Raw genomic sequence first — 55,405 nt, 5'->3', positions numbered from 1 at the left:
GTCTTCTTCCTTGACCTTCTCGATGTCGCCCCAGGCACGCTCGTACTGAGCACGCTTCTTGGAGAGGATCAGACGGCCTTCTTTGTCTTCCTTGGTGAGCACCAGGGCTTCGACCTGATCGCCGACGGAGACAACTTCTCCGGGATCAACGTCGTGCTTGATGGACAGCTCGCGGGAGGGGATGACACCTTCGGTCTTGTAACCGATGTCGAGCAGGACTTCATCGCGGTCGACCTTGACGACGGTACCTTCGACGAGGTCTCCGTCGTTGAAGTACTTGATGGTGGCGTCGACTGCTGCGAGGAAGTCCTCAGCGGTACCGATGTCGTTAATGGCGACTACGGGGGTACCGGGCTTCTCGGTGGAGGTGATGGTCATGTAGTAGGGGCTCCGTTGTGGATAGTTAGTCGGTCAGGCAAACCGGCGCGCCCGCGTTATGGAACGCAGGCGCGATTCGCGGTGAATCCGACGGATCCTCCGGGTCATCCTGATTTTGTGGATTTTACAGAACGTGCACGTGGTACACGCCCGTTTAGTCTAGTCGCCGCCGCCAACAAGGGCAAAAGCGGGCAGGTACCCCTCCCCCTCAGAAGTGGGTAAGGCAGTGGGTGGCCCGCTCCACCGCGAACATCTGGCGGGCCTGCAGCACCGCGCCTTCAGTGTTTTCACGGATCTTCCCTGCCGCCGCCAAAGTCACCGGGCAGACACCGCCGAGGTAGATGGAGGAAAGCGCGGAGACGTCCAGTGCCAGGTCCGCGGGGGTGCCTTCCGGGAGGCGTTCGACGGCGGCCCGGCCCCCCTCGACTGCCAGGGCCCAGGTTCCCGCGGTGAGCCCGAGCGGGTCATTGAGCTCCAGCACCAGCCTGCCGTCTGCCGGATACTGCCGGGCCTCGAGGGCCGCGGCGGCGTCCAGGATCCGGAGCCAGAGCATGTCCCTGCTGTCCGACGAGTCAATGCAGCGGGGGTCCATGAGGGCCCAGGGCAGGGGGTCGTCCAGTGGAGCTTCACCCCAGGTGATACGTTCCACCAGGTCGATCGCCGCCAGGAACTGCCAGAGTTCGAGGTAGGCGTCGTTCGTGGCCGCCAGCAGGTCCACCACTTCAACCGTGTAGGGCTTGGTGTCCCAACCAAGGAACTTGTACGAGACGTAGCCGTCCACGTCGCCGCCGGGGCCGTAGTGGAGCGCCACCTTGACGGCGGGGTCCTCTTTGCCGTCGAGTCCCAGTGACCCGGACGCCAGCTGCCGGTACCACTCCTGCCGTCCGATGGACCCCGGGGTCAGCCGGTGCACGCGGTCGAACACAACCGGGGCCAGTTCCAGCAGGGCCTTGGGGTCGGCTACCTCCACGGAGCCGGTGGGCTGGTGCTGCAGGGTGAACCGGGTGGTGGTGTCAACCTTCAGGGAGCGCTCGAAGCTCGCCACCCCGTAGCCGAACCTTCCGTAAATGGACCCCTCGGAGGCCGTGAGTGCCGCCATCGCCACGCCGTCCTCCTTCGCGAGCCTGAGGTCCTCGCTCATCATCCGCCGCAGCAGGCCCCTCCGGCGGTGGGAAGTACGCACCGTCACCGACGTGACCAGTTGCGTCTCCAGTGTCCTTCCGAAGCCGATGTTCAGGGTCTTCCGGAGCGTCGCGAACGTGGCCACGGGAACCTCAGCGGGTAGGGATCCAGGAGCCACGCCGCCGGTCTGGTAGGCGCCCGTCAGGACGCGGCCATCCACCTGGTAGGTGGCGAGGGCCTTTTCCACGTGCTCGGGCGTGCGGGTGGACTCGTGGAAACCGAATGACACCGCCCGGGACCACGTGGCGGCTTCCTCATAGCCGTCGTTGCCTTTTAAGACCGCGCCAAAGCGCCGGATTTCATAGTTGCCGCTCAGATCGCCCATTCGTCCGAGCCTAGCCAATCCATCCGGCGCCTGACCAGCGCAAACAGCCGGGCAGCACGTTCAGAGCGGGCGGACGGGCTGGCGCAGGATGGTCCGGAGTTTTTCCGGCGCCACTTTCCGGGGGTCGCTGAGGTAGATTTCGTGGCGCGGCCCCGCGAATCCGTACCTGTGGGCGGGCATGAATTCACTGTGCAGCCGGTGCAGGGCGGGCCCTTCGTCGTCGTAGCTGCCGATGTGCAGGATCTGTACCGACAGGCCTTCGTCCAGGGTCTCCAGCCGCAATGCGTCCAGCCCGGCAACCCCCTTGGCAGCCGCCTTGGCCACGCCGGAGTGCAGTTCGGCGTGGCCGATCCAGTCGGGCTGCGGAACCATCATGGTCCACTTCCAGCTGTCCTTGTCACGGGTGCGGGGCGCGTACAGCTCCTTGAACTGCCTCCGGACGTCGTATTTGTCCATCGCCCCGCCCCCGTTCGACTCGCGCTGGCGGTCAGTGTCCGGCGTCGTACCAGCTGGGACCGACGCCGATCTGGACTTCCAGGGGCACGCTGAGGTCCGCCGCGGCGCCCATCTGCTCCGTGACCAGCCTCTCCACCGCCTCGCGTTCTCCGGTGGCGACTTCGAGGACCAGTTCGTCATGGACCTGCAGCAGCATGCGGGATTTGAGCCCCTGGGACTGCAGTCCGGCGTGGACTCCCAGCATGGCACGCTTGATGATGTCCGCGGCCGAGCCCTGGATGGGGCTGTTGAGGGCGATGCGTTCCGCGTTTTCCCGCAGCTGCCGGTCGGTGCTGGTGAGGTCCGGCAGGTAGCGCCGGCGGCCTTCGATCGTGGCGGTGTACCCGTCCACGCGCGCCTGGTCCACCACGCCGCGGAGGTAGTCGCGGACCGCGCCGAACCGGTCGAAGTAGTCCTTCATCAGGGTGCGGGCCTCGTCCACGGAGATCTCCAGCTGCTTGGACAGGCCGAAGGAGGTGAGGCCGTACGCGAGCCCGTAGGACATGGCCTTGACCTTCGAGCGCATGGCGCTGGTGACCTCGCTGGTGGGCACATGGAAGATGTTGGAGCCAACGAAGCGGTGCAGGTCCTCGCCGTCGCGGTACGCCTGGATCAGGCCCTCGTCCCCGGACAGGTGCGCCATGATCCGCATTTCGATCTGCGAGTAGTCGGCGGACAGCAGGCATTCGTAGCCGTCGCTGACCACGAAGATCCCGCGGACCCGGCGGCCCTCCTCGCTGCGGATGGGGATGTTCTGCAGGTTGGGGTTGTTGGAAGAGATGCGGCCGGTGGCGGCCACATTCTGGGCGTAGGTGGTGTGGATGCGCCCGTCCTCCGCCACCGACTTCTTTAGCGACTCAATCATCTGCCGGAGCTTGGCCGCCTCCCGGTGCGCCATGAGCTGGACCAGGAACTCGTGCCCGGTCTTCTCCAGCAGGTTCTTCAGCGACGCGGCGTCGGTGGTGTAGCCGGACTTGATTTTCTTCGTCTTGGGCAGCTGCAGTTCGTCGAACAGGACCGTCTGCAGCTGTTTGGGGGAACCGAGGTTGACCTCGTGGCCGATGGCTGCGTACGCCTGCTCCTGGGCCTGGTCGATGACCCGGGCGAGGTCGGCGAGCTGTTCATCCATGCGGTCCATGTCGATCCTGATGCCGGCAAGCTCCATGTCCGCCAGGACCCGGCTGACGGGCAGCTCCAGGGTGGACAGCAGCTCCTCCGCCTTGCGCTCCTTGAGCTCGCTTTCGAAGTACCGGCTCAGGGAGAGTACGACGGCGGCTGCCTGGACGAGCGCGTCGGCGGCGGCGGTATCGTCCCCGTCAAACGACAGTTCCAGCTGGCCGGCTTTGGCGGTGGCCGCGGAAATTCCGACGTTCAGGTGGTGCTGGGCAAGTTCGTCCAGCTCGTAGGAGCGGCGGTCCGGCTGGATGAGGTACCCGGAAATCGAGGTGTCGTCCACCACGCCTTCCAGTTCCAGCCCGCGGGCCGTTAGCGCCTTCAGGGCGGCCTTGAAGCCGTGCATCACCTTGGGCGCTTCGGGGTCGCGCAGCCAGCGGGCCAGCACGTTCTCCGTTTCGGCATCCTGGCCGGACAGGTCGATGTAGGCGGCCGCGCCGTCGCGGACGATGGCCACGGCTGCAGCATCCTCGCCGATCCGTCCCGGGATGAGGTCCACGGCGAGGGCCGAGCGCTGCCCTGCACCGGCGGCCAGGAACGCCTCCAGCTCGGCGGCAGTTGCGGGGGTGGTGTACTCCGGGGCGTCGATGCTTTCGCGTTCCGCGGCGGGCGCGTCCTCTTCACTGTAGAGAGCGAAGAGGCGGCTGCGGATGGTCTTAAACTCCAGCTGGTCGAACAGGTCTTCCAGGGCTGCCTGGTCCGGGCGGGGCTGGTACAGGTCGTCAAGCGTGACGGGAAGCTCCAGGTCCGTGTGGAGCTGGTTGAGCATTCGGTTCCGCTTCACGTTTTCGACGTTCTCGCGCAGGGCGTCACCCACCTTCCCGCCGATGGAGTCCAGGTGTTCCAGGACACCTTCCAGTCCGCCGTAGAGGTTGATCCACTTGGCCGCGGTCTTCGGGCCGACACCGGGCACGCCGGGAAGGTTGTCCGCCGTCTCCCCCACCAGGGCGGCAAGGTCGGAGTACCGGGACGGGCTGACGAAGTACTTGGCCTCGATGGCAGCGGCGTCCATCCGGGGGATGTCGCTGACGCCCTTCTTGGGATACAGGACGAACACGTTGTCCGTGATGAGCTGGAACGCGTCCCGGTCGCCGGAGACCAGCAGAACCTCAAAGCCGGCCTTCTCCCCCATGGCGGCCAGGGTGGCGAGGATGTCGTCCGCCTCGTAGCCCGGCAGCTTGATGGTCTTGATGCCCCAGGCCTCCACCACCTGCGCGATCAGGTCGATCTGGCCGCTCATCTCGCGGGGGGTCTCGTTCCGGCCGCCCTTGTATTCGCTGTACTGGGCCTTGCGGTGGGTGGTCTCATCGGAGACGTCGAAGGCCACGGCGATGTGCGTGGGCTGCTGCTCCTTGATCAGGTTGATCAGCATGGAGGTAAAGCCGTGGATGGCGTTGGTGTGCTGCCCGTTCATGGTGGAGAACTTGTCCGCGGGCAGGGCGAAGAAGGCACGGAAAGCCATGGAGTGGCCGTCCAGGACCAGGAGCCGCGGCTGGCCTGTCATGGGGACCACGGGGGCTGCGGTGGCTGAAACCGACTCACCGGCGGGAGCAGGAATCTTGTCCTTCACGACGGTGCCGCCCTGGGCACTTCCGCCTTCCAGGGCAGGGTCCTGCGGAAGAACTTCGGACGGGAAAGGGGCCGGTTTGGTTGTTTCACTCACAGGTGCCAGCCTAGTTGGCATGATGGACAATTTCACGCCCGGCCCCTTCGCGGAGGAGCTGACGGCGGCTGGCGTTCCGGACCACCTGCATGGCTGGCTGGGCCGGTACGGGATCGGCGCACTGGTGGTGAAGATGGGTATCCGGTTCCTTGAGATGAGCCCCGAACGGACAGTGGCCACCATGCCGGTGGAGGGCAACACCCAGGTGGCCGGCATCCTGCACGGCGGTGCGCATGTTGTGCTGGCCGAGACGCTGGGCTCGTTTTCCGCGGCCATGCATGCCGGCGACGGCCGGCACGCGGTGGGGATCGAGGTCAGTGCCACGCATCACCGTTCCATCTCAACAGGCATGGTGACCGGGACATGCACCGCCATCCACCTGGGCGGGACCCTGGCAACGCACGAGATCGTCATGACGGACGGACAGGGCCGGCGGCTCTCGACCGCCCGGATCACGAACCTGATCAGGAAGAACGCGCCGGCAGGGCAGTAGCCGGGTGCCTGGCGAGCTCCGGCAGCCGGGAGCTGCTAGGAACTATCGCGGTTGAAGTGGTAGCGCAGCTCCACCACGCCCCTGCCCAGGGTGCGCGAGGCAGCCAACTCAAGGGGCGGCGTCGGGCCCGCCAGCGGAAGCAGCCGCTTGCCGTCGCCAAGGACCACCGGGATGACCGAGAGGATGATCTCGTCCAGCAGCCCGGCGTCGGCGAACTGGGCGGCCAGGTTTCCGCCGCCCACCACCCAGACGTTCCTGCCTGCAGCGTCACGCTGGAAGTCCTCGACGAACTCACCCACGTCGCCCCGCACAAAGGTGATGTCCGCCCCTGAGGGTGCGGAATACTCGTGCCTGGTGAACACATAGCTCGGCGTCCCGGAATACGGCCACTTGTCCGGTTCGTGCGCCATCAGCCAGGCGTAGGTTTCCCCACCCATGACGATGCAGCCCACGTCGGCCATGAAGGCGTCGTAGCTTTCGGATCCGCCCTCGAAGCCGTCAAACTGCAGGAGCCAGCCGAGGTCGTCGGTGGACGTGGCGATGAAGCCGTCCAGCGAGGCAGCGACAAAGTACTGGAAGCGTGGCATGCGCCCAGCCTAGCCAAAGCCGCCCGGCGTGGACAGTGTTCCGAGCCCCCGACCGGACTAGCCGGAGAAGTACGGGATGATCAAGTACAGCCCGAAGAGCACGGCCAGGCCGCACAGGCCGAAGCACACGTAGGCGAACGATTTCTTGATGCCGGGCGATGCCTGCTGGGAATCGGCAGCGATGGCGGTGAGCCGGACACCCAGCGAGTACAGGGTCACCACTGTAACGGCCGCGATCAGGGTGGCGCCGGCCACGGTCACGAGTTCCAGCCACTTCATCGCCGGGGCTCCTTCGGGTTGGTGGCGTCGGCGTCGGTCTCTGCCTGGGCCTCTTGCTGTGCTTTGTGTGCCTGCGCCCTCGCACGGACCATGGCCTTCTTCTTCCTGAAGCGGACAGCCTGGCCGGCTTCCTCCACTTCAATGGCGTTGTGGTGGCCCACGGCCGACTTGCGTGAGTAGAAGAACATGAAGAGTACGGCGGCGGTGCCGGCAACGGCCGCGATCAGCACGCCCACCACGCCGGTCTTGACCAGCAGGGCGGTGAGGGCACCCACGATGCCCGCGGCGGGCAAGGTGAAGAGCCAGCCGAGGGCGATCTTCCCCACCATGCTCCAGCGGACGCTGGTGCCCTTGCGACCCATCCCGGAGCCGATCACGGATCCGGAGGCCACCTGGGTGGTGGACAGGGCGAAGCCAAGGTGGGAGGACGCCAGGATGGCGGACGCGGTGCTGGTTTCGGCGGCGAACCCCTGGGCGGGCTTGACCTCGGTCAGCCCGGCGCCCATGGTCCGGATGATGCGCCAGCCGCCGGCGTAGGTGCCGATAGCGATGGCGAACGCGCAGGCAGCGATGACCCAGAAGAGGGGGCCGGAGCCAGGCTCCTGTGTACCGGCTGCGATCAGGACCAGCGTGATGATGCCCATGGTCTTCTGCGCGTCATTGGTGCCGTGGGCCAGCGCCACCAGGCTGGAGGTAAAAATCTGTCCGGTGCGGAAGCCGCCGCGTTTCTGGGTGAGCTTGCTGCCCGTTTCGGGATCGTGGCGTGACGTGAGGGCATAGGCGAGGCGGGTGCACACGTACGCCACGATGCCGGCGATGAGGGGCGCGAAAATCGCGGGGAGGATGACCTTCTGCATGAGGCCCTCAAGGTTGATGGAGTGGAACCCGATGCCGGCAATCGCCGCGCCGATCAGGCCGCCGAACAACGCGTGGGAGGAACTGGACGGCAGGCCCTTGAGCCACGTGATCATGTTCCAGAGGATGGCACCCATCAGGCCGGCGAAAATAATGTCCGGCGTGATCTGGATGCCGTCCGAGCCCTCACGGATGATGCCGCCGGAGACCGTCTTGGCCACCTCGGTGGACAGGAAGGCGCCCACCAGGTTCAGGATGGCAGCCAGGGTTACCGCGGTTTTCGGCTTGATGGCACCGGTTGCAATGGGGGTGGCCATGGCGTTTGCGGTGTCGTGGAAGCCGTTCGTGAAGTCGAAAAATAATGCCAGCGCAATGACCAGCGCCACCATGAAGGTGATATCCACCTGTTGCCCAATCTGCAGAGACGACGTTCGGCAGTTTCTATCCCCCGGCTGCTGCCTTGGACAGCATAATTCACCGACTGTTCGTGTGGAATGAGTTGCGGCGTTTACCAAACCGGCGGGAAACCTTATCGATCGTACGCGTCCCGGCCATCAGGTCAAAACATCGGTTGGGTCAGGAACGTGCGGACCGCCGCCAGTTCAGCCGGTGAAATCCCCCGGCGCGGATGAGGCGAAACAAGGCGGATCCGCCTGCCCAGCAGCCGTGCCCACGCTTGCGCCTCCGATTCGAAATCCAGTTGGTCATCGATCCAGGCCACCGCGTCCGGACCCGTCGCTTCCACATCGTCCTGGATGGCGCGCAGCTTCCACCATTCGTTTCCGCCCGACGGCCCGGTTGCCGAGAGATAGGGCCAGCTGCCGCCGTCGAGACCGATGGCCGGGCACAAGTACTGCGGAGCAAGTTCCTCCCAGCTGGTAAGCCAAACGCAGCGGACCCCGTCGGCCCGCGCCAGCGAATTCAGCCCGTCCACCAGTTCCCTGGCATAGGCAACGGGCAGGAGGCCGGCATCCGCAAGGCACCACGCTGAACCCCATCCGGTGGTTCCCGCCGGGCCGAAAGGGCAGATGACGCCGTCGACGTCGATATAAAGCGTGCGGCCCACGCTGCGCTGCCTCTCAGCTCCGGCGGAACTCCGAAGGCGCCCGTCCCGTGTCCAGCCCGGGGGCCATGCGCTCCTCCAGTGCGGCGACAGTCACGTCCGGCAGGACGATAAGGCCGTCCAATTCGCGCCGCGCCGCTTGTACGCTGCCTGGCGCTCGGCGGGGGTGGCAGCCTGGTTCTCCGCGATCATCAGCAGCTTCCGGGCGGTGGCCAGCCGCTCACGCTCAGGTCCACTGAACTTGCTGTCCCTGATGCGCCGGGCTTCCCGCTCGGCCACATCCAGTGCCACGGCAAAACTGTTGACGGCCTGCCGGTAGGCCTCCAGCCGGGCGGGTGAGGTGATGTCCGTTGCAGTGTTAGGCCGCTGGCCGTCGGCCTCCCGCTTCGCCCGCAGGAATGCCACGGTCAAAGGTTCCCGGACGTCGGTCATGAGCGGAAAATCGATGAGTTTGCCGACGTCCAGTTCATAGTCCAGCCAGCGCCGGTTGGTGGCGTCATGGGTTGCCATCAGGGCTTCCACTTCCGCCGTTGACGCCTGCTCCGCTGCCAGGTGCTGGTTGCGCAGCTTGTACAGTTCCACCTTGCGCTGGTGCCGGCGCTCACTGGCCTTGCGCCAACTGCTGGCCCAGTGTCCCGTAAAGGCAGCCAGCGGAAAGACCAGCCACCATTTGTCAGACAGGAACTCGAAAAGGGACTCCACCCGTCCATCGTCGCAGGCGCCGCAGCGCGCCTCAAGGAGGATTTCGGTCGGGACTGCTTCCCCGGGGAATGATCCCCGGGGAGACAGTCCGGCCAGGATCAGGCCGCGCCGGTGGTGCCCTGGGCGGCGTTGACGTTAACCAGCCAGCCGATGCCGTAGCGGTCCGTGCACATGCCGAACACATCACCCCACGGGGACTTCTCCATCGGGACGGTGACCGAGCCGCCGTCGCCGCTGAGCTTCTCGTAGTAGCCCCGCAGCTCTGCCTCGTCCTCGCCGCTGAGCGAGATGGAGATGGCGGACCCCTCACGGTATTCCATGCTGTTCGGGGTGTCGGCGCCCATGAGGACCAGACCCTGCGGTGTGGTCAGCATGCCATGCATGATCTTGTCCCCCTCCGCGGGATCCTCGCTGGCCTGGTAATCCCCGAACGTGCTGACGCGGAGGTCGCCGCCGAACACGGACTGGTAGAAGTTCAGCGCCTCGCGGGCGTTGTCACGGAAGTTGAGGTAAGGGTTGAGGATGGTCGGCATGGTTAATCTCCTTAGTGGGGACTGACACGGTGAAACCAGACAACATCCTGCCCCAAAGAAGGGCGCGCTGGTAGGGGGTTTGGCACCTTCGTGCGGGCAGGGCCGGGTGCCACTAGGCTCGGGGCATGGCCAGATACTTCGACGTTCATCCCCAGGATCCCCAGCCGCGGGCCATCACCCAGGCTGTGCGCATCATCCTCGACGGCGGGCTGATCGCTTACCCGACCGACTCCTGCTATGCGCTGGGCGCGCAGATGGGCAACAGGGACGCCCTCGACCGGATCCGCAGCATCCGGCAACTGGACGACAAACACCACTTCACCCTCGTCTGCCGTGACTTCGCCCAGTTGGGTCAGTTCGTGAACATCGGCAACGACGTGTTCCGGAGCATCAAGTCCGTCACCCCAGGGAGCTACACGTTCATCCTGCCCGCCACCCGGGAGGTTCCCAAGCGGCTGCTGCATCCCAAGAAGAAGACCGTTGGCGTCAGGATCCCGGACAACCGGGTGGTCCAGGCGCTGCTGGCCGAGCTGGGCGAGCCGCTGTTGTCCAGCACGCTCCTGCTGCCGGACGAGGAAGACCCGCTGACCCAGGGCTGGGACATCAAGGAACGGCTGGACCACCAGGTGGATGCGGTGATCGATGCCGGCGACTGCGGAGCCGAACCTACCACCGTGGTGGACTTCTCCAGCGGCCTGGCGGAAGTCGTCCGGCACGGCGCGGGAGACGCGTCCCGGTTCGAGTAGGCCCCGGTTCCGGTAGCGTACGACGGCGGCCCGGCGGCTGCGCGGGGCGGCACCTCTTCAGCGCCGACCGAGGTTTTCCACATAGCGCTCTTGCCTGGACCGGATTGTCAGGGTTCGCTGGAAGACTCTATTCATGGAGGCGGTTGGGGCGTTGGGAGCGGTAACGGCGGGGCGCGGTGGTGTCCCGACCATCGCGGATGTGCTTGCTCTGCTCGCCCGGGTGCCTGTCTCCTCTGATGGTGCGGGGATGATCGACCAGCTGCGGCAGCTCGAGGATTTGAAGTCCTTGTCCGCCGCCCGGCAGGCCGAGATCGCTGTCGCCTTTGATCTGTCCCAGCGGCGGGAGCAGGCCGCTGCGGGTGTTCCGGCCGAGGAGCAGGGCACGGGTGTTGCTGCCCAGATTGCTTTGGCGCGGCGGGAATCCCCCGCCCGGGGCGGCAGGCTTCTAGGGATGGCGAAAGCGCTGACGGGGATGCCGCGGACGCTGGCCGCGTTCCGGACCGGGCGGCTGAACGAGTGGCGGACCACCCTGATCATAAAAGAGACAGCTTGCCTGACCGTGGAGGACCGGGCAGCGGTCGATGAGGAACTCGCCGCCGACACCGGCACCTTCGACGGCGCCGGAGACCACGCCATCACCAGCGCCGTCCGCGCCACGGCGTATCGACGTGACCCGCGTTCTGTTGCGAAGCGGGCAGCCCATGCCGTGACGGAGCGGACCGTGTCATTGCGGCCGGCTTCGGACACGATGACGTACCTGACCGCGCTGCTGCCCGTCGCCCAGGGCGTGGCCGCACACGCCGCGCTGGCCCAGGAGGCCGATGCTGCCCGGTCGGCCGGGGATGAAGGGTCCCGCGGGCAGGTCATGGCCGACACCCTGGTCGAACGCGTCACCGGAACTCCGGGAGGGATCACCGGCATCGACCTCCAGGTCGTGATGACCGACCGGGCCCTGTTCCAGGGCGACAGCGAACCGGCCAGGATCCCCGGCTACGGCATCATCCCCGCCGAAACCGCCCGCACCCTCCTCGTCAGCCCCGAACATTCCGGCGCCGACGCCCATGGCATGCGCGGACTGCCAACCTGGGTCCGTCGGCTTTTCACCGCACCCAGAACGGGAGAACTGGTCGCGATGGACTCCCGGGCCAGGCTCTTCCCGGCAGGGCTCAAACGCTTCCTCCAGGTCCGGGACGACACCTGCCGCACACCCTACTGCGACGCGCCCATCCGCCACCACGACCACATCACCGCCTGGCACAACGGCGGAACCACCACCGCGAAGAACGGCCAAGGGCTCTGCGAAGCCTGCAACCACACCAAAGAAACCCCCGGCTGGGCAGCAAAACCGCTACTGACACCGGGCCTCCGGCACACAGTCCAGACCCGAACACCCACCGGGCATCTCTACCGATCAACAGCGCTGCCATTGCCTGGCGGCGGACCAGCAGCGGCCGCAGCTCCCGCAAGCGGCCGGTTGCGTGACACACTCACCGATTCAAAGGCATCTAGCCGGGAACACACTGCGGCGAAGAACTCTGTCCAGGTGTTAGGCAGGGCCGGACCTGGATAGATAGATCAATGCTGCCGCAAGTCCGGAGCAGGAGCTGTGGCGGTTAAGAATCAGTCCTGCTTCTTGGCCCGGCTTGGCTGTACCCGGGGCGGCTCGCCGGGCATCTTGGGGTAGTCCGGCGGGAAGGGCAGTTCACCGAGGCCGTCTTTGACGTCGCGTTCCCACCACTCCAGCAGGGTGTCGATGCTGCCGGGGTTTCGGTGGAAATCGGCCCAGGGGTCGCCGGTGGTCCGCAGGCGCTCCGGAACAGTGAGGATGGTGAAGTTCTTCGGATCGGCGTTCCCCAGCTCATCCCAGGTGATGGGGCAGGAGACCGGCGCATGCGGCAGAGCGCGCGGGCTGTAGGCGCCGGCAATGGTGCGGTCCCGGTTGGCCTGGTTGAAGTCGAGGAAAATCCGCTGGCCCCGTTCCTCCTTCCACCAGGCCGTGGTCACCTTGTCCGGCATCCGGCGCTCGACTTCCCGCGCTGCGGCAATCACGGCGTGCCTGACATCCAGGAACTCGCGGACGGGCGCGATGGGCGCGTAGACGTGGAGGCCCCGGTTTCCTGACGTTTTGATGAAGCAGTCCATGCCCGCTTCCGCCAGCACTTCCTTGAGGACCAGCGCAGCCGGAACAGCGTCGTCGAAATCTGTTCCCGGCTGCGGGTCGAGGTCGATCCGCAACTGGTCCGGGTTGTCAGTGTTTTCTGTGCGGGACGGCCAGGGATGGAACACCACTGTGTTCATCTGGACTGCCCACACTGCCGCCGCAGGCTCATCCAGCACCAGCTGCGGATGGGAGCGTGCGCTGGGATAAACCACCTTGACCGAGCGGACGAAGTCCGGGGTGCCTTTAGGCGGGTTCTTGGAAAAGAACATTTCCCCGTTGATGTTGTCTGAGTACCTCTGCAGGGACACGGGCCGGTCGCCGTTCGCGGCAATGAAGGCCTCCCCCACATCGCAGATGTAGCGGGCCAGGTCCAGCTTGGTCAGTCCCAAGTCAGGCCAGAGGACCCGGCTGGGGCTGGAAATGCGCATCGCGCGTTCACCGTGGGGACCCTGGACCGTGATGGTGGTCTGTTCGCTCGCCATGGGGACAACGTACACCCCGCCGTCCTGAAGGCGGCACATTTCAGCCGCCGCGGTCAGGCATGATGGAGTCATGCCCGATGCCGAAACACACCTTTCCCTTGACGTGGACGGGACCAAGGTTTCCGCGGCCTATGCCTGCCCCGAAGAGCACTGGGCTACGGTGGTGGTCGCCCACGGTGCCGGAGCCGGCATGGAACATCCTTTCCTCCGGGGCTTCACCGGGGCCCTTAATGCCCTGGGACTGGCTACCCTTCGGTTCAACTTCCCGTACCGTGAAGCCGGGCGCCGGTTTCCTGACCGGCCTCCCGCGGCCATCGCCACCTGGCGGGCCGCCATGGCGGAGGCTGTCCGGCAGGCTGCCGCGTATGGAGGCTCCGGCCCGTTCTGGGCTGCCGGGAAGTCGTTTGGCGGCCGGATGGCGTCCATGGCGGTGGCGGACGGGATGCCGGCCGACGGGCTCATCTACCTGGGGTATCCCCTGCACCCGCCGGGAAAACCAGAGAAACTGCGTGACGAGCACCTGTACGGGATCACCACCCCCATGCTGTTCCTGCAGGGCACCCGCGACACCTTTGCCACACCCGAAATCCTCGAGGGCGTAGTCTCCCGCATCGGGCCGTCAGCTGTACTTCAGTGGATGGAGGGCGGCGACCATTCCTTCGCCGTGGCCGGCCAGAAACGCCAGGCGGACGAGATAGGGGCTTCGCTGGGAGCGCCCGTCGCCGGGTTCATCCGCGCCAGCAGTCACTAGGCCCCCGGGGCAGCATCCGCTACGCGGCCTCCTCGTGCCACCAGCCCTCCCAGGCTGCGGAGGTGAGCTGCCCCTCGGGGAAATCCGTTTTTCCGGTGCTCCCGCTGGAAGACCAGGCGTCGTCGCCGCGCCGGCCGTCGAGCAAGAGGTTAAGGCTGTTCAAGAGAAACATCTTTACGTCCTTCCATAAGTTGAATGGACCACGCTGTCCATGTACCTGTGAGCCTAGCCAAGGCATGTTTCAGCACGTCGACGCAACGTTTCGATCTTGTATCGGAGTTATCACCCGGCCGCACCAACACAGACAGGAAGCAACTCGAAACGGCTACCTGCGTTGCTTGGTCCGGGCCGTGGCAGGCTCGCTCCAGGGGTCCTCCGGCCACGGATGCTTGGGGTAGCGGCCCCTCATCTCCGCCCGGACCTGGCTGTAGGGGCCGGACCAGAAGGAAGTGAGGTCGTCGGTCACCGCCAGCGGACGGCGGGCCGGGGACAGCAGATGGAAAAGCACAGGCACGGTACCGCCGAGCAGCCGCGGCGACTCGGCGAGGCCGAAGCACTCCTGCAGCTTCACGGCGACCACCGGGCGGGCGCCGTCCTCATCGTGGCCGGGATAGTCGATGGAGACCCGTGAGCCGCTGGGAACCTCCAGCCATTCCGGGGCAAGGTCGTCCAACCTGGCGGCCTCGGGCCAGGGCAACAGCCGGCGCAGCGGCTGGGCGAGGTCCACGGACCCGACGGCGGCCCCTGCCGCAAGCGTTTCGAGCTCAGGTCCCAGCCACTCATCGAGGCACAGCAGGAGGCCCGCGTCTGAGACGTCCGGCCAGGGCTCCCCCAGTTCCCGCCTCAGGAAGGCAATACGGCGGCGTAAGCCCGCGGCCGCCGTCGACCATTCCAGGACAGCCAGACCCTCCTTGCGCAGGGCGCCGATAACTGCGGACCTGCCCTCTTCCGGTCCGGGGCGGACTGGCGTGTCAGCAAGCACGATCGCGCCGAGGCGGCGGACCTTACGGGCCGTCACCCGCCCCTGGCCGAATTGCGCCTCGACAGTCTCGGCGACGAGGCCGGAGGCAGCGGCCAGGGCAAGTTCGCCGGTCAACGGTGCCGCCGCCCGGATGACGGCACCGGTGCCGGCAGAGTCCCGTCCGTCGGCCCGGGACACCTCGGCCACGGCCAGCCATTCCTGCCCGGACAGGGTGCTTCCTGCAGGAAGTCCCGCCCGTGTCCCGGAGGAAAGCAGGTAGCGGGCCGGCCCGTCGCCCGGTACCAGGCGGGCCACCCGGTCGGGAAAGGCGAGGGCGACGACGGCCCCCACCGCCGCGCTGTCCGCGCCGTCGATGGATAGGGCCGGTTTCGGGGCGGAAGACATGTTCCGGGCCAGTCGTTCCAGCCGCCGGGCTTCTTCGGCCCAGCGCCGCCCGGCGGGGCCGGAGTCACTCCGGAGCCGGGACAGGAGGCCGGGCAGGTCCGCGCCCGGAGCCCGCTGGTCGCCGGCCACGGCCGCCACCACTTCGGCGGCTTCCCGGGCTCCGAGGGCTGCGGAACCGTCAAGCAGGGCGCGGGCAAGCCGCGGGTCAGCCGGAATCCCGGCCAGGATCCTGCCGGCGGACGTGGCATGCCCGTCGGCGGAAACCGCGCCGAGTTCCCGCAGCACCTCCACGGCGTCCTCGAGGGCCTGCCGCGGCGGTCTGTCCGGAAGGGCCAGGCCTTCACCGCCAGGGGACCCCCAACAGGCGAGCGTCAACGCAGCCCCCGTTAGGTCCGCCACCTTGATCTCCGGTGTTACGTGGGCAGGTGACGCCCCATACGCCTGTTGGCTGTAGCAGCGCACTACTCTTCCCGGGCCCTGGCGGGCAGCCCGTCCCGCACGCTGGTCTGCCGATGCCCGCGAGCAGGAAACCGTCACCAGGCCGCTCATCCCGCGGCCGGAGTCCCTGCGCGGCTCACGGGCCAGGCCGGAATCGACCACCAGCCGCACCCCCGGTACGGTCAGTGACGACTCGGCCAGGTCCGTCGAAACGATGATCCGCGGGCGATCCCCCGGCCTGCGTCCCGACACCGCCCGGTCCTGCTCAGCGGCGCCCACCTGGCCATGCAGTTCCAGCACGTCCACGGCCGGCCCCAGCCGCCGCCGCAGCCCTGCCGCCACCTGTGAAACTTCCCGGGCACCGGGAACGAAAACCAGCGCGTCCACGCTGCTGTCTTCGGCCAGCACTTCCGAGTGCGCCAGTGCCGCTGTCTCCGCCAGGTGGTCCAGGAAGCCCGGCGCCACTCCCCTGCCGTCCAGCCGCAGGCCCCCGCCCGGAGCCCACGCCAATGCCAAGGGATGAAGCACCGAAGGGCAGTCGACCACGGGAGCCGCGGGTCCGCCGTCGAGATCCCCCAGCAGGGAAGCGAAACGGGGCGCGTCCAGGGTGGCGGACATTGCGGCGACGGTCAGGTCACCGCGGAGCTGCCGCACTTCGGCCAGCATGCCGACCAGCAGGTCGGTCTCGAGGCCGCGCTCGTGCACTTCGTCCAGGACGACGGCGGCAGTGTCCTCAAGGCCCGGATCGGCCAGCAGGCGGCGCAGGAGAATCCCCGGGGTTACGAATTCAACGAGCGTTTCCGCTCCTGCCTGCCGTTCCCCGCGGACCGTGTAGCCCACCCGGCCGCCAAGCCGGGACCCGTCCAGGGCAGCGAGCCGCCGTGCCGCAGCACGCGCCGCAACACGCCGCGGCTGCGTCACGACCACCCGTCCAGCGGGGTGCACGAGGTTTGCCAGCAAGGGCGGAACAAGGGTGGTTTTGCCGGTGCCGGGCGGCGCTTGTACTACTGCCGTGCCGTTGGCAAGCGCATCCTTCAACGCGCCAAGCGAGCCTGCGAATGCCAGCCCCGCACCGATGGCATCGAGGTCGAAGGCCTTAGCTTCGAGGGGCCATTCCTGCCGCCTGGATAAAGTCACCCGTCCATTTTGCCCGGTCCAGAGGGTTACTGCTTGCCCTGGGCTTTGCCCTTCCCCTTGTTCTCCTTGGCCACCTCCGGGACCGCAGCGGGCGGTTCGGCCTGGTCGGCCGGTGGCAGCGGCGCAATGACCGGCTCTTCCGGCACCTGCCGGACAGGTTGGGGCTGGGTGTCCGCTGCCTCAGACGGGACGGTTTCCGTGGTACCCGGTGCGGCCGCTGCGCCCGCCTGGGACGCCTGCGAAGCCAAGTACCCGTCGATGTCTGTGCGGACAGCCGCCAGCGCTGTCTCAATGCCACGCAGCCGCGGTGCTGAAATCCGCCCATCCCGGGCCGCGGCATCCAGGTCGCTTTCCAGCGCCTGAAGGGCGGCCAGGGCTCCTTCCATCCGGTTCTCGGCGGCGGCCTGGCTGATGCTCAGGACCCTGATCTGGAAGCCCCGGAGCGTTGCTGTATCCGAATCGGACGGCCGGAAACCGGTGGTCGCCGCGAAGACAATGGCGGCCACGGCAAGCGCGGCTGCAAGCGCTGCGGCTGCTGTACGCACCCGCCTCCCCGGCATCGGCCCCGCTGCCACTTGCCGGGCTTTTACTGACCTTGCTTTGACTGGACGTGCCGCTCCCGCCAGCCTCTGCTGCCCGGCAGGCTGCAGGTCAGGCCGCATGCCGGCCCCGCAGGGGTGGAACCGCTGCGGGCCTGGGTGCCAGCACGGACACAGTGGCAAGCCGGACCTCGGGCGCCTCTGCTGCCGGGAGGGTGGACGCCGCAGCCGTCACCGCAGGGGTTGAAGCGGCGCGGGAGCGGACCCGGCGGACAATCCTGCCAAGGCCGGACCGCACCAGCATTGCCGCCAGGTGGCCGAGTCCCACGCCCAGCAGGACGTGGCCGGCGAGATACTGGCCGCCCAGGCCTGCAGCGCCGCCGAAGGGGGCGCCCGCTGCCACCGCGGCTCCCCCGGCCGTCAGCGTGATTGACAAGGCAACCGCAAACACTGTGCCCATTACTCCTGCTTCCATCATCCGATTCATCAGCAAGCTTACTAGTAATGCTCAGCAAGCTTACTACCTAACTTAGGAGGTGCAAGAAGGGAGTCTGAGCGAAAAGCCGCCGGCGCCTGCGCGGACCGGCGCGAAGAACACCCGCCGGCTCTGGACAGTAATAATCAGTAGGCTTAGCATTTTTCCAACGGTTCGGTCTTCGGATCCGCAGCTGGCAGCGGCTTTCCGCAGGGCCTTCCGGGCAAAAAATCACACGAGGTATCGCATCAGGAGACAATCATGGCAACGGCACGGGAAATCATGACCGGCGGCGTGGAGTGCATCGGCGAGAACGAGACTCTGGAGGCGGCCGCCCGCAAAATGAAGGACCTCGACGTTGGGTCGCTCCCCATCTGCGGCGAGGACAACCGGCTCAAGGGCATGCTGACGGATCGCGATATCGTCATCAAATGCCTGGCGGAAGGCGGCGACCCACGGTCAGTCAAAGCCGGTGAACTCGGCCAGGGCAAGCCTGTGACCATCGGCGCCGACGATTCCATCGAAGAGGCGATCAGGACCATGCAGGACCACCAGGTGCGGCGCCTTCCGGTTATTGACGGGCACAACCTCGTCGGCGTCCTCAGCCAGGGCGATATCGCCAAGAACTACCCCGAGGACCGGGTGGGCGAGCTGGTGGCTTTTATCTCCTACTGATCAGCAGGAAAAGAATGCTGCCGCAGCCATCCACGGCTGCGGCAGCTTTCTTTTCCTGACAGGCAGGTCAGCCGGCAGCCTCAAGGAGTCGCTCCGCCGGTGCCAGTCCTGCATAACGCCCCTTGAAGAACAGCAGCGGCTCGGCGTTCCGGCGGGCACGCAGGTGCCGCACGGCCGCCACCACGATGGTGTGGTCACCGCCGTCGTATTCGGCGTGCAGCTCGCAGTCAATCCAGGCAAGGGCGTCGTCAAGAACGGGGTTGCCCAGTGGCGAGGTCGTGTGGCTGACCCCGGCAAACTTGTCCGAGCCGGACCGGGCGAACTGCGCGGCCAGGTCCTGGTGCTCTGCGGGAAGGATATTGACAGTGAAGGAGCCGGCCTCCCTCAGCACCGGCCAGGTGCTTGATGTCCTCGCGGGGTTGAAGGTGACCAACGCAGGTTCCAGGGACAGGGAGGCGAAGGACTGGCAGGTGAACCCGGCCGGCCCGTTCCCGGTGGAGCCTGAGATGACCGTCAGGCCGGTGGCAAAGGTGCCAAAAATGTCCCGTAGCCGGCGGGGTGCCAGGTCGGAGGTGAATGTCATGGGCGTGGCCTCTCACTTGGATCGTCACCTCACCAAACCAAAGGCCCGGCACCGTGATCAAGCGTCTTTGCAACGCTCCGACGCGTCCCGCAACGGGCCGTCATGGAGGGTCATTGCGCGACACCGGCCGTCACACGCCGGCCAGTGTTACGGCCGGGATGAGGCGGTCTTACGCCGTCCGGTCGAGCGCGTCGAGGAGCCGCCGCACGGAGCCGCCCAGGTTCCAGTCCGGCGCCAGCCGCTCCAGCTCCGCGCGCGGGTTCCCGGTCACCGGCTGCAGGCGCGCGCCGGCCTCCTCAAGGCCAGGCAGTTCGAGGTTCCGCACCAGCCGGACGACGGCGGGAGCTACTTTGAGGTAGTCGGCGGCAGCGGCGAGCTTGGCCCGGACCGGGCCGGCCAGTCCGCTGCCGTCGTCCTCTGCCGCCTCCAGCAGCCCCTCAAGGGTGCCGTACTTCAGGAGCAGGGAAGCCGCCGTCTTCTCCCCGATTCCGGCAACGCCAGGCAACCCGTCGGAGGCGTCGCCCCGGAGGGTGGCATAGTCGGCGTACTGCTGCGGCAGCACCCGGTATTTGGTCACCACCGTTTCCTCGGTGACCACTTCGAGGTTCCGCATCCCGCGGGCGGTGTAGATGACGCGGACCTGCCGCCCGTCGTCGCACACCTGGAAAAGGTCTCGGTCGCCGGTGACCACGTCCACCGGGAAGGCGGCATTGCTCGCGTAGGTGCCCACGACGTCGTCGGCCTCATGCTCAGCGGCACCCACGATGGCGATGCCGGCAAGGCCCAGCACCTCGCGGATCATGGGAAGCTGTGCCTCGAGCGCGTCCGGGACAACCTCGATGTCCGGGGCGTCAATGACGGCCTCGGCCACCCGGTGCGATTTGTAGGTCGGAATGAGGTCCACGCGCCACTGGGGACGCCAGTCATCATCCCAGCAGGCCACAAGGTGCGTGGGCCGGTAGTCGGTGGCCAGCCTCGCGACCATGTCCAGCAGCCCGCGGACCGCGTTGACAGGTGTTCCGTCCTGCCGGCGGACCGTGTCCGGCATGCCGAAGAAGGCACGGAAATACAGGGAGGCAGTGTCCAGCAGCATCAGGCGGTCCGGCATACCTGCATCCTGACACGGATCTGCCGGGGTTTGCAGCCGCCCACGCGGGTCTGCCGTTGCCAGGCATAGGATGCAAGCAGGTCATACCGGGCCTGATGCGGAGCGCAACGGAGGGTGGCATGAATCTCGACGACCTGGTGTTCCATCCCTGGGCGGTGCAGGGGCCGCGAGACGTGCCGACGCTGGTGGGGGGCTCCGGAAGCCATGTCTTCGACGACGGCGGCCGGCGATACCTGGACTTCGGCTCGCAGCTGGTGTTCGCCAACCTCGGCCACCAGCATCCGCGCATCGTAGCGGCGATCAGGGAGCAGGCGGACCGGCTCTGCACGCTGGCACCCGGCTGGGCGTCCGATGTGCGGGGAGAAGCGGCGCGCCTGATCGTGGACGTGGCTCCGGAGGGCCTGGGCCATGTCCTTTTCACCAACAGCGGCACGGAGGCCATCGAGCATGCGGTGCGGATGGCACGGCTCTTCACAGGACGGCCCAAGGTGCTCGCCGCCTACCGCTCGTACCACGGCTCGACGACGACGTCGATCCACCTTACGGGCGACCCCCGCCGCTGGCCCTCTGACACCGGAACGGCCGGCGCTGTCCACTTCTTTGGACCATTCCTGTACCGGTCGGCGTTCGGATCGACGACGCCGGAGGAAGAATGTGAGCGCGCGCTGGCGCACCTGGAACAGGTGATCCTGCTAGAAGGCCCGGGCACCATTGCCGCGCTGGTCCTGGAATCGGTAACAGGCAGCTCGGGCGTCATCGTACCCCCGCCGGGATACCTGCGCGGGCTCCGCGAGCTCTGCGACCGGCACGGGATTATCTACATTGCCGACGAGGTGATGGCCGGTTTTGGCCGCACCGGGGCCTGGTTCGGCGTGGACCATGCCGGGGTGGCGCCGGACCTGATGGCGTTCGCAAAGGGTGTCAACTCCGGTTACGTGCCCCTGGGCGGCGTCCTGATCTCCGATGCTCTTTACGAGCTGTTCACCACCCGCCCCTACCCGGCGGGCCTCACGTACAGCGGCCACCCGCTGGCTTGCGCGGCTGCCGTGGGCGCCATTTCGGCGATGCGCGACGAGAACACCATTGCGGCCGCTGCCCGCCTCGGTTCCGAGGTGCTGGGGCCCGGCCTCCGGGAGCTCGCCGGCAAGCACCGGGTTGTCGGGGACGTGCGCGGCATTGGCGGGCTGTGGAGCCTGGAGCTGGTGCGTGACCCGGTGACGCGGGAGCCGCTGGTGCCGCCGGGCGCCGTCGGCCCGACGAACGCGCCGATGGCTGCCGTGGCAAAGGCGTGCCTGGAGCGGGGCCTGCTGCCTCTGGCCCTGGGCAACCGGCTGCACGTCGCTCCCCCGCTGAATGTCAATGACGACGACGCCGTGGCGGGCCTGGCCGTCCTGGACGAGGCGCTGTCCGCCGCGGATGCGTACGCAGCCTGATCCTCAGGCAGGCTTGGCGTACGTGGCGGCGCTCATGAGCTCGTAGCCCACGAACGGCTCATCGCCCTCCACCCAGGCATCATGGCCGGCCGGGATTGAATAGGCGCCTCCGGCCGTGACCGTGGCCCGGGTGCCGTCCTCCATTTCCACCGTCAAGGTCCCGGCCGTACAGAAGCCCAGGTGGTTGACCTGGCAGCTGTCGGTGTGGACCACCGTCTTCACCGTTTCCGACCAGCGCCAGCCGGGTTCGAAAGTCATCCTCGCCAGCGTGGTGTCTCCGAGGGTGACCACATCAACCTGCGTCTTCGGCGGCCGGCGCTTTTCGTCGGGCTCGTCGAAGGACTTTGACTCCAGGGCTTTGACGGTTACTGCGGTCATTTTCTGTTCCTCCTGGCGGAGAGTTGTGCTGCTGTTCGTCCGGAAACCGGCGAGGGGATCCGGGTAGCGGGACGTGGCACGGGCTGCGCGTCGTGGACGCCGCGGCCCGGCGCACCCCATCGACTGCGCTTCCAGCGTGCTCTTGGCAACAGGCCCTGTCAATGCTCCCTGACCTGCGGAAACAGACACACTGAATCCGGTTCGCCGCAGCTGTGCCGGAACCGTCCCGCATCAGGCACAATGTGGTTCATGGGGCGTTGGAGCGAGGACCGGGTTGTCAGCGCCGCGCCTGACGACGCCTCCCTCGCGGCCGCGCGCAGGCTGGCCCATCCGGGACCCTGGTCCGATACCGGCAGCAACGAGGACCTGGTCTGGGGAAAGTGCCAGGGAAGCGGAAAGACCCCGTACCAGGTAAGCGTGGACACCACGGCGCCCGCATACCGCTGCACCTGCCCGAGCAGGAAGTTCCCCTGCAAGCATGCCCTCGCCCTGCTGCTCCTGTGGGCCCGGGGCGAGGCCGCCGCGGCCGGCAGCGAGACCGCCGGCTTTGCCCAGGAATGGGCAGCCAAACGGACCGGTCTCTCCGTTGCCCGCAACCAGCGCCAGGGTGCTGAGCCTGCGGATCCGGCGGCGCAGGCCAGGCGGCTGGCAGACCGGATGGCGCTGATGGACACCGGCATTGACGACTTTGCCCGCTGGCTGGCAGACCTGGTACGGACAGGGCTCGCCCCGGCACGCAACCAGCCGTACTCCTGGTGGGACGGGGTGGCGGCCCGGCTGGTTGATGCACAGCTTCCCGGCCTGGCCGACCAGGTGCGTGCCATGGGATCGGACGTCCACGCCCGCGCCGACTGGGCCGACCACCTGTTGCTCCATGCGGGCCGCTGGTGGGCACTCACCAAGGCCTGGCGGCAGCGGGACCGGCTTGGGCCCTCAGAACTGGCTGACCTTCGCGCAGCAGTGGGTTGGCCTACGCCCTCCGCTGAGGTGCAGGGGTCCGAGGCGCTGCCCGGACCCTGGCTGGTGCTGGGCGCCCACCGCAGCGACGACGGCCGCCTCCAGCAGCAGCGCACCTGGCTGCGCGGTCCGGACGGAACCGTGGTGGTGCTCCTCGACTTCGCCGCACGGGGTGAGGCGTTTGCCATGCCGCAACTGGCAGGGGCCATGCTGGACGGAACCGTCGCACGCTATCCCGGCACCGCACCCCGGCGTGCCCTGTTCAACGATCCGGCCGCGCCCAGGGGGGCGGCCGGAGGGCTCGGTCCGGGCTGCAGCATCCAACAGGCCCTGGAAGCGGAGTCGGGCGCGGTCGCGGCCTCCCCCTGGCAGGACCGGCATCCGGTACTGCTTTCCGGCGTCCGGATCTGCCCCGTGGACCACGGGTGGGTGCAGGACGGGTCCGGCCGGGGACTGCCACTGGTTGACGCCCGCCTCGACTACCTGCTGGCGCTGACAGGCGGGCACGCCGTCGAACTTTTCGGGGAACTGGAGGACGGCCGTCTGCGTCCCCTTTCGGTTGTTGTTGGCGGGTCTGTGGTGGCCGCATGAGGTGGCTGGCGGAACTCCGCGCCTCTGCGCTCGTGGGCACGGGCCGCCACCCTGCCCCTGCGCCGCCGGCCCAACTAAACCTCGACGCTCCCGCCGGCCTCTCTGCCGAGGAATCGCTGCTTGACCAGGCTGCCCTGGCGGACGTGGCAATGCGTGCGGCCCGGACCGCCATGCAGGTTCCGGACGGCCACCTGCCGGCGGCGCCGCCTGATGACGCCCCGCCAGCCGACGGCGAATCCGCCAGGCTTTTGGAACTGCTACTTAACCAGCCCCCGGTCGGGGCTGAGTTGCGGACCCGCCTGGTGGCTGACTGGCTTCAGCTCGCGGCACGCGCAGGCCGTCGGGTGCCGCACTCACTGTTGCCTTCCTTGTTCTCCCTGGCGGACGCGCAGCCGCGCGTCGCGGAACGGCTCCACCCGGCCATCGGGACGCGCGGCCGCTGGCTTCAGGACGTCCTGCGGCCAGGACGCACGGCCCCCTCGCCCGGCACCACGCCTGTGGCGGAGGAAGCCGGTACCGCCGCAAACCTGGAACGGCTGCGGAGCACCGACCCGGCTGCCGCCGCCGGCAAGCTGGCCGCCGACTGGGACGGCCTTGGCGCCCGCCACCGCGCCACCCTCCTGGCGCTGCTTTCGACGAACCTCTCCGCGGCTGACGAGCCCCTGCTGGAACGGGCGCTGGATGACAAGGCAAAAAGCGTGCGGGAGGTTGCGGCCGGGCTCCTCAACCGGCTTCCGGACAGCGCCCGGGCAAGCCGCATGGCGGCCCGTCTCCGCCCCCTGCTGGGCACCCGCGGTATGCTCCGCAAGCGGCTGGAGATTGACCTGCCGCCCGATCCCGACGCTGCCGCCCTACGGGACGGGCTGCCCCCGGCGCCACGCACCGGGGACCCGGACCGGCTCCGTTGGCTGGATGCGATCATCCGCGGCGCACCCTTGGCGGTATGGACGACGGCGGCAGGCCGGGACCCGGCAGGCACGCTCGCCCTGCTGGAGGCGGAACCACGCATTATCGATGCGATCAGCGCCACCGCGGTCCTCAGGGAAGAGCCGGAGTGGGCACGGGCCCTGCTGGGTGTCCGCACAGACCCGCGGCTCCTGTCCTGCTTGCCCCCTGAAGAACGCGAGCGGTGGCTGCTGCAGCACCTGCGGTCCGGCGGCATCCAGCCGGTGGCGCTGGTTCAGCTGCTCCGCGACCTTCCAACGCCCTGGGGTGCGCCGCTCGCCGGAGCTGTCCTTGAGGTCATCGCCCGCAAGGAGAACGGTTACGTGGCGGGCCTGCTGGCTTCCATCCTGCCCGCTGCGCTTCCGCCGGAGGCCGCCGACGAGTGCCGGCGCCTGCTCGCGCGTCCCGACGACGACGGTTCGCGGCGGCGTGTCCTGCGGGACGCCGTCCAGTACCTTTCATTCCGACAATCACTGACGGAGGCTTTTCCATGACCGATGCCCAGGCACCCGCCGACATTGTCCGCGCCCATGCCGAGGACGCCTACGCCAGGGAACTGGAGGCACTGGCCGCCGCCGACGACCGGCCCCGCCCGCCCAGCTGGCGGCTCTCCCCCTGGGCCGTCACCACGTACATCCTTGGCGGCACCCTGCCCAACGGCGTGGAGATCACCCCCAAGTACCTCGGATCGTCCCGGCTGGTGGAGATCGCGGTGGCGTCCCTGGCCACCGACCGGGCACTGCTGTTGCTGGGCGTGCCGGGCACGGCGAAGACCTGGCTGGGCGAGCACCTCTCCGCGGCAATCTCCGGCTCCTCCACGCTGGTGGTGCAGGGAACCGCCGGGACGCCCGAGGAAGCACTGCGCTACGGCTGGAACTATGCGCGGCTGCTCGCCGACGGCCCGTCGCGCGAGGCCCTTGTCCCCGGGCCCGTGATGCGGGGCATGGAGTCCGGAAGCCTGGTCCGGGTCGAGGAGCTGACCAGGATTCCCTCGGACGTGCAGGATTCATTGATCACGATTCTCAGCGAGAAGACGCTTCCCATTCCCGAGCTGGACGCCGAAGTGCAGGCGCGGAAGGGCTTCAACATCATTGCAACGGCCAACAACCGGGACAAGGGCGTCAACGACCTGTCCTCCGCGCTGCGCCGGCGGTTCAACACGGTGGTGCTTCCGCTTCCCGACACCATCGACCAGGAGGTGGAAATCGTCACCGCACGGGTCCGTGCCCTGGGCAGTGCACTTGAACTGCCGGCGGACCTCGCGGAGCTCTCGGAGATCCGGAGGGTGGTTACCGTGATGCGGGAGCTCCGGGCCGGCGTGACGCAGGACCAGCGCACCACCATCAAATCGCCGTCGGCCACCCTGTCCACGGCGGAAGCCATCTCAGTGATGACGAACGGCCTGTCCCTGGCTGCCCATTTCGGTGACGGCACTGTCCGGGCCGGGGACGTGGCCGCAAGCCTGGTGGGTGCCGTGATCAAGGATCCGGTGCAGGACCGGGTCATCTGGCAGGAGTACCTGGAAACAGTGGTCCGCAACCGCCCCGACTGGAAGGACCTTTACCGGGCCTGCCGCGACCTCGATTCCTCCAACTAGCCGAATGACAGACGTCCACGTCTTGGGAATCCGGCACCACGGTCCGGGATCCGCCCGGTCCGTCGCCGAGGCCCTGGCCGAGCTACGGCCCGGCCTGGTCATGGTGGAGGGTCCCCCGGAACTTGACCAGGTCCTTCCCCTGCTCGCCGACCCTGACATGGTGCCGCCCGTAGCCGGGCTGATCTACGCCCAGGACGAGCCCCGGCTGGCGTCCGTCTACCCGCTGGCCGGCTTCTCCCCGGAATGGGTGGCCATCCGCTGGGCCCTGTCCACCGGGGCTCAGGTCCGGGCCATGGACCTCCCGGCGGCCATCACGTTCGCGCGCCGCATCGCGGATGTGCCCGAGGGCCCTCCGGCCGGCTCCGACGGCTCGTACCGGCCGGACGCGATCGCGATGCTGGCTGAGGCAGCCGGCTACAGCGATGCCGAACGGTGGTGGGAAGACGCGGTTGAGCATCGAAACGGCGGGCCCCTTGACCGGTTCCTTGCCATCACTGATGCCATTGCCGAGATTCGTGCCGGGGATCCAAGGCCGGAGGGGCATCCGGATGTGGTGGAGAACAGCCTGCGCGAGGCCGCCATGCGGCGGGTGTTGCGCGCCGCTATCCGCGAGGGGCACCCAAGCGTGGCGGTGGTGTGCGGCGCCTATCACGCGCCCGCGCTGGTGCCGGACAACTTCCCTCCGGCCACGGCAGACAACAAGCTCCTGTCCGGATTGCCCAGGGCCAAAGTTACTGCCACATGGGTGCCGTGGACCTCGGACCGCCTGAGCTTCCGCAGCGGATACGGTGCCGGGGTCACTGCCCCCGGCTGGTACCAGCACCTTTTCAACCACTGGATGGTCCGGGACGGGGGCGCCGATGTGGCCACCACCTGGCTCGTTCGGGTGGCCCACGCCCTGCGCCGGGAAAACCTTGGCGCCTCCACCGCTTCGGTGGTGGAGGCAAGCCGGCTTGCCGCTGCCCTGGCCGCCGTGCGGGGCCGGCCCAGCCCCGGACTGGCCGAGCTCGACGACGCCGCTCAGGCCGTGCTGTGCGACGGCTTGCCGGAGCCACTGTCCATCGTGCAGCGCGAGCTCACGGTGGGACAAAAGCTCGGAAGTGTGCCGGATACCGTGCCGACCCTTCCGCTGGCTGCAGACCTCACTGCGTCCCAGCGCCGCCTGCGCTGGAAGCCGGCCGCCACTGAGGAAATCCTCGTCCTGGACCTCCGCAAGCCGAACCAGCTGGCCCGGTCCGTGCTGCTGCACCGGCTGCAGCTGCTGGGCGTGGACTGGGGGGTCCCCGCGGAAGCCGGGCGCACCACCGGCACCTTCAAGGAGGCGTGGACGCTCTGCTGGAAGCCGGAACTGAGCGTGGCAGTGGTGGAAGCCAGCCTGCACGGCACCACCGTAGCCGCAGCCGCTGCTGCAGCCGCCGCGGAGCAGGCGGCACACGCGGACAGCCTTGCAGACCTCAGTGAACTGCTGTCGCAGTGCCTGCTGGCCGATCTCCCCGAGGGGGTCGGAACCGTAGTTTCGGCGCTCGCCGAGCGCACTGCCCGCCAGCAGGACGTCGCACCGCTGCTCGAAACGGTGGGGCCGCTGGCGCGCACCTGCCGGTACGGCAACGTCCGTGGCGTGGACGTCAGCGGCGTCCGGAAGATCCTCGATGCCACGGTGGTGCGGGCCTGCGTGGGCCTGCCCACCGCCTGCGCCGGCCTGGATGATGAAGCCGCCGCGGCCATGCGCCACGCCATCGACGCAGCCAATGACGGCCTGTCGCTCCTGCCCGACCTGCCGCGCGATGACTGGCGGCAGGCGCTGTCCGCCGTCGCGGGTTCAGACCGCATCCATGGCGCCGTGGCCGGGCGCGCCACGCGGCTTCTCCTGGACGCAGGGCTGCTCGACGGCGCCCATGTGGCGGACAGCCTGAGCCGGCGCCTTTCGCTGGCCACCCCGGCGCCCGCTGCCGCCGCATGGCTGGACGGCCTGCTCTCCGGCGATGCGTCCCTCCTGGTGTACGACCCGCGGCTCCTCGCGATCGTCGACGGCTGGATCAGCGGGGTGGACGAGGAAGTGTTCGACGACGTCCTGCCGCTCCTGCGCAGGACCTTTTCGGCGTTCAGCAGGCCGGAGCGGCGCGAAATCGGCGAACAGGTCAGCCGGACAGGCGGCAGCCAGGCAGCTGCCGCACCCGACGGGCCGGATTTTGCGGCGGCTGCCCCGGCCCTCCGGACAATGGCGCGGTACCTGGGATGGGAGACAACAGGATGACGGCTGGAGAACCCGCACGTGACCGGCTTGGCCGCTGGCGCCTGGTGCTTGGCGGGCATGAGGCGGACGGGGTAACAGCCGCCGATGGCAGCGCCGTGGGTCTTTCCGCCGACGATGCCCGCCGCGACCAGGCACTCGAACAGCTGTACGACACGGAGCGGAACGGCCGTGGAGGCATGGGCGCGTCCAGCCCCCGTGTGGCACGGTGGCTCGGGGACATCCGCGGCTATTTCCCTTCCTCGGTGGTCCAGGTGATGCAGGCCGATGCCATGGACCGGCTGGGCCTGCGGCAGTTGCTGCTCGAACCGGAGATGCTGCGCACCGTGCAGCCCGACGTCGGACTCGTCAGCACCCTGCTCGGGCTGGGGCGGGTCATCCCGGAACACTCACGCGAGAGCGCCCGGGCGGTGGTGCGCCAGGTAACCGAGCAGCTCGAGGAGCGGCTGCGGGCGCGGACGGTCCAGGCGGTCACCGGGGCGCTGAACCGGGCCGCCCGGACCCGGCGGCCGCGGCACCGGGACATCGACTGGAACCGGACCATCGCCGCGAACCTCAAGAACTACCAGCCGGCGTACCGCACGGTAGTGCCCGAGCGCCTGGTGGGCCACGCGCGGCGGAGTACCGAGATCCAGCGGGAAATCATCCTCTGTATTGACCAGTCGGGATCGATGGCGGAGTCGGTGGTGTATTCCAGCGTCTTCGGGGCCGTCCTTAGCTCCCTCCGGTCCGTCCGCACCCGGATGGTGGTGTTTGACACCGAGGTGGTCGACCTGACGGACGAGCTGCATGATCCCGTGAATGTCCTGTTCGGCGTCCAGTTGGGAGGCGGCACGGACATCAACCGGGCATTGGCCTACTGCCAGGGCCAGATTTCCCGCCCGGACGAAACCATCCTGGTGCTGATCAGCGACCTCTACGAAGGCGGGATAGCCGAGGAGATGCTGCGGCGGGCAGCCTCGATCGTGGGCTCGGGGGCCACAATGATCGCCCTGCTGGCACTGAGCGACAACGGGCATCCGACCTTCGACGCCGGCCATGCCGCTGCGCTGGCCGGCATAGGTGTCCCCGCGTTTGCCTGCACGCCCGATCTCTTCCCCGAGCTGATGGCCGCCGCGATCGAACGCCGGGATGTCAGCGAATGGGCAGCCTTCCACGACATCCCCGCCAGCCATGCGGAATGAGCGCCGGTCCTTGTCACGTCCGGCTGGCGCCCGGCGGGCCGTCCAGCACGGTGGGAACGTATTCGAGTAGCTGGAGCCGGCCGTCGAAGGTCCTGCTCTGCACCAGCTGGAGCGCGACGTCGGGATAGCCGTCATAGATGCGTTCCCGCCCGGTACGCCCGGTGATCACCGGGAAGACCACCAGCCGGAAACGGTCCACCAGGTCCGCCGCCAGCAGCGACCGGCAGAGGCTGAGGCTGCCCAGCGTGCTCAGCGGCCGGTTTCCCGACTGCTTCATTGCCCGGACCGCCTCAACCGCGTCCCCCCGGACCAGTTCCGAGTTCGGCCAGCTGAGCGGCTCCTGCAGCGTGGAAGAAAAGACCACTTTGGGCACCGCGGCAAGCCCGGCCAGCGAGGCACCTTCCTCCGCGGAAAAATCGGAGCCGCCGGCCGCAGCCTCCCCCGACATGCCCGACATCAGCCGGTAGGTGTTGGCTCCCAGGAGGAAGGTGTAGTTCTGCTCCGCTTCCTGGTCCAGCCACGCGAGGTACTCCGGCCCCTCCAACCCCCACCAGCCGGGCCACCCCTCGGCAGAGGCATATCCGTCCAGGGAGATGATCAGGTCCACCATCACGCTTGCCGCCGCCGTCTCCGCCGGTGTTCCGCCCATGGCCGCCTCCTCCGTCCGATCGGCATTCGTGTGCGGGGACAGGGTATGCCCGGCCCGGTGGAGGTTCAAGAGCTAACCCCTTTTATCCGGGGCGAGCGAGGCGTAGCGTCATCCCATGGCCGGATGGAATGCGGACACAGCTGCGGGACCTGTGGGGGCAGGAACCATCACCCTGGTTGAGGGTTCATCGTTTTGTATCTCGTCCGCCAACGGGGATATCCATCCCGAGCATCCCCACGGCACCTTCCATGAGGACACCCGCATCCTGTCGCGCTGGAACCTGACCGTGAACGGTCAGTCACTCGAGCCGCTGACGGCCGAGACGAAGGAACCCTACCGCGCCCTCTTCATCGGCCGCGTCCCCCGGTCTGACGGCTACGCAGACAGCCCCCTGATCGTGGAGCGACTCCGGGAGGTGGCCGCCGGGATCGTCGAGGAAATCACCATCAGGAACTACTCGTCCGACCCGGCGGAATGCAGCGTGTCCATTGAGGTGGAGTCGGACTTCGCCGACCTTTTCGAGGTCAAGGAGGCGCGCGTCCAGCGCCGCTGGGAGGAATCCCGCACCGCGGAGGGCGAGCGCCTGACAGTCAGCTCCTCGTGGAACGATGTCCGGAAAACGGTTCTCATCAGCGGACACGGTGCCACCGCCACTGCGAGGGCCCTCACGTTCACGGCGGCGGTTCCGGCGCGCGGCCAGTGGAGCACACTGCTCAGTGTCGCCCCGGCCGGGGACGACGGTGCACCCGCGGCACCGCCCCTGCGCCCGGCAGCGCACGGGATGTCGCCGAGCGACCGCCGGCGCCAGGAATGGGTGGCCAAGATTCCCCGGCTCCATATGACGAACCGCTCCATCGAACGGACCCTGCGGCGCAGTTATGACGACTTGGGTGCCCTGCGGATCGAGGACCCCGCGCATCCGGAACGGATCGTCGTGGCGGCAGGCGCCCCCTGGTTCATGACGCTGTTCGGGCGGGACTCCCTGTGGGCCTCGGAAATGGCCCTTGCGGTGGACCCGTCCCTTGCTCTTGGCACGCTGCAGACGCTGGCGGACCGCCAGGGCCAAGTGGTGGATCCGATGAGCGAGGAGGAGCCCGGGAAGATCCTGCATGAAGTCAGGCTGGGCGTTTCCAGCGGGCTGGCCCTGGGCGGCAAGTCGGTCTACTACGGCAGCGTCGATGCCACACCCCAGTTCCTGATGGCGCTCGGCTCCGTCAGCCGCTGGGGCTTCGCGAAAGACACCATCGCCTCGCTCCTGCCCAACGCGGACCGGGCGTTGGACTGGATCAGGAACTACGGGGACAAGGACGGCGACGGGTTCGTCGAGTACGCCAGGCTCAACGACCAGGGGCTGATCAACCAGGGCTGGAAGGACTCCTGGGACGGCATCAACTTCGCGGACGGCACCATGGCCGAGCCGCCCATCGCCCTGTGCGAAGTCCAGGCGCTGGTCTACTCCGCGCTGCTGTCCCGGGCCTGGATGGCCTACGACGCCGGGGACGCGCCCCTGGCGGCGCAGCTCACGGGGGAAGCGGCACGGCTGAAGAAGAAGTTCAACGAGGAGTTCTGGCTTCCGGAGCGGGGCTACTACGCCGTCGCCCTGGATGGCCGGAAACGGCCGGTGGACGCCTGCGCATCGAACATGGGGCAATGCCTGTGGCATGGCATCATCGACGACGACAAAGCCCCCCTGGTAGCCGAACGGCTGATGTCCCCCGAGATGTTCAGCGGCTGGGGCGTCCGGACCCTTGCCTCGGACATGGGCGCCTACAACCCTGCCAGCTACCACAACGGGTCGGTCTGGCCGCACGACAACGCGATCATCGCGGCCGGCCTGATGCGCTACGGCCTCGTGGAGGAGGCCCAGCGGATTTCCACCGCACTGCTGGAAGCGGCGGAGTTCTCGAACGGCCGGCTGCCGGAACTCTTTTGCGGATTCAGCCGCGACCAGGTTGCCGAGCCGGTGCCGTACCCCACAGCCTGCTCACCCCAGGCCTGGGCGGCCACCACGCCGATCATGCTGATCACCAGCCTCATGCGGTACGACGCCCACGTGTCCCGGGGCGGCTTCTGGATGGACCCGGTCCTGCCGGAGTCCTACGGCAACCTGCACATCACCAACGCGCCCATAGCCGGCGGCAGGATGACCATCGACATCGTCGGTTCCGAGCCCACCGTCCAGGGCCTGCCCGAGGGACTCCAGTTCCGGCGCGGGCACCGGCCCTGGCTGACCGAACTCCTGGCGGAGGCGGGCCTGGGCACCGAGGGGTAGATCTGCCGAGGTGTGGATCAAAGATCCCAGTCGGAGCCGCCGTAGTAGCTGCGCACGTGGGCGCGGAGGTACTCGCCCACCACGGCGGCCCCCAGCCCGCCGACGTCGGGTGCGACCACCCAGCCGTCGATCCGGCGTGCCAGGCGCTGGATGAACCGTTCGAGCCCCGGATCGTCGCCGAGGCGGAAGAACGTCGCCTGCACGCCGGCGCGTCCCAGGCGGTCGAGTTCGGTGACCGTGGCGCGGATGGTCTCCCTGTCCGGCGGCCAGTTGAACCAGGAATCGCCGTCGGCCAGCAGATGCGCGGTGGGCTCACCGTCGGTCACCACCAGCAGCACGTGCTGCATGGACGGGTGCCGCCGGAAGAAGCGGCCGGCCAGCAGCAGGCCGTGGTGGAGGTTGGTACCCTGCTCGCGCAACGCAGGCAGGGCCGTGAGCTGGGCTATATCCATGGACTGCGCGTACCGGCCGAACGTCACCAGCTGCAGCCGGTCACCGCGGAACCGGGTGGAGACAAGGTGGTGCAGCGCAAGTGCGGTGCGCTTCATCGGCACCCAGCGGCCCTCGGCCGCCATCGAGAAGGACACGTCCACCAGCAGGACGACTGCGGCCTGCGTCCGCGCCTCGGTCTCCGTCACCTCGATGTCCCCCACCCCCAGGCGGAAGCCACGGCCCGGATCCCGGCCCTCGGCAACCGTGCGCCGGATGGCGTTGGTCATGGTGCGGGTGACGTCCCACGGACCGGCGTCACCGAACTCCCACTGCCTGCTGGAGCCGGTCTGGTCACCGGCCGCGCCCGCGGCGCGCGTTTCCCGACGGCCCTGCCGGCCGGACAGCTGCTTCGCTGTGTCCCGCAGCAGCGACTTTCCCAGCCTGCGCATTGCCTGCGGGGACAGCCGGAGGTCCCCGTCTGCACCCCGGCGCAGGTAGCCGCCGTCGTGCATCGCCCGCTCGATCTCCGCAAGGGTCCGCGCGGTCACGGCGGCGTCCTGCCCCAACTGGCGGGCCAGGGCATCCAGGTCCAGATCATCCAGCCGCGAACCGTTGTAGGACTGGGAGAGCTGTTCGGCCAGGCTGTCGAGTTCGGCAACGTCCTGCAGCACACCTGTGCCGTCGCCCAGCCCGAGCCCCTCCTGGCCCTCAAAGCGCTCTGACCCGTGCCAGTCCTCCCCCGGCCGGAGGGCCCGCAGGCTGGCATCGAGCTGGTCGAGCTGTGCCATCAGTTCGGCGGACCCGAACGCCTGGGCGGACAGCCGCATCAGCTCTTCACGCTGTTCGGGTGACATGGATTGCAGGAGCCGCTGGGCCGCTGCCGCCCTTTTCGCCAGGGCGTCGATCAGCTCCTCGACCGACTGCGGATTCTCCGGAAAGAAGGAACCATGCCGGGCCATGAACTCCCGGAAGTCGGCGTCGGTGTCCTCACCCCTGCGATGCTTGTCCAGCAGTCCGTTGAGGTCGCGCAGCATCCCGTTCACGGCCTCGCGGTCCTCGTCGGTGGCGTTCTCGAGCGCCTGCTTCATCCCTGCGAAGCGCTGGTCCAGGACTTCCCGGCCCAGCAGGTCCTTGATCCGTTCGTACGCTTCGCGTGCGGCACCGGACTGCCAGTCGTAGGAGGCCAGTTCGTTGACGGCAGCGGCGGTGGAGGCAGGGAGGTTCTGCAGCTGCATTTCACGGAAGGCACGGTCCGTGTTGTCCATCATGGCGTCCCGGGCGAGCTGCTTGCGCTCCTCCAGCACGGCGGTGTCCAGCAGCTTGCGCACCTCGTTGAGGGTGCCGTCCAGCCGGTGCCGGTCCAGCAGGTCCTTCCGGCGTTGCTGGACACGGGCAGCGAGGTCGTCCAGCCCGTCCCGGTTCCGGCCGCCGCGGCGGAGGAACTCCTGGAGGGCGTGCCGGGGCGAGTAGCCGGCCATGACGTCCTCGGCCACCGCCTCCAGTGCCTCGGACAGGTCCACCGGCGGGGCAAGGGGGTCCGGTCCTCCGGCATACCTGCCGTACCGGGACCGGTGGTGCAGCACCATGATGCCTCCTGTGGCTAGCCGTAGACCGTTGCTTCGTCGTCGGACTCCTTGGAGATCCGGCGGGCAAGGTAGAGCCCCTCCAGCGCGAGTTCGACGGCGGCAGCCCGCTGGCCGTCGTTTTCCGCCCCCAGGCGGCCGCTGATTTCGTCGTAGAGCCCGGATCCGTTGAGTGAGGGCAGGTTCTCGAGGAATTCCCGTGCGGTGACCTGGTCTCCCGTGGTCACGGTGGTATGGCCGTCCAGGGCCGCCACCAGCGGACCCATGTCGATGCCGTGGAAATGGGCCCGCACGGCTTCGGCTGTTGCCGTTCGGAGCAGATGGTCCAGGACGCCCTGTTCCCGGCCTTCCTCGCCCGACTCAAATTCGATCTTCCCGGTGAGGACCTCCGCTGCGGGTTCCAGGTCAATGATCCTGGCCACTGCATGCTCCTCACCGCGCACGCTTGCACGGCGCAGCGCGGCCGCGGCCACCGTCTCGGCACCTGCGATGGCGAACCGGGCAGACACTCCGGACGTCTGGTTGACGGCCGGAGACTGCCGCAGGGCCCGGGTGTAGCGGGCCAGGATCTCCAGGATGACGGGCGGGACGTCGGCCGCCAGCCGGCCCTCCTGCCGGATGACGGCCACCTCGTCCTCCAGCTCGATGGGGTAATGGGTGCGGATCTCGGCGCCGAAGCGGTCCTTCAGCGGCGTGATGATCCGGCCGCGGTTTGTGTAGTCCTCCGGGTTGGCGGAGGCGACCACCAACACGTCCAGGGGCAGGCGCAGCACGTAACCGCGGATCTGGATGTCGCGTTCCTCCATCACGTTGAGCATGGCCACCTGGATGCGCTCGGCAAGGTCGGGCAGTTCGTTGATGGCGATGATGCCCCGGTTGGAGCGCGGAACCAGGCCGTAGTGGATGGTCTCCGGGTCCCCGAGCCGGCGGCCCTCGGCAACGCGCATGGGGTCGACGTCGCCGATGAGGTCGGCGACGGAGGTGTCCGGCGTCGCCAGCTTCTCCACGTAGCGTTCGGAACGGTGACGCCATGCCACCCGCAACCGGTCCCCCTCGGTAAGCGCCCGGGCGCGCGACTGCTCCGTGATGGGCTGGTACGGGTGTTCGTTGAGTTCGGACTCCTCGATCACCGGCGACCATTCGTCCAGCAGCCCGGCCAGGGTGCGGAGCAGGCGCGTCTTGCCCTGTCCCCGTTCGCCGAGCAGGACAACGTCGTGTCCGGCAATCAGGGCCCGCTCCAGCTGGGGCAGGACGGTCCGGCTGAACCCGTACAACCCGGGCCATGGGTCCCGGCCGGCGGCGAGCGCCGCGAGCAGGTTGTCACGGATTTCATGCCGCAGGTCCTTGTGGGCATGCCCGGCGGCGCGCAGCTCGCCGACAGTGAAAATATCGGGACGGTCACTCACCCCTCTACGGTAAGCCCGGCCATGCCGGAGATCGAGCAAACTCCCATAATTCCTCCCGTCCCCGCAGCGGCCTGGCGGAACAGCCTCGCCAGCGGCGGTGCGCGGTGGGATCATACAGCCATGGCATCCATCCAGCGTCTCCGGCCCCAGGGCCTCGTCTCAAGTCCCGCGTTCAGTCACGTAGCCGTCGTGCCGCCTGGTGCAACCACCATCTATGTTGGCGGCCAGAACGCCGTCGATGCCGCAGGTGCCCTCACTGGGGAGGGTGACGTGGCCGCCCAGTCGGAGCGGGCCCTTGAGAACGCCCGGACCGCGCTCGCCGCTGCCGGGGCCACCCTTGCGGACGTCGTGCAATGGACGGTGCTGTTCGTGGAAGGTGCCGATATCGCTGCCGGCTACGGCGCCATCGCCCCGCAGCTCGCGTCGGCAGAACCTGCCCTGGTGACGGCGGCGTTCGTCAGCGGGCTGGGCGTGCCCGGCGCGCTGGTCGAGATTAGCGCCGTGGCTGCCGTCATGCAGTAGCAGACGTTTTAGCAGGTCATCCTGCCCGGCTACGGCCCGGTGCTGCGCATGCCCCTGGCCGATGCGCTGGCGGCGCTGCGGAGTCAGCCCGGTTGTGCCGGCAGCACCCGGTAGGTCACGTGGGTGACCTGGCTCGCCCCGCGGGATGTCAACTGTTCCAGCTTCAGGGGCGGGACGCCGTCGAACAGCCTGGTGCCCGCACCCAGCGTCAGCGGCGCGATGTGCAGGCGCAGTTCGTCGATCAGTCCCGCTGCGAGGTACTGGTTGACGGTGGTGGCACCGCCCTGGACCGCGACGTTCCCGGTGCCGGCCGCCGCGCGCGCCTGCGCCAGCGCAGATTCAATTCCGTCCGTGACGAAGTGGAACGTGGTGCCGCCCTCCATGGGCTCGGGATCGCGGGCATGGTGCGTGAGAACGTAAACCGGGGCGTGGAACGGAGGGTTGGTGCCCCACCAGCCATTCCACTGCCGGTCCCATTCGCCGCGCACCGGACCGAACATGTTGCGGCCCATGATGAACGCCTTGGCGGCACCGATCTGTTCGATCTCCGCCCGGTTCTCGCCCGGAGTTTCAAACATCCATGCGTGCAGCCGGTCCCCCGAACCCTCGCTGCCGTCATCACCGAAGGGGCGCTGCTCCGTTTGGTTGTGCCCGGCAGAATATCCGTCCGCCGTGACGGTGATGTCGCAGACCACCCGGCCGGCCGCTGTTGTCATGGCCTGTCCTCTCGTGGCGGCCCGGCCGCCTTTCCCTGTGGGCTTGCCCAGAGGGCTTCAGCATACGGCCCTCCCGCCGTCCCGGCGAGCGCTGTAACGTCCGGATAACGTCACTGGAACTAGAGTCCGCGGCATGGGTGAGCAGCCGGATGTCCAAAGCCGCGGGTACGATCCAGGGTTCCTTGGCAACGAACTCGAGCCGCCCTCCATCGATGCCGCGCTGCTGGAGGACACCGTCCAACTCAACGGTTCAGCCGTCATCCCGTACACCCACTTCTCCCTGGTCGTCAGCAAGTCCCGGCGGTTTGCCCGCTGGGTCGCCTGGAATATCGACGGCGGCAGCATCAAGAGGTTGAGCCGGAAGGGCAGCGCGTTTATCAAGGACTCCCGGATTCCGGAGGAGTTCCAAAACGGCGACGAGCTATACAACGGCAACCGCCTGGACCGCGGGCACATCGCCCGCCGGGCGGACCTGCTCTGGGGTTCGCTGCCCGAGGCGAAGAAGGCAAACGACGATTCGTTCTTCTTCACCAACATCGCACCGCAAATGGACGACTTCAACCAAAGCGGCAAGAACGGCATCTGGGGACGGCTGGAGGAGGCCGTCTTTTCCGACGTCGACGTCCAGGACCTCAAGGCCACGGCGTTCGGCGGCCCCGTCTTCCGGGACAACGACCGGGAGTACCGGGGCGTACCGCTGCCGCGCGAATACTGGAAGATCCTCGCCTACATGGAGGAGGGCGGGTTCAGCAGCGCAGCGTTCCTCCTGACGCAGAACCTGAATCCCCTCGAAGCCCTGGACCTGAACGAATTCCGTGCCTTCCAGGTCAGCATTTCCGAACTGGAGGAACGCACCTCCCTGCGCTTCGCGGGTCCGCTGCGCGGTGATGACGGCCGGACGTCACTGCGGGCAGCCGATGACCGGGCCCCGCTGGAAACCCTTGCGGACATCCGCTGGTGACAGCCGGCCGCCTAGAGGGGCAGCACCCGCGGGGTCACGCTGATCTGCAGGCCGGCCTTCCCGCCGAGCAGCGGCTTCATCACCTCAGGCACGTCAATGCGGCCGCTCCACCTGTTGGGTGTCCCGTCGCGGTCAAGCAGCCGGTCCTTCTCCTCCGGGTTCCAGTCGCGCAGGGCGGTGGGAATGGTGCTGTTCCATGCAGCCCAGGCCTTCGGCAGTGGTTGCCCGGCGGACGGTGGTTCAATGTCCACCACCAGCGTGTCCTGCCAGTCCTCCGTCTGTTCCATGTGGTCGTCGAAGAACAGGCGGCCCTGCTTCTCGGCGATGGACAGCAGCCGCAGCTTCAGCGCGTGCCGCAGCCTGGGCACCACCCGTCCGCCCACCAGCGGCCGGGGCGCCTGGGACGAAAGGAACGTGGTGAGCAGCGGCTTGGGTGAATCGATGGGATCGCCTTCCCTCCAGCGCTCGATCTGCACCGGACAGAAATGCGCGGCACTTTGCTCATGGACCAGCACTGGCAGCCCGCGGATGGCCACGCCGACGTCCAGCTGGAACTCCACTTCATCCGGCGCGTCCCGGCCGACGGTGAAACCCACCAGCTCAATCTGGATTTTCAGGTCCCCGAAGAGGAACCGCTGGAGGTTCTGGTAGCCCTCTTCGGAGTTGACGATGCCGTACCGGCCGCTGTGGCTGCGGTGGACAATGGCAAGGGGGGCGCCCCGGACAGCGGCGTTGTCGATCTGGACCAGCCCGTCGCTGCGGGGACCGACAGCCCGGGAGGACAGTCCAAGGGCGACGTCGTAGTCCTCGGGGTTGGAACCGACCAGGCAGAAGAGCTCGGAAACCGGGAACCCGTCGTCGGGCATTTCGGTGCCTTTGAAGCTCTCGCGCCGCAGTGTCCGCCGTCGTGCCGCGGGAGTGAGGTAGTCATACATGCGGTCCGGCCCGAAGATGTCAGCGCCGTGGATGCCGGTGGCGTCCCTGATCCGCTCCAGCAGTCCGAATCCGACTGCGAAGTTGATGCCGCCATGCGGTGTGGCATAGGTAAAGACCCTGGCCACGTACTTTGCGCCGGCCGCGGGATCAATCATTCCGTCAGTCTCCGCGAGCTCCTCCGGAATGACACGCTGCAGCAAAGACCTGCAGACCAGCCCGCCCATGGAGTGCGCCACCAGGAAAACTTTGGGCGCCCCCGTCCTGTCGAGCACCAGCTTGATGAGCTTGAACAGGTCCCGGGCGGCCGTTTCAAAGGAGAAGCTTTCCGGGTCCTGGTCAAAGGTGTCCGCGGAGTCGTCGTAGAACCGGTGGATCCATACCGAGGCGGGGTTGACGGACCTGGTGTCCACCCCCTGCAGGAACGCCCACTGGTCTCCGTGTACCGGGACCTCGTATTTGTGGTCCGATATGAGCCGCAGCATGGGCGATTCGAACTGGTGGAACTGCACCCTGCCGCTGCTGTCCGACCGGACATGGACTGATCCCTGGCTGAAGCCGTAGAACGGATCGTCCACCGCGCTGTTGATGGCACCTCCGTTCCCGGCGAACCCGCGGACGTAGATGATGGGCAGCCTGCCGTCGCCACCTGGAGTGCCCACGTCCCGTCCCCTTTCCGATGGTTTGCTTCCGCGGCGCCGCGCCTATTGTCCCTGCGGGCATTTGAGCACGTCCGCCGTTACGACGGCGTTACCGGCACGGGCGTGCCCCGGTGGTATCCCGGGAGCAGTAATGCGGCAGTAACGGTGCCGCGCTCTACTGGATGCAGACCGTCCCGGTGTCCGTTGCCGGGGGCAGCGGTTGATCCGGGCAATTCGCGGCCCGCCAGCAAAGGAGCGCACACCATGACTACAGAGACTGTCCGGCCGCACTGCGACACCAGGCCGCAAAGCCGTCCCCTGCTCCGTCCCGACCTCGCACCCGGCAGGGAACGCCTCATTCGCCGGTTGCGGGGGAAATGGGTGAACGGCACGGTGCTCCACTACTGGTTCTTCCAGGGACCGGCCCCGCAAAAGAAGGCAGTGCGGAAGGCCTTCCAGGAATGGAAAGCACTGGGCATCGGCCTGGAGTTTTCCGAAGTGGCGGACAAAAGCGAGGCCGAGGTAAGGATCGCCTTTGACCAAAGGGACGGGTCCTGGTCCTACGTGGGGCGCGACGTCCTGGAAATCAACGCCACGGAACCAACCATGAACTTCGGCTGGGACCTCACCGACGAATACGGCCGGACAACGGCGTTGCACGAGATAGGCCACACGCTGGGGATGCCGCACGAGCACCAGAACCCGTTCGCGGGCATCGTCTGGGACGAGCCGCGGGTCTACGAATACTTCGGCGGAGCGCCGAACCACTGGCCGCCGGAGCAGACGCTGCACAATGTGCTGCGGAAGATCGACCCCGGCGAGGTTGAAGGTTCCTCGTGGGACCCGGATTCTGTCATGGAATACTGGTTCCCCGCCGGACTCATCAAGGAACCTGCCAGGTTCCAGGCAGGCCTGAATCCTCCGGGCGGGCTGTCCGAAGCGGACAAGGAATGGGTGCTCAAGTTCTTTCCTGCCATCAAACCCGAACTCCCCCTGCTCGACCCGTTCAAATCTGTCCCGCTGTCCCTGAGCCCCGCGGAGCAGGCCGACTTCGCCCTGGAGCCCTCCGCCTCGCGGACTTACGAGATCGCCACCTTCGGGACAGCCGATACCGTACTGGTGCTGTTCGAGAACGTCGACGGCGAACTTCGCTTTGTCGCCGGCGATGACGACAGCGGCGAGGACCGCAACTCGCGTGTTTCGGCCAAGCTCTTCCAGGGACGGCATTATGTGGTGCGGGTGAGGCTCTACTGGGCAGGTGAGTCCGGGCAGACGGCCCTGATGTATTGGTGAGTCCACTCTCCATCCGCCGGGCCCGAATTCGTGCGCCGGCAATTGCGGCGGCGTGTTGCTCAAGTTTGTCCGAATCTTTGCTAAAGGCAGCGGGCTACCGGTTCTTCTGGGGCAGGATGGGAGCTGTTCGGCTCAGTGCCCTGCCAATCCAGGCAGCACCGCAGCCGGCAGGACGGGTTGCGGGCAGTCAAACCGTCACCTTGAACGGGGCTGGTCCCGGCGGAGAGTGGGGAGACGATGCGATCGGACGACGTGGGGGCAGAACCTGCCGGCGGGCAGGAAGCAATGCATGACGTTTCAGACGCCGGCACCCTGGTGATCCGCACCTGGCATGAACATGGCGGGCAGTCCCCCGCGTTCCGGGCAAGGATCACGTACGGTCCTGCCCACGGCCGCGACCAGACAACGGTGTCCGCCGCCGACCCCGACCGGGTCCTACACGTTGTGCAGCAGTGGCTGTTGACCCAAACCATTGCCCCAGGCGGGAACTAGCTGGTCCTTTGCCCCGTGCGCCTGGGGCTTTACGGCCTCGCTGATGAGGTGCTTAAGCGCCCCGGAGGGTTCTACACCCATATCCTGCAGCAGCTGGTCGTGGTACTTCTCGTACGCGACCAGGGCGGACGCGAGGTTTCCCTGGGCAAGTTCTGCCGCCACCAGGAACCGGACTGCGCTCTCGTACAACGGCTCGATATGGAGTGCCGCAGCCGCGGCTTCCGCAGCCGCCCCGTGATCACCACGGCTGGAAAATCCGCCGGCAAGGAGCGTCAGGACGCGGAGCTGGTCGTGCCGCAGCCGCCCTTGCTCGAACAGTACCCAATCCTCATACCAGCCGGGCAGGAATTCCAGGTCGCGCAGTTCCTGCAAGTTCGCTGGAAGCACTTCGCGGCCGGGGATGCCCGCTGCCTTCAGGACAGCCCGGATCTTGTGCAGGTCCACCACAACCCTGGCGTCCAGTGACAATAAAGCTCCGTCCTTGACGAGCAAGCCGGGCAGTTGCCGTGTGACCAAGTGGACTGTTACCCGAAGGCTTTCGAGGGCCTTGTCATCCGGATATTCGGGCCACAGCATACCGGCCAGGAAGGTGCGAAGGCTGGCACCGCGGACCGCCAGTGCGGCGATGAGCCGCTGCTGGCGTGCAGCAACGTGAACTACTTCCCCGCCCTGGCGGAGCTGCCAGGACCGCATGAGGTCCAGTTCAAAAATTCCATAGTCATCGTTGCCCATGGCTACCCGATCGGAACAGGTGTTACTGCAGTGAATTGTAAGATTGAGCATCCTCATGTTGACAGGGAAAGTCAATCAACAAATCCCCCTAATTGCTTAGCGAGAGAAGCCTCTCAGGGGTTCCGTGGCCCTACATTGGCGGGTCATTCAACGCTTCAGCGGATGCGTCGAGGAAGGTGACGACGACGTCGCACACCAGGTTGGTCCGTGCGAGCCCGAAGAAGTGGGTCGTGCCGGGAAACACCGCCAACTGCGAGGCGGGCACACCCTCGAAGTCGCCGTTCACGTCTCCGCCGCGCAGCTGGAGGAACTTCACCGCATGGTCGAGCCTGACCATATCGCAGTCGCCCACGGTGTAAAGCGTGGGGGCGGCGATGCCGCGGATCTCGTCGTCGCTCCAGCCGGTTTCGCCCTCGCCGTAGCGTCCAAGCTTGTCCAGCAGGCCCTGCAGGTGCTCCCGGTCCGGATGCGGGGACACGGCGAGGTAGCGTTCCTCCATCGGGGTTCCGGCGATCATGTCCACTGTCATCACCGCTACCGCTTCTGCGTTCCCGCCGCGGTCGCCGTCCGGGCGGAAAGATACCGAGGACACGATGAGCTTGCGCACCAGCTCCGGCCGGCGGACCGCGAGATCCAGCGCCACCGCACCTCCTATGCTGAATCCGAAGACATCGACGTTCCCAACACCGAGGTGCTCGAGAAGCCCGGTGACGTCCGAGGCCAAGGAAGCAGTAGCGAGCGGGCGGTCGATGTCGTTGGTACGTCCGTGCCCCTGGAAGTCCATAGCTATCACCCGGCGCCCGGCCGACAGCCCGGGAATCAGCGCACCGAACTGCTGCTCAATATCGAAGAGCCCGCCATGCAGGAGCAACAGCGGCACGCCGCCGCCGTCGCCGTGCACCTCGTAGTACATCTGAAGCCCGTTCACCGGCGCGTATCCGGTTTCAGGCGCGCCTGCTGTCCTATTGATCATAACGAGCCTCCTCTGGCCTCGGGTGTGTAGCCGTGTGCTCAATGGTGGCACCGGGCAGGTGCACCGGCCAGTACCTGCCGGTCGGCTGCTGTCAGACCCTGGCCGCCCGCGGGAGGAAGGCGCTCGGTTCCTGCCTGATCCGTGCCAGTGCGGACTCTACCGCTCCCTGGACAACGGCTTCGGCTCCCAGCGTGCTTGCCACAAGATCCGGAAGCGGGGCACCGGAATCGGCAGGGAGCAGGCTGCGCGCGTGTTCCAGGACGGGGTCAACGGCCCGTGAGATCGCGCCGGCTATGACCACACGCTCAATATCGAGGAGGCTGGAAAGAACCACCGCAATTTTCGCCAGCCGGGCGCCGAGCCGGGCGATGATGTCCTTCCCCAGAGGATCCCCTTCACGGGCTGCCTCGAACACGTCCTCCGCCTTGATCTGCTCCTCGGGAATGGCCCGCAGCGTTGTCCGGCCCTCGTAGGAGTGGATGCCCGAACGCGCCCATTTCCGTGCGAGCGCCCCGAACCCGTCCGTGCTGCCTTCGCCGGGGAGGAACTTGTCATCGGTGAACGCGTCCAGGAACCGCATCTCGCCGGCTCCGCCCCGCGGTCCGCGCAGCAGGCGCCCATCGACGATCAGGCCGGCGCCAAACCGTTCGCCTGTCAACAGGGTGGCCACGTTGGCGGAGGGGTCCTGTGCCCGTTCGGCAATGGCGGCGAGGTTGGCGTCATTATCGACGACGACCCTGCCGTGGAGGTGCGAGGCGAATCCGCTGTTCATCAGCTGCCAGAATTCCCCCTCCGCGGGGGACGCGCCGCCGGCGTCCACCGGCGCGGGGACGCCGACGACCGTGAGCAACACATCCTCACCCGTAAGCCCGGCATCGGCAAGTGTCAGTCCGATCAATTTCCGGGCTTTTGCGCAGCGGCCGGCGCGCCCCAGGACGTGTGAATCAAGCCCCTCGCGGCGGCTGCCCAGTTCGCGTCCCCGCAAATCCGCGACGACGGTCGTGAAGGACGTCTCGCCGGCGTCCAATCCCACAACCACACCGACAGCTTCACGCAGCCGGTAGCGGCGCGCCGGCCTTCCTTTGAGCGTGCGGCCCGTGGCGTCACCGCCGTCGTCTACCTCTTCCAGCCATCCCGCATCAACCAGCCCGTCACAAACTCCCAGCACTGTGGCGCGGGTCAGCCCGGTTTCAGCCATCGCCTCGCCCGCGGTGAACACCTGTTCCTGCAAGGCGAAGCGCAACAGCGCCTCCGAGTTGATCTGCCGTAACAGTTGGGTGGAGTTCGCCGTGGTTGCGTTCATCCCTTGACGATATCCCTTCCGTCCCCCATCCTCGTATAGGTCCTAAATATAAGCTCCATATAAATCTTCCGAGACCCACCAGGAGCCAATGTTGCCACCCTTGACGTCCGCCGGGACGCGAGTCTCCCGACGTACATTCCTCGCCGCAGCCGGAAGCGCGCTGGCCGCTTACGGCCTGGCAGGATGCAGCGCGTCGGGCACCCCGACCATCACATTCCACCAGTCAAAGCCGGAAGCCGTTCCCTATTTCCGCGACCTGGCAGCGAAGTTCACCGCGTCCCAGGACCAGTTCCGCGTTCTGCACGACATGGCCACAAATCTCTCCGCCGGATTCGTCCGGAGCAGTCCCCCTGACCTCGGTTGCCTCAATTACAACCTTGAGATGGCCCGGTTCATGGAGCGGGGTGCGCTGTCGGACCTTTCCGACCTGCCCGAGGCAGCCGCCATCCGCGAAGACGTGCTCGACCTGACGAACTGGTACCCCACCTATGCAGGCCGTACCAGCGTGATCCCCTACTCGGTGATGGCGGCGTCCGTCATCTACAACCGCCGGATTTTTCAGGACAACGGCCTGGCCGTCCCGACAACCTGGGACGAACTTATCGACGTATGCGAACGGCTCAAGGCTGCCGGCGTCACCCCGATCTACGGCACATTCCGCGATCCCTGGACCATCGCCCAGGGCCTGTTCGACTACGCGGTGGGCGGCATGGTGGACGTACGCGCGTTCTACCAGGCGATGCACGGCATCGGAGAAAAGGTTGGACCGGATTCCGAAGTGTCGTTCCAGAAAACCATGCTGGAACCGGTGCAGCGCATGGTCCAGCTGACGAAGTACGTCAATGCGGACGCCTCCAGCCGCGGCTACGGTGACGGCAACACGGCCATGGCACAGGGGCAGGCGGCAATGTACTTCCAAGGGCCGTGGGCCTTTGGAGAGATTGAAAAGGCCGGCACCGATGTGGACCTCGGCACCTTCCCGCTGCCCATGACCGATAACCCCGCAGACCTCAAGGTCCGGGTCAACATCGACCTCTCGCTCTGGGTCCCCGAGGTGGCCAACGGGCAGCAGGGAGCCCGCGCCTTCCTGCAGTACCTCATGCAGCCGGAGATCCAGAACCCGTACAACGCCCAGTTCCTGGGGTTCGGCACGGTCAAGGACGCACCGGCGGTCACCGACCCCCGCATCGTGGACATGCAGAAGTACTACGACGGGGGCCGCTTCTACATGGGCGCCTCGCAGTTCATCCCCAACACGATTCCCGCCGCGAACTACTTCCAGTCAATCGTCTCCGGAGCGGACGCTGAGAGCACCCTGCGACGCATCGATGCCGACTGGGCCCGCCTGGCCTTCCGCGCGTAGGCGCATCCCCGAACCCCTGCACGAAACGAGGACCACCCATGTCATCAATGACGAGACCTTCCACCAGGCCGGTGGTGAGCGCCCCACCAGCGGCCACGCCGGCAAGAGTAAGCAAAAGCCGGGTCGACCCGCTCTACTATCTTTTCCTGTTGCCGTCGCTGGCGATCTTCACGCTCGCCGTCACACTCCCTGCGGTACTCGGCTTCATCTACAGCTTCACGAACTCTGTTGGCTTCGGCGACTTCGAATTCATCGGCCTCCGTAACTTCATCGCTGCCTTCCGCGATGAAGGGATCCTCGGCGCCTATGGATTCACGCTCGCCTTTTCGCTCGTGACCGTCGTCGTCGTGAACGTCCTGGCCTTCCTGCTGGCCCTGGGCCTTACGTCCCGTGTCCGCTTCCGCACCGCGCTGCGGACGGTCTTCGTTATCCCGATGGTGATCTCCGGCATCGTCATTGCCTTTGTGTTCCAGTACCTGTTCTCCAATTCGCTGCCGCTGGCAGGCCAGAGTCTGGGAATCGAACCGCTCACCACGAGCATCCTCGCCAACCCGGACCTCGCCTGGCTGGCGATCGTCTTCGTCACGGCATGGCAGTCGGTTCCGAGTGCGATGCTGATTTACATCGCAGGCCTGCTGACCGTGCCCGCCGAGGTGTACGAGGCGAGCTCCATCGACGGTGCGAAGCCCTGGCACAACCTGCGGCACATCACGTTGCCGCTCGTGGCCGGGTATGCCGTGATCAACACCGTGCTGGGCTTCAAGAACTACCTCAACGCCTACGACATCATCGTCGGCCTTACCGACGGCGGCCCCGGGGTCGCCACCCGGAGCGTAGCGATGGCAATCTTCCGCGGCTTCGAAGGCGGCGACTACGCCTACCAGATGGCCAACGCCGTGATCTTCTTCCTCATCAGCGTCGCCATCGCACTCATCCAACTCCGCTTCACACGTGGCAAAGGAGGGATCGCAGCATGAGCAACGCGACCCGAACCATCCCCGCACAACCAGTGACCCCTGCCACCCGCCGCATCCGCGTTGGCCAGGAGCGCACCAACTGGCCCGCCACCGCCGTCTTGATCGTTTGCACCCTTGGCGTGCTTGTCCCGCTGTACGTCACGGTCAGCATGGCGCTCAAGACCACTGGCCAAGCGGTGGACGGCAATGCCTTCTCCTTGCCGAGCCCCCTGACCTTCGATGGTTTCACCCAGGCATGGACGCTCACGAACTTTCCCCGCGGCTTCGCGATCTCCGTGTTCGTCTCCGTCATCGCGGTCATCGGGGAGATCGTGGTGTCGGCGCTCGCAGCCTATGCGATCGTCCGCAACTGGGACCGCCGGCTCTTCCGCTGGTCCTTCTTCTACCTGCTGGCGGCGATGTTCATCCCGTTCCCGGTGGTGGCGCTCCCCCAGATCCAGCTGACCGGCATGGTCGGACTCGACAATCCGCTCGGCGTCGCGATCCTGCACATCGTGTTTGCCCTGGCCTTCAACACGATGCTGTTTACCGCGTTCCTGCGCTCGATTCCGCTGGAGCTGGAGGAAAGCATGCGGATGGACGGCGCCGGGACGTGGCAGGTGTTCTGGCGGCTCATCTTTCCCCTGCTCGGGCCAATGAGCGCAACGGTGGGCATCTTCGCCTTCATCGCGTCCTGGAACGACTTCATGATGCCGTCACTGATCATTTCCGACCCGGAACTGCAGACAATTCCCGTGCTGCAAAAGATGTTCCAAACCCAGTTCAGCAACAGCTACAACGTAGCGTTCGCCTCGTACCTGATGGCGATGGCGCCCGCGATCGTCGTCTACCTGTTCACACAGCGTTGGGTCATGTCCGGCCTGACCCAGGGCGCCGTCAAATAGTTCCTGCGAAGAGGGGTGCCTTCCGACCCCACGCGCGCGTTGGAAGGCGCCCCTCAGAGTGCGGGGGTGGTCAAGGACCGGCGGATACCGGCTATCCTGACGGCAACTCCCAGCAGCACCAAAGCGATACCGAATGCCATGAGAATCCAGACGGGCGCCGCCGCGGCTTCGATGTTCCGGTAGCACTCCGGCGCCAGCGCCGTGATGTGCAGTTGGGCATCGGCCATTTCAGCTGCCTGGCTTTCCGGCAGCAGCGGACTGCCGCAGAGCGGCCCCGCGGGCCTTAAACCGATGACGATACTGAGGATGTGGACGGCCAGCCCCACGGCGATGACCAGTAACCAGCCGCGCCGTTGGCTCAGTTCCTGGTTGATGGACCTGGTGGGATTTTCCGCAGAATCTTGAACCGCCATGATCCGAGCATAATGAGGGCCGGAGTGTTTTGCAGTGTTCGTGCGCTTACCGGCAGCCGCTGAGGATGCCGGCGATCGCATCATGCTCAGCCTGCGTTACCCATAGTTTGTACTTGGCCTTAACGGCCGTCTGCCGGATGACATACTCGCACCGGAATGCCCTGTTCGGCGGCAGCCAGGTGGCAGCGTCCTTGTCACCCTTGGCTCCGTTGGTGGGTCCATCTGCGGCCATGAGGTTCAGCGGGTCGTTGGCCAGGTCCTTGCGCTCTTCAGCAGTGAGTTGTTGCGCGCCCTTTTGCCAGGCGTCGCTAAGTGCTACGAGGTGGTCGATCTGGACAGCGGAACTGGTATCCTGCCCGCGCACGAAATCGATGGTTGTGCCGGTGTATTTGTCGGCCAAGGTGCCGGTCACAACAACGCAGTCGTTGGTACTGGGCTTGAAGGTTTCGTCGGTGAGGTCCCGGGCCAGGATGTCATTGCGGGTGTCGCAGCCGTTCCGGTCAACGTCGGCCCAGGCCGGACCAAACTCATCGCGGGAATAGCCGGTCTTCGGCGCACGGCCCTTCACCGGAATGGTCTGCAGCTGGTTGAGGGCGTTGCCGGCAGCAGCCGGATCTGCCGGAGCGGGATCACCGGCGGCGCTGCGCGGAGCAGATTCGATGGCCTCCAGCGCATTAGCGGCGGCATCACAACCGGCGAGTGAACCAGCCAGCACAACGGCAGTGGCTGCGGCAAGGGACTTGGCGGCAAAGCGGGAAATCTTCATGGTCCTTCGGGGGTCAGCGGGCTTTCAACGCTAACGTCCGCTGCTGCTCCCGAGCGGCAGGCTGTTCGGTGGCGCCTGTCACATGCGGCAACCCTGCAGCTCGCTACGGCGTTCCTGTCCGCATCCTTGCGGACAGGCTGCGGGGGGCTTTAGGCAGCAGGGTCCGGTTCCGGCTTTGTCAGAAGACCTGGGGAGATGGACCGGCCGCGGAGCGAAGCCAAGCCAAGCCAAGGCCTTGTTCCCTGGGAGCTGTCGTCGATCCAGCAACAATCTGGCCACCACACCCTGACATTCGACTTGGACTGCAAACCTGCAACCACGGATCCCCTGCCAGGGCCGCACCCCTTCCATGCACGGTTCCAGGTCCAATTCAGTTCTGACCATGACGCTGTCTGTGACCCACCTGGGTGATGAGCCTGCCGTCTACGGACAAACCATTGGTCCCTTCCAGGACGAATGGATGACCACCCGGCAAGTCAGTGAGATCGAAAAGATCCTTGGCACCAAAGTGACGATCACTCAACGCTGGCAAGGGGTCTACGCCGCCAGCCCCCTGACCTCCCTCCTGCGTGAGGAGATGGAACCAGCAACAACAGCAATAACAGTCGCCTCCGGCATCGGGATGACCCTGTCCTTCGGCATTGCGGCCAAAACGATCGAAAGTCTCTGACGCAGGAGCCACCCAGGCATCGCCGTCGTGATCCATGCCTTCCGCAGGCACAAAGCCGAGTCAACGGAGTCCGACCAGTGACAACAGCACCACACCGCCTTTCCCGTCCAGACCGCCCCTTCGGAAGCCTTCTGACCGCCATGGTCACGCCTTTCACCCTGGAAGGGCGCTTGGATCTCGATGCCACCGCGGATCTCGCGTCCCAGCTGGTGGACGGCGGCGACGACGGCCTGGTGGTATGCGGAACAGCCGGCGAAGCCTCAACGCTTGAAGACCGGGAACAAACAGACCTCATTCGGGCAGTGAGGGACGCCGTCGGCCACCGGGCATTTGTCGTCGCCGGAACGGGGACCAATGACACTGCACGGTCCGCCGCGTTAGCCAGGCGCGCTGCCCAGGCAGGGGCAGACGGCCAAATGGTGGTTACTCCCTACTTCAGCAAACCCACCCAGACTGGAGTAGTGGAGCACTTCACCACTGTCGCCGGAGCGGCAGAACTTCCCGTGATGCTCTACGACATACCGGGCCGGGCGGGCATATCGGTCTCCACCGAAAGCATCAAACGCCTGGCCGATAACCCCCGCATCGTTGCACTGAAGGACGCAAAGGCGGACTTCAGTGCAACAACGGAAGTCCTGGCCGAAACCGACGTCGCTGTCTATGCCGGCGACGACGCCCTCGCTCTTCCCTGGCTGACCGCAGGAGCTGCGGGGCTGGTCAGCGTCTCGGCTCACGTCGCGCCGGGAAGCTTCCGCCACCTGATCGACGCCGTGGACGCCGGCAACCTGGCGCTGGCCAGGCAGCTCCACTTCGAGCTGGCACCACTCATACGCGCCGTGATGAACTACGCACCTGCAGCCGCCGCCGCCAAACACATCCTCCACGGGCCCCGATCCCGGCTGACTGCCAGGTGCATCATCTCTCCAGGGTTTCCGCCTTCGCTGCATATGCGGTGGCCTGGTCACGCACTTGGCGGATGTAGGTGTCGGACTGGTTGTAGGCGTAGATGGCGCCGGTCCATCCTTCCGAGGTGGTGAGGTCACGGCCGTTGGCGCATAAATAGTGTGCTGCGCTAAGAGCGGCATCGTCGATATTGGACGGGTCTGCCGTTCCGTCCCCGTTTCCGTCGCGCGCTACGAGCTGCCAGGTGGAGGGGATGAACTGCATCGGTCCCACAGCCCGGTCCCAGCGCGCGTCCCCGTCCAGGGTCCCGGCGTCCGTGTCGGCGATCGCGGCGAATCCGGTACCGTCCAGGACCGGGCCCACAATCGGGCGGCTCACTTCCCCCTCGGCGGTGAGGCCGCCGCCCCCGTATGTTCCGTGTCCTGTTTCAACGAAACCGACGGCCGCCAGGGTGTTCCACCCGAGCCCGCACGCCGGAACGGAATCAGTGACGGTTACAGCTGCGGCAACGTACGCCCGCAGCGCTCGTTCCGGGATGCCGGTCTGCCCGGCGGCCCGGACAACCCATTCGGCATCCGGACTCCTGGTGACGTTCACCGCGGTGGTCATACCAGAGGACAGCGCCTCAAGCTCGGCCCCCGCCCGGGGCGGCGGAGCAAGGGCCTGCCGCGCATCGACGCCGGCTTGCCCAAGCAGCCAGAACACGAAAGCGGTGGAGACACAGACCGAAAAAACGATAAGAACCAAGAGACGCCTGAGACCGAGCACCGACTAATCAAACCATCTGCAATCAGGACCGCGCCGCCATCATGTTCCTGAGCATCCTCCACTGCACGAAAAAACCCGGGCGTCATCCCGCAAGTACTGCGGAATGACGCCCGGGACTGCTATTACCGTTGAATGCTGTTAGGCGTCGATCACCATGTCGGTCTGCGCCGTGGAGCAGCAGGGCAGGAACTTGCCTGCGTCGATTTCCCGTTTGCGGATACCACCCTGGTGGTTCATCTCGATTTCCCCAGAAAGCTTGACGACCTTGCAGGAGCCGCACATGCCTTCCTTGCAGTTGGCGCCGATCCGGACACCCGCTCGCTGCGCCACCTCGAGGATGTGCTGGTCGGGATCAATCCGCACGTTGACGCCGGTGCGCAGGAAGGACAGGGTGAGGCTTCCCGTTCCCACCGTCTCAAAGCTCGAGGCATCGGGGGTCACGGCCTCGGGCTCCGCGTCCGCACTGCCCCCAGACGTGGACGCATCCGTGTCAACGGTTTCCAGCGGCAGCCCCGTGGCCTCGAGGGGTCCATCGGCGTCGTAGCCGGGCTCATAGAGTCCGAACGCGCTTGGCTGGCCTTCGTAGTAATCCTCGGCTGACTCGGCGATCTCCTCGGCGATTTCCTCCGCGATGTCCGTTGCCAGCGCGATCTCTGCCTGGTACTCAAGGAGTGTCTGGCGGTCTCCCGAGAAGAACTCCATGTAGATGGATGTGTCGTCTACGCCGACCTTCTTGAGGAGCTCGGTGGCGCTGTTCAGGTAACCCTCGGGGCCGCAGGCGTAGACCTGGCGGCCGTTGGCGTCGGGGGCCACCTGATCGAGCATGGCCGCCGTCAGCCTTCCGGTGAGCCCTTCCCACCCCTCGGGCTTGCTGCGGTCGCCCAGGGAGTAGAAGACCTTAATCCGCGAGTCCACGGAGGCGATGTAGGCCAGCTCCCGGTGGAAGGCAAAACCTCCGGCTTCCGCCCCGTGGTACAGGACCACCACATCGGCGTGTCCGGGCAGGGAGTGGATGGTCCGCACCATGGACATGATCGGAGTGATGCCTGCACCGGCGGCCAGAAGGAGGTAACGCGCCCGCCGGTCGGCGTCGGGCAGGTGGAACGCCCCGACCGGTCCGAGCATGTCCAGAACGGTGCCGGGTTTGACGTTCGCATGCACCCACGGAGAAACCAGGCCCGTGGGGTCGCGCTTGACGCTGATGCTGAACGTCCATGGCTCCGTGGGCGAACTGGACAGCGAGTAGCTGCGGTCCACCGGATCCTGGTCCTCACCGTTTACCGGAAAGGCGACGTTTACATACTGGCCCGCACGGAAGGCCAGGGGCGCACCGTCGGTGCGCCGGAACACGAAGGTCATCAGGCCGCCGGCCTCGACAACGGTCTCCACGCATTCGGCCATGAACTCCTGGGGGTGCCAGGGGCCCAATGCACGGGCAGCGCGGGCTGGTGTCTCGGTGCTGCCCATGACCCTGTTCCACGGCATCTCCAGACCGCGAATGCGCTGTGGTTCCTGGATCACCGGTTCAGTGAGGAGTTCGGTCATGCCAAGTGCTCCTGAACGCGCTGCACGTACCAGTTGATGAATGCCTCGACCTGGTATTCGCTCTTCATGTACGGGCCGGGCTCGTAGGCGGGGCTGGCAGCGCCCTGCTGGCACAGTTCCACGAACGCCTTGTCCTGCAGGTTGGTCTGCTTCCAGGTGTAGGTGAGCTTCTCCAGGTCGTAATCGACGCCTTCTTCGGCGTCGTCAGCCACCAGCCAGGTGGTGCGGACCAGCGACTGGTGTTCGTTGATGGGGAAGACGCCGAACGTGATGACGTGGTCGCCGAGGAAGTGGAACCAGCTGTTGGGCTGCAGGTGCATGGAGCAGCGGCCAAGGCGGAAGTCCGGCAGGTCGCCGAGCAGCTTCTTGGAGAGCCGGCGCCCGTCGGCGGAGAAGGACTCGCCTTCGCCGTCCAGGGATTCGCGGGAGATGCGGATTCCGGCGATACGGGTGTCAAGCTCCTCTACCACCTCGTAGGGCAGGCCGTAGCGGCGGCAACGCTCTTCAAGAGAGGACTGCGCTTCCTTGTTGCGGTCCCATACTTCCTCAAGGTGCGGAGGAATCAGGCCCTCGGTCAGGCCCCACGTGGGGAAGAGTGAGCATGCGAGTTCCGGGTGCCCATCGCAGTGGTAGCACTCACGGTTGTTTTCCATGACGAGCTTCCAGTTGCCCTCTTCGATGATGTTCTGCTGGTAGGCAATCTTTGCTTTGGAAAGGTCGTGCGGGGCCAGGTAGGGCTCGAAGATCTTTGAGGTCTCGTCGAAGTCTGTGGGCGGTTCGTCAGCGATGCAAACGAAGATGAGTCCGGCAACCTCGCGGCTGTGGGCACGCTTGAGCGCGAAGCAGTTCTTGTCGAACTTCGCTTCTCCGGGGGCGGATGCGTGGATCAGGTTGCCCTCGGGGGAGTAAGTCCAGGAGTGGTAGCCGCAGACGAGGTTTCCGGTGGAACCGGCAGCTTCGGTCAGGACGCGCGCCCCGCGGTGGCGGCAGACGTTGTGCAGGACGTTGACGTCCCCTTCGTCGGTGCGGAGGACGATCAGCGAGTAGGGACCGTAATCGACCGTGATGTAGTCGCCCGGCTCCGGCAGCTCGGCGACACTCCCGGCAAAGATCCAGTGCTGGCCGAAGATAGCCTCCATGTCGACCTTGAAGATTGCCGGGTCGGTGTAGAAGGGGGCATCGAGGGAGTAGCCCGTGCGGCGGAACGCAAACAACTCGGTGATCTCAGCCAGCTGCTCTGCAGGCAATGAGGACGCGAGTTTTCCGCGTGAGTTGAGGGGCTGGTGCACTGGAGCAGTCATGGGTTTCCTCCCGGGAGGCGTGGTTACGTGTGATATCTGGGGCGACTACGGATGCGTCAGTGCAGCCGTTGTCAAAAAGCGTTGTTCCAAGAGATTAGGGCGCACGAGAGCTCAATAAAAGCGCAAGAATCCGGAGATAACCGTGCACAATAGGTGCATGATTGATCCGAGACTTATAACGCTCCGAGTATTCGCCCGCTGCGGGACCGTAGGCGCAACCGCGGAGCTCACGGGGTACTCCCCTTCAGCCGTCTCCGCGCAATTGCGTGAACTCCAGCGCGTGCTCGGTTTGCAGCTCCTGGCGAAGGACGGCCGCGGCGTGCGGCTGACCGCTACGGGCCGGTTTCTTGTGGCTGGTTCGGACTCCCTCATCGCGGAATGGGAGAGCCTGCGCGCCGCCGCCATGGAGGCCGGGGACCAGGTGCAGTCACATTTCGGCCTCGGTGGATTTTCGACGGCGGCCGCCCAGTTGCTCGCGCCGCTTGCGGCCACTCTCCGCTCAACGCGTCCGCAACTGGAGGTACAGGTACTTGAGGCTGACCCGGCCCGCTGCTTCGATTTGTTGGTAGCCGAGAGGATTGACCTTGCGGTCATTGTCGCCATGCAGTCGAACACCTACGGCGAGGATGACCTGCGCTTCGAGCAGACCGTGCTGCTCGACGATCCCCTGGACGTGATCCTTCCGTCTGACCATCCGCTGGCATCGCAGGAACGGGTGACGCTCGAAGAATTGGCCTCGGAAGCCTGGATCACCGAAGCTGCGGGCTCCACCTACCACTCCCTCTTCACTGCGGCGTTCACGGCAGTTGGTGTGACACCACGGATTGCCCACGAGGCCGTCGAGTGGGAAACCCAGATCGCCTTCGTGGGTGCGGGGCTCGGCGTGGGCTTGCTGCCGCGACTGGCGCCCTTGCGCAATGCAGAGAATGTGGTTCGCCTGCGCCTAACGGGCAAAGGCAGGCCCTCGCGGCGCATTGTCGCGGCCGTACGTAGGGGCAGCATTGCCTCTCCGCTGATTCAGGAGTCGCTCGACATCCTGCAGAAGAACGCTGAGCGGATCGTCGCCGCCCGGCCGGAGGACGAACTCTGAGAATCGTTTCCCCGACAACGAAACAAACATGTTGACCTGTGTCACAGTCGAGTATACGCTGGGGTCCAATCTAATATATCAGTTCGCTACTTTTGAATATATCTAGAAGGAGGAGGGGACATGACCCTCATGCAAACAGAGGCAACCGCAGCGGCCCTGCCGGCAATGGAGCCGGGGCAGAAGTTCGTGCTCACGCTCTCGTGTGCCGAGCAGGCCGGGATTGTGCAGGCCGTGACCACCTTCCTGTTCGAGCGGGGCTTCAACATTGATGAGCACCAGCAGTTCGATGACA

General features: G+C 66.7%; 52 protein-coding genes and 2 pseudogenes (1 of these 54 cut by a window edge). 23 read left to right on the top strand and 31 right to left on the bottom strand.

All coding sequences use genetic code 11. The annotated features are described in order from the left end of the window. The 4 genes from rpsA to polA form a co-directional block, all read right to left on the bottom strand. Positions 1 to 378 carry the 5' end (the start) of a 30S ribosomal protein S1 gene (rpsA, locus tag AC5RU7_RS11000; RefSeq protein ID WP_009357636.1) on the bottom strand. 1,098 nt of this gene lie to the left of the window's left edge, so only the first 378 of its 1,476 coding nucleotides appear in the window; it begins with the start codon at positions 376 to 378; its stop codon lies off the left edge, out of view. A gap of 208 nt (positions 379 to 586) precedes the next feature. After that, on the bottom strand, positions 587 to 1,885 hold the full coding sequence (locus AC5RU7_RS10995; protein ID WP_494052254.1) for a GNAT family N-acetyltransferase: 1,299 nt from the start codon (positions 1,883 to 1,885) through the stop codon (positions 587 to 589). Between the two features lie 60 nt (positions 1,886 to 1,945). Next, entirely contained in the window at positions 1,946 to 2,341 is a 396-nt protein-coding gene (locus tag AC5RU7_RS10990) for a GyrI-like domain-containing protein (protein WP_494052253.1), read from the bottom strand. A gap of 31 nt (positions 2,342 to 2,372) precedes the next feature. Then, on the bottom strand, positions 2,373 to 5,015 hold the full coding sequence (gene polA / locus AC5RU7_RS10985; protein WP_494052353.1) for a DNA polymerase I: 2,643 nt from the start codon (positions 5,013 to 5,015) through the stop codon (positions 2,373 to 2,375). 220 nt (positions 5,016 to 5,235) lie between these two features. Here polA and AC5RU7_RS10980 point away from each other — a divergent pair, with 220 nt between their 5' ends. Further along, a complete protein-coding gene (locus tag AC5RU7_RS10980) occupies positions 5,236 to 5,709 on the top strand; it encodes a hotdog fold thioesterase (protein ID WP_494052252.1) in 474 nt (157 codons plus the stop codon). A 35-nt stretch (positions 5,710 to 5,744) separates the two neighbouring features. Here AC5RU7_RS10980 and AC5RU7_RS10975 read toward each other — a convergent pair whose 3' ends face one another. The 6 genes and pseudogenes from AC5RU7_RS10975 to AC5RU7_RS10950 form a co-directional block, all read right to left on the bottom strand. Then, complete coding sequence (locus AC5RU7_RS10975) at positions 5,745 to 6,296, bottom strand: dihydrofolate reductase family protein (protein ID WP_494052251.1); 552 nt, start codon at positions 6,294 to 6,296, stop codon at positions 5,745 to 5,747. 57 nt (positions 6,297 to 6,353) lie between these two features. After that, complete coding sequence (locus AC5RU7_RS10970; protein ID WP_009357630.1) at positions 6,354 to 6,575, bottom strand: hypothetical protein; 222 nt, start codon at positions 6,573 to 6,575, stop codon at positions 6,354 to 6,356. Continuing rightward, on the bottom strand, positions 6,572 to 7,834 hold the full coding sequence (locus tag AC5RU7_RS10965; RefSeq protein ID WP_494052250.1) for an inorganic phosphate transporter: 1,263 nt from the start codon (positions 7,832 to 7,834) through the stop codon (positions 6,572 to 6,574). Before AC5RU7_RS10965 ends, AC5RU7_RS10970 begins: the two co-directional genes overlap by 4 nt. A 155-nt stretch (positions 7,835 to 7,989) precedes the next feature. Then, complete coding sequence (locus AC5RU7_RS10960) at positions 7,990 to 8,496, bottom strand: HAD domain-containing protein (RefSeq protein WP_494052249.1); 507 nt, start codon at positions 8,494 to 8,496, stop codon at positions 7,990 to 7,992. 13 nt (positions 8,497 to 8,509) lie between these two features. After that, a pseudogene (locus AC5RU7_RS10955) lies at positions 8,510 to 9,195 on the bottom strand (hypothetical protein). 98 nt (positions 9,196 to 9,293) lie between these two features. Beyond that, positions 9,294 to 9,728 carry a VOC family protein gene (locus tag AC5RU7_RS10950; protein ID WP_494052248.1) on the bottom strand — a complete coding sequence of 145 codons (435 nt, stop codon included), beginning with the start codon at positions 9,726 to 9,728 and terminating at the stop codon, positions 9,294 to 9,296. 125 nt (positions 9,729 to 9,853) lie between these two features. On the opposite strand from AC5RU7_RS10950, the gene AC5RU7_RS10945 reads away from it, so the two are divergent. Next, positions 9,854 to 10,474 (top strand): L-threonylcarbamoyladenylate synthase, encoded by a 621-nt coding sequence (locus AC5RU7_RS10945; protein WP_494052247.1) that lies wholly within the window; start codon positions 9,854 to 9,856, stop codon positions 10,472 to 10,474. Between the two features lie 133 nt (positions 10,475 to 10,607). Beyond that, a complete protein-coding gene (locus tag AC5RU7_RS10940; protein ID WP_494052246.1) occupies positions 10,608 to 12,044 on the top strand; it encodes an HNH endonuclease in 1,437 nt (478 codons plus the stop codon). A gap of 50 nt (positions 12,045 to 12,094) precedes the next feature. On the opposite strand, the gene ligD is transcribed toward AC5RU7_RS10940, so the two are convergent. Beyond that, positions 12,095 to 13,117: a non-homologous end-joining DNA ligase gene (gene ligD, locus AC5RU7_RS10935; RefSeq protein WP_494052245.1), complete on the bottom strand. Its 1,023-nt coding sequence runs from the start codon at positions 13,115 to 13,117 to the stop codon at positions 12,095 to 12,097. A gap of 70 nt (positions 13,118 to 13,187) precedes the next feature. Here ligD and AC5RU7_RS10930 point away from each other — a divergent pair, with 70 nt between their 5' ends. Beyond that, positions 13,188 to 13,868, top strand: a complete 681-nt coding sequence (locus AC5RU7_RS10930) for an alpha/beta hydrolase family protein (protein WP_494052244.1) — start codon at positions 13,188 to 13,190, stop codon at positions 13,866 to 13,868. 19 nt (positions 13,869 to 13,887) lie between these two features. Here the strand turns inward: AC5RU7_RS10930 and AC5RU7_RS10925 are convergent, their stop codons facing one another. From AC5RU7_RS10925 to AC5RU7_RS10910, 4 genes are all read right to left on the bottom strand, one after another. Next, complete coding sequence (locus tag AC5RU7_RS10925) at positions 13,888 to 14,040, bottom strand: hypothetical protein (protein ID WP_494052243.1); 153 nt, start codon at positions 14,038 to 14,040, stop codon at positions 13,888 to 13,890. A 153-nt stretch (positions 14,041 to 14,193) separates the two neighbouring features. Further along, the gene (gene hrpB, locus AC5RU7_RS10920; protein ID WP_494052242.1) at positions 14,194 to 16,809 is read right to left on the bottom strand and encodes an ATP-dependent helicase HrpB; all 2,616 of its coding nucleotides are present in this window, start codon (positions 16,807 to 16,809) and stop codon (positions 14,194 to 14,196) included. Between the two features lie 26 nt (positions 16,810 to 16,835). After that, complete coding sequence (locus tag AC5RU7_RS10915) at positions 16,836 to 17,354, bottom strand: hypothetical protein (protein WP_494052241.1); 519 nt, start codon at positions 17,352 to 17,354, stop codon at positions 16,836 to 16,838. Between the two features lie 106 nt (positions 17,355 to 17,460). Next, on the bottom strand, positions 17,461 to 17,808 hold the full coding sequence (locus tag AC5RU7_RS10910) for a hypothetical protein (protein ID WP_494052240.1): 348 nt from the start codon (positions 17,806 to 17,808) through the stop codon (positions 17,461 to 17,463). 276 nt (positions 17,809 to 18,084) lie between these two features. Between AC5RU7_RS10910 and AC5RU7_RS10905 the strand changes: the two genes are divergently transcribed. Beyond that, positions 18,085 to 18,498, top strand: a complete 414-nt coding sequence (locus tag AC5RU7_RS10905; RefSeq protein ID WP_494052239.1) for a CBS domain-containing protein — start codon at positions 18,085 to 18,087, stop codon at positions 18,496 to 18,498. Between the two features lie 67 nt (positions 18,499 to 18,565). Here the strand turns inward: AC5RU7_RS10905 and AC5RU7_RS10900 are convergent, their stop codons facing one another. Then, positions 18,566 to 19,081, bottom strand: a complete 516-nt coding sequence (locus AC5RU7_RS10900) for a flavin reductase family protein (protein WP_494052238.1) — start codon at positions 19,079 to 19,081, stop codon at positions 18,566 to 18,568. Between the two features lie 169 nt (positions 19,082 to 19,250). Then, positions 19,251 to 20,189: a 5'-3' exonuclease gene (locus AC5RU7_RS10895; RefSeq protein WP_494052237.1), complete on the bottom strand. Its 939-nt coding sequence runs from the start codon at positions 20,187 to 20,189 to the stop codon at positions 19,251 to 19,253. 119 nt (positions 20,190 to 20,308) lie between these two features. On the opposite strand from AC5RU7_RS10895, the gene AC5RU7_RS10890 reads away from it, so the two are divergent. Then, complete coding sequence (locus AC5RU7_RS10890) at positions 20,309 to 21,622, top strand: aspartate aminotransferase family protein (protein WP_494052236.1); 1,314 nt, start codon at positions 20,309 to 20,311, stop codon at positions 21,620 to 21,622. A gap of 3 nt (positions 21,623 to 21,625) precedes the next feature. Here AC5RU7_RS10890 and AC5RU7_RS10885 read toward each other — a convergent pair whose 3' ends face one another. After that, complete coding sequence (locus AC5RU7_RS10885) at positions 21,626 to 22,000, bottom strand: cupin domain-containing protein (protein WP_494052235.1); 375 nt, start codon at positions 21,998 to 22,000, stop codon at positions 21,626 to 21,628. Between the two features lie 249 nt (positions 22,001 to 22,249). Here AC5RU7_RS10885 and AC5RU7_RS10880 point away from each other — a divergent pair, with 249 nt between their 5' ends. Genes AC5RU7_RS10880 through AC5RU7_RS10860 form a run of 5 tightly spaced genes read left to right on the top strand, consistent with a single transcriptional unit; the run spans position 22,250 to position 29,525 of the window. Beyond that, positions 22,250 to 23,548, top strand: a complete 1,299-nt coding sequence (locus AC5RU7_RS10880; protein ID WP_494052234.1) for an SWIM zinc finger family protein — start codon at positions 22,250 to 22,252, stop codon at positions 23,546 to 23,548. Then, positions 23,545 to 24,987 carry a DUF5691 domain-containing protein gene (locus AC5RU7_RS10875; RefSeq protein WP_494052233.1) on the top strand — a complete coding sequence of 481 codons (1,443 nt, stop codon included), beginning with the start codon at positions 23,545 to 23,547 and terminating at the stop codon, positions 24,985 to 24,987. Before AC5RU7_RS10880 ends, AC5RU7_RS10875 begins: the two co-directional genes overlap by 4 nt. Then, positions 24,984 to 26,090: an ATP-binding protein gene (locus AC5RU7_RS10870; protein WP_494052232.1), complete on the top strand. Its 1,107-nt coding sequence runs from the start codon at positions 24,984 to 24,986 to the stop codon at positions 26,088 to 26,090. The genes AC5RU7_RS10875 and AC5RU7_RS10870 overlap by 4 nt, the downstream gene beginning before the upstream one ends. Before the next feature lie 4 nt (positions 26,091 to 26,094). Then, positions 26,095 to 28,344 (top strand): DUF5682 family protein, encoded by a 2,250-nt coding sequence (locus AC5RU7_RS10865; protein WP_494052231.1) that lies wholly within the window; start codon positions 26,095 to 26,097, stop codon positions 28,342 to 28,344. After that, a complete protein-coding gene (locus AC5RU7_RS10860) occupies positions 28,341 to 29,525 on the top strand; it encodes a VWA domain-containing protein (protein ID WP_494052230.1) in 1,185 nt (394 codons plus the stop codon). The genes AC5RU7_RS10865 and AC5RU7_RS10860 overlap by 4 nt, the downstream gene beginning before the upstream one ends. Positions 29,526 to 29,538: 13 nt before the next feature. Here AC5RU7_RS10860 and AC5RU7_RS10855 read toward each other — a convergent pair whose 3' ends face one another. Beyond that, a complete protein-coding gene (locus AC5RU7_RS10855; RefSeq protein ID WP_494052229.1) occupies positions 29,539 to 30,174 on the bottom strand; it encodes a dihydrofolate reductase family protein in 636 nt (211 codons plus the stop codon). A gap of 115 nt (positions 30,175 to 30,289) precedes the next feature. Here AC5RU7_RS10855 and AC5RU7_RS10850 point away from each other — a divergent pair, with 115 nt between their 5' ends. Next, positions 30,290 to 32,446, top strand: coding sequence for an amylo-alpha-1,6-glucosidase (locus AC5RU7_RS10850; protein WP_494052228.1), 2,157 nt, complete (start codon positions 30,290 to 30,292; stop codon positions 32,444 to 32,446). Between the two features lie 17 nt (positions 32,447 to 32,463). Here the strand turns inward: AC5RU7_RS10850 and AC5RU7_RS10845 are convergent, their stop codons facing one another. Both AC5RU7_RS10845 and AC5RU7_RS10840 read right to left on the bottom strand, forming a co-directional pair. Beyond that, entirely contained in the window at positions 32,464 to 34,464 is a 2,001-nt protein-coding gene (locus AC5RU7_RS10845) for a vWA domain-containing protein (RefSeq protein WP_494052227.1), read from the bottom strand. 14 nt (positions 34,465 to 34,478) lie between these two features. Next, positions 34,479 to 35,867, bottom strand: a complete 1,389-nt coding sequence (locus AC5RU7_RS10840) for a sigma 54-interacting transcriptional regulator (RefSeq protein ID WP_494052226.1) — start codon at positions 35,865 to 35,867, stop codon at positions 34,479 to 34,481. Between the two features lie 120 nt (positions 35,868 to 35,987). Here AC5RU7_RS10840 and AC5RU7_RS10835 point away from each other — a divergent pair, with 120 nt between their 5' ends. Beyond that, positions 35,988 to 36,389 (top strand): RidA family protein, encoded by a 402-nt coding sequence (locus AC5RU7_RS10835; protein WP_494052225.1) that lies wholly within the window; start codon positions 35,988 to 35,990, stop codon positions 36,387 to 36,389. 83 nt (positions 36,390 to 36,472) lie between these two features. Here AC5RU7_RS10835 and AC5RU7_RS10830 read toward each other — a convergent pair whose 3' ends face one another. Continuing rightward, on the bottom strand, positions 36,473 to 37,105 hold the full coding sequence (locus tag AC5RU7_RS10830) for a dihydrofolate reductase family protein (RefSeq protein ID WP_494052224.1): 633 nt from the start codon (positions 37,103 to 37,105) through the stop codon (positions 36,473 to 36,475). Positions 37,106 to 37,238: 133 nt separating this feature from the next. On the opposite strand from AC5RU7_RS10830, the gene AC5RU7_RS10825 reads away from it, so the two are divergent. Next, positions 37,239 to 38,066: a DNA/RNA non-specific endonuclease gene (locus AC5RU7_RS10825; protein ID WP_494052223.1), complete on the top strand. Its 828-nt coding sequence runs from the start codon at positions 37,239 to 37,241 to the stop codon at positions 38,064 to 38,066. Positions 38,067 to 38,077: 11 nt separating this feature from the next. Here AC5RU7_RS10825 and AC5RU7_RS10820 read toward each other — a convergent pair whose 3' ends face one another. Next, positions 38,078 to 39,661, bottom strand: coding sequence for an esterase/lipase family protein (locus AC5RU7_RS10820; RefSeq protein ID WP_494052222.1), 1,584 nt, complete (start codon positions 39,659 to 39,661; stop codon positions 38,078 to 38,080). A gap of 243 nt (positions 39,662 to 39,904) precedes the next feature. On the opposite strand from AC5RU7_RS10820, the gene AC5RU7_RS10815 reads away from it, so the two are divergent. Together AC5RU7_RS10815 and AC5RU7_RS10810 are read left to right on the top strand one after the other, a co-directional pair. Next, entirely contained in the window at positions 39,905 to 40,933 is a 1,029-nt protein-coding gene (locus tag AC5RU7_RS10815; protein WP_494009024.1) for a M12 family metallopeptidase, read from the top strand. Positions 40,934 to 41,170: 237 nt separating this feature from the next. Next, positions 41,171 to 41,425, top strand: a complete 255-nt coding sequence (locus tag AC5RU7_RS10810; RefSeq protein WP_494052221.1) for a hypothetical protein — start codon at positions 41,171 to 41,173, stop codon at positions 41,423 to 41,425. Here AC5RU7_RS10810 and AC5RU7_RS10805 read toward each other — a convergent pair. The 3 genes from AC5RU7_RS10805 to AC5RU7_RS10795 form a co-directional block, all read right to left on the bottom strand. After that, a complete protein-coding gene (locus AC5RU7_RS10805) occupies positions 41,369 to 42,157 on the bottom strand; it encodes an AfsR/SARP family transcriptional regulator (protein ID WP_494052220.1) in 789 nt (262 codons plus the stop codon). The genes AC5RU7_RS10810 and AC5RU7_RS10805 overlap by 57 nt on opposite strands. A 130-nt stretch (positions 42,158 to 42,287) precedes the next feature. Further along, positions 42,288 to 43,130: an alpha/beta fold hydrolase gene (locus AC5RU7_RS10800; protein ID WP_494052219.1), complete on the bottom strand. Its 843-nt coding sequence runs from the start codon at positions 43,128 to 43,130 to the stop codon at positions 42,288 to 42,290. 91 nt (positions 43,131 to 43,221) lie between these two features. Then, positions 43,222 to 44,433 carry an ROK family protein gene (locus AC5RU7_RS10795; RefSeq protein ID WP_494052218.1) on the bottom strand — a complete coding sequence of 404 codons (1,212 nt, stop codon included), beginning with the start codon at positions 44,431 to 44,433 and terminating at the stop codon, positions 43,222 to 43,224. 88 nt (positions 44,434 to 44,521) lie between these two features. Here AC5RU7_RS10795 and AC5RU7_RS10790 point away from each other — a divergent pair, with 88 nt between their 5' ends. The 3 genes from AC5RU7_RS10790 to AC5RU7_RS10780 are packed head-to-tail and all read left to right on the top strand — an operon-like array spanning position 44,522 to position 47,657. Continuing rightward, positions 44,522 to 45,796 carry an ABC transporter substrate-binding protein gene (locus AC5RU7_RS10790; RefSeq protein WP_494052217.1) on the top strand — a complete coding sequence of 425 codons (1,275 nt, stop codon included), beginning with the start codon at positions 44,522 to 44,524 and terminating at the stop codon, positions 45,794 to 45,796. Positions 45,797 to 45,834: 38 nt separating this feature from the next. After that, positions 45,835 to 46,773 carry a carbohydrate ABC transporter permease gene (locus tag AC5RU7_RS10785; protein ID WP_494052216.1) on the top strand — a complete coding sequence of 313 codons (939 nt, stop codon included), beginning with the start codon at positions 45,835 to 45,837 and terminating at the stop codon, positions 46,771 to 46,773. Then, entirely contained in the window at positions 46,770 to 47,657 is an 888-nt protein-coding gene (locus tag AC5RU7_RS10780; protein WP_494052215.1) for a carbohydrate ABC transporter permease, read from the top strand. Before AC5RU7_RS10785 ends, AC5RU7_RS10780 begins: the two co-directional genes overlap by 4 nt. 53 nt (positions 47,658 to 47,710) lie before the next feature. Here the strand turns inward: AC5RU7_RS10780 and AC5RU7_RS10775 are convergent, their stop codons facing one another. Both AC5RU7_RS10775 and AC5RU7_RS10770 read right to left on the bottom strand, forming a co-directional pair. Further along, positions 47,711 to 48,070, bottom strand: coding sequence for a hypothetical protein (locus tag AC5RU7_RS10775; protein WP_494052214.1), 360 nt, complete (start codon positions 48,068 to 48,070; stop codon positions 47,711 to 47,713). Between the two features lie 46 nt (positions 48,071 to 48,116). Next, complete coding sequence (locus tag AC5RU7_RS10770) at positions 48,117 to 48,836, bottom strand: HNH endonuclease family protein (protein ID WP_494052213.1); 720 nt, start codon at positions 48,834 to 48,836, stop codon at positions 48,117 to 48,119. A gap of 382 nt (positions 48,837 to 49,218) precedes the next feature. Between AC5RU7_RS10770 and AC5RU7_RS10765 the strand changes: the two genes are divergently transcribed. Further along, on the top strand, positions 49,219 to 49,506 hold the full coding sequence (locus AC5RU7_RS10765; RefSeq protein WP_494052212.1) for a hypothetical protein: 288 nt from the start codon (positions 49,219 to 49,221) through the stop codon (positions 49,504 to 49,506). 77 nt (positions 49,507 to 49,583) lie between these two features. After that, positions 49,584 to 50,351, top strand: a pseudogene (gene dapA / locus AC5RU7_RS10760) (4-hydroxy-tetrahydrodipicolinate synthase); the annotation flags it as partial. Between the two features lie 70 nt (positions 50,352 to 50,421). Here dapA and AC5RU7_RS10755 read toward each other — a convergent pair. The 3 genes from AC5RU7_RS10755 to AC5RU7_RS10745 all read right to left on the bottom strand — a co-directional run bounded on the left by AC5RU7_RS10755 (position 50,422) and on the right by AC5RU7_RS10745 (position 54,023). Then, positions 50,422 to 51,156, bottom strand: a complete 735-nt coding sequence (locus tag AC5RU7_RS10755; RefSeq protein WP_494052211.1) for a lytic transglycosylase domain-containing protein — start codon at positions 51,154 to 51,156, stop codon at positions 50,422 to 50,424. 159 nt (positions 51,157 to 51,315) lie between these two features. Continuing rightward, entirely contained in the window at positions 51,316 to 52,722 is a 1,407-nt protein-coding gene (locus tag AC5RU7_RS10750) for a ferredoxin reductase (protein ID WP_494052210.1), read from the bottom strand. Further along, positions 52,719 to 54,023: an aromatic ring-hydroxylating oxygenase subunit alpha gene (locus tag AC5RU7_RS10745; RefSeq protein WP_494052209.1), complete on the bottom strand. Its 1,305-nt coding sequence runs from the start codon at positions 54,021 to 54,023 to the stop codon at positions 52,719 to 52,721. Before AC5RU7_RS10745 ends, AC5RU7_RS10750 begins: the two co-directional genes overlap by 4 nt. A gap of 157 nt (positions 54,024 to 54,180) precedes the next feature. Between AC5RU7_RS10745 and AC5RU7_RS10740 the strand changes: the two genes are divergently transcribed. Continuing rightward, on the top strand, positions 54,181 to 55,113 hold the full coding sequence (locus AC5RU7_RS10740; RefSeq protein ID WP_494052208.1) for a LysR family transcriptional regulator: 933 nt from the start codon (positions 54,181 to 54,183) through the stop codon (positions 55,111 to 55,113). A 120-nt stretch (positions 55,114 to 55,233) separates the two neighbouring features. Continuing rightward, a partial coding sequence (locus tag AC5RU7_RS10735) for an ACT domain-containing protein (RefSeq protein WP_494052352.1) occupies positions 55,234 to 55,405 on the top strand: 172 nt, incomplete at its 3' end.

This window comes from Arthrobacter sp. K410C, from assembly GCF_059090105.1.
This window is presented reverse-complemented; position numbering and strand designations above follow the sequence as displayed.

Coding starts and splice junctions, on each gene's coding strand:
- AC5RU7_RS10910 (WP_494052240.1), bottom strand. CDS start 17,808: ATGGGCACAGTGTTTGCGGTTGCCTTGTCAATCACGCTGACGGCCGGG.
- AC5RU7_RS10815 (WP_494009024.1), top strand. CDS start 39,905: ATGACTACAGAGACTGTCCGGCCGCACTGCGACACCAGGCCGCAAAGC.
- AC5RU7_RS10835 (WP_494052225.1), top strand. CDS start 35,988: ATGGCATCCATCCAGCGTCTCCGGCCCCAGGGCCTCGTCTCAAGTCCC.
- AC5RU7_RS10860 (WP_494052230.1), top strand. CDS start 28,341: ATGACGGCTGGAGAACCCGCACGTGACCGGCTTGGCCGCTGGCGCCTG.
- AC5RU7_RS10950 (WP_494052248.1), bottom strand. CDS start 9,728: ATGCCGACCATCCTCAACCCTTACCTCAACTTCCGTGACAACGCCCGC.
- ligD (WP_494052245.1), bottom strand. CDS start 13,117: ATGGCGAGCGAACAGACCACCATCACGGTCCAGGGTCCCCACGGTGAA.
- AC5RU7_RS10880 (WP_494052234.1), top strand. CDS start 22,250: ATGGGGCGTTGGAGCGAGGACCGGGTTGTCAGCGCCGCGCCTGACGAC.
- AC5RU7_RS10775 (WP_494052214.1), bottom strand. CDS start 48,070: ATGGCGGTTCAAGATTCTGCGGAAAATCCCACCAGGTCCATCAACCAG.
- AC5RU7_RS10870 (WP_494052232.1), top strand. CDS start 24,984: ATGACCGATGCCCAGGCACCCGCCGACATTGTCCGCGCCCATGCCGAG.
- AC5RU7_RS10865 (WP_494052231.1), top strand. CDS start 26,095: ATGACAGACGTCCACGTCTTGGGAATCCGGCACCACGGTCCGGGATCC.
- AC5RU7_RS10795 (WP_494052218.1), bottom strand. CDS start 44,433: ATGAACGCAACCACGGCGAACTCCACCCAACTGTTACGGCAGATCAAC.
- AC5RU7_RS10970 (WP_009357630.1), bottom strand. CDS start 6,575: ATGAAGTGGCTGGAACTCGTGACCGTGGCCGGCGCCACCCTGATCGCG.
- AC5RU7_RS10740 (WP_494052208.1), top strand. CDS start 54,181: ATGATTGATCCGAGACTTATAACGCTCCGAGTATTCGCCCGCTGCGGG.
- AC5RU7_RS10895 (WP_494052237.1), bottom strand. CDS start 20,189: ATGCCGGACCGCCTGATGCTGCTGGACACTGCCTCCCTGTATTTCCGT.
- AC5RU7_RS10990 (WP_494052253.1), bottom strand. CDS start 2,341: ATGGACAAATACGACGTCCGGAGGCAGTTCAAGGAGCTGTACGCGCCC.
- AC5RU7_RS10745 (WP_494052209.1), bottom strand. CDS start 54,023: ATGACTGCTCCAGTGCACCAGCCCCTCAACTCACGCGGAAAACTCGCG.
- AC5RU7_RS10810 (WP_494052221.1), top strand. CDS start 41,171: ATGCGATCGGACGACGTGGGGGCAGAACCTGCCGGCGGGCAGGAAGCA.
- AC5RU7_RS10925 (WP_494052243.1), bottom strand. CDS start 14,040: ATGTTTCTCTTGAACAGCCTTAACCTCTTGCTCGACGGCCGGCGCGGC.
- AC5RU7_RS10790 (WP_494052217.1), top strand. CDS start 44,522: ATGTTGCCACCCTTGACGTCCGCCGGGACGCGAGTCTCCCGACGTACA.
- AC5RU7_RS10800 (WP_494052219.1), bottom strand. CDS start 43,130: ATGATCAATAGGACAGCAGGCGCGCCTGAAACCGGATACGCGCCGGTG.
- AC5RU7_RS10930 (WP_494052244.1), top strand. CDS start 13,188: ATGCCCGATGCCGAAACACACCTTTCCCTTGACGTGGACGGGACCAAG.
- AC5RU7_RS10825 (WP_494052223.1), top strand. CDS start 37,239: ATGGGTGAGCAGCCGGATGTCCAAAGCCGCGGGTACGATCCAGGGTTC.
- AC5RU7_RS10980 (WP_494052252.1), top strand. CDS start 5,236: ATGATGGACAATTTCACGCCCGGCCCCTTCGCGGAGGAGCTGACGGCG.
- AC5RU7_RS10850 (WP_494052228.1), top strand. CDS start 30,290: ATGGCCGGATGGAATGCGGACACAGCTGCGGGACCTGTGGGGGCAGGA.
- AC5RU7_RS10845 (WP_494052227.1), bottom strand. CDS start 34,464: ATGGTGCTGCACCACCGGTCCCGGTACGGCAGGTATGCCGGAGGACCG.
- AC5RU7_RS10995 (WP_494052254.1), bottom strand. CDS start 1,885: ATGGGCGATCTGAGCGGCAACTATGAAATCCGGCGCTTTGGCGCGGTC.
- AC5RU7_RS10900 (WP_494052238.1), bottom strand. CDS start 19,081: ATGACATTCACCTCCGACCTGGCACCCCGCCGGCTACGGGACATTTTT.
- AC5RU7_RS10785 (WP_494052216.1), top strand. CDS start 45,835: ATGTCATCAATGACGAGACCTTCCACCAGGCCGGTGGTGAGCGCCCCA.
- AC5RU7_RS10780 (WP_494052215.1), top strand. CDS start 46,770: ATGAGCAACGCGACCCGAACCATCCCCGCACAACCAGTGACCCCTGCC.
- AC5RU7_RS10750 (WP_494052210.1), bottom strand. CDS start 52,722: ATGACCGAACTCCTCACTGAACCGGTGATCCAGGAACCACAGCGCATT.
- AC5RU7_RS10975 (WP_494052251.1), bottom strand. CDS start 6,296: ATGCCACGCTTCCAGTACTTTGTCGCTGCCTCGCTGGACGGCTTCATC.
- AC5RU7_RS10830 (WP_494052224.1), bottom strand. CDS start 37,105: ATGACAACAGCGGCCGGCCGGGTGGTCTGCGACATCACCGTCACGGCG.
- AC5RU7_RS10890 (WP_494052236.1), top strand. CDS start 20,309: ATGAATCTCGACGACCTGGTGTTCCATCCCTGGGCGGTGCAGGGGCCG.
- AC5RU7_RS10855 (WP_494052229.1), bottom strand. CDS start 30,174: ATGGGCGGAACACCGGCGGAGACGGCGGCGGCAAGCGTGATGGTGGAC.
- AC5RU7_RS10885 (WP_494052235.1), bottom strand. CDS start 22,000: ATGACCGCAGTAACCGTCAAAGCCCTGGAGTCAAAGTCCTTCGACGAG.
- polA (WP_494052353.1), bottom strand. CDS start 5,015: ATGGCTTTCCGTGCCTTCTTCGCCCTGCCCGCGGACAAGTTCTCCACC.
- AC5RU7_RS10805 (WP_494052220.1), bottom strand. CDS start 42,157: ATGGGCAACGATGACTATGGAATTTTTGAACTGGACCTCATGCGGTCC.
- AC5RU7_RS10770 (WP_494052213.1), bottom strand. CDS start 48,836: ATGAAGATTTCCCGCTTTGCCGCCAAGTCCCTTGCCGCAGCCACTGCC.
- AC5RU7_RS10905 (WP_494052239.1), top strand. CDS start 18,085: ATGGCAACGGCACGGGAAATCATGACCGGCGGCGTGGAGTGCATCGGC.
- AC5RU7_RS10765 (WP_494052212.1), top strand. CDS start 49,219: ATGACGCTGTCTGTGACCCACCTGGGTGATGAGCCTGCCGTCTACGGA.
- AC5RU7_RS10875 (WP_494052233.1), top strand. CDS start 23,545: ATGAGGTGGCTGGCGGAACTCCGCGCCTCTGCGCTCGTGGGCACGGGC.
- AC5RU7_RS10945 (WP_494052247.1), top strand. CDS start 9,854: ATGGCCAGATACTTCGACGTTCATCCCCAGGATCCCCAGCCGCGGGCC.
- AC5RU7_RS10940 (WP_494052246.1), top strand. CDS start 10,608: ATGGAGGCGGTTGGGGCGTTGGGAGCGGTAACGGCGGGGCGCGGTGGT.